The following is a 57,671-nucleotide window of genomic DNA, read 5'->3' on the forward strand; positions in this document are numbered from 1 at the left end:
GAAGAATACCGGAAACATGTACCGGCTGTGATAAAATACGGACTGAAGGCTGCCATGCCTTTCGGAACCCAGTATGGTTTTCCTCCTTTATGTCAGGAAAATGAAGCGGTTGAAAAGTGGAAATCCAATGCAGGAAAATATGACGTGCTGATTGGTTTAAATGACAATGAAACGGCGTTCTATCTCAAAACATCTGATGCTTTGAATAAATATTTCGGAAAAGGATTTGGCCTGATCATTTTAGATAAGGCGGTAAGAAAAACGACGGAATTCATCTATGGAAAACCTGCGGAAGAATTTGCTGAAAATTATGCGAAAGCAGGAGGGAACGTTTATCTGTTCAGAATTCATTCAGAATCGGAGCACAATCATATTGGGGCTGCGCATTGTATAGATCTTCCTTTGGTCTTTGGGAATGAAGAAGCCTGGAAATCTGCAGAACTGCTGAAAGATATTCCGTGGGCGTATATTCATGAGAATGGTAAAAAGCTGAGAGCTATTTGGGCAGAATTTGCCAGAACCGGAACAATATCAGATACTTCCGAAAGACCTGAGATTTTAAGGATCCGAAAAATTTAGTTTTAAATCTGTTGATATGTATTGCCGAACTTTTATAGTTTATATTCTTTTTTATTTATGAAATTGATAGGCTAAATCATGTATTTGTGAATAATTTTCAATGCTATGATGATATTTTATTTATATTTGAGTAACAAATCTTAAAACATATTAACTATGAAATCAAATGCACGAAAATTAAATCGGGAGGAACTTAAGAACTTAAAAGGAGGAGGACCTATCCGTGACAGGGTATGCTGTACTTCCAACGAAGATGGCTTCTGTTGCGAATGGGCCATCAATATGGAGAATTGCCGATACATATTCTGCTAAGAACGATCGTATCAGTATAATTAAGACATACATGACCCAAGAGATGATCATCCGGTCATGTATGTTTTTTATTTATGAGGTTATTCAGAAATCCAGACACTCACATTCCCTGCAGGAACCGGGAAATTTCCCCATCCGTTCTCATCAATGATTACTTCATCTTCTATTCTTTTAAGTAGATCATAGAATTTTTTACCAGCGTAACGTTTTCCCATTTCCATAGGTTTGCTGTAAGCTTCTTTATTGCTTAGGACCACAGCACATCCGGAATGTTCGTCATCTCCTTCGCGCGTCCATCCAAGGCAGTTAGCATCTTCGAAATAATCCCTCTGTTCACCGTAAGCATGATCTTTCCTTGCGATGAGAAGTTCTTCAATGCCGTCTACTTTTTCCAGGAAAATTTCCTGATCATTACCATCTCCGCCTTTATCGATATAATGAGCACCATAAAGATCAGGATAAAATACACACGGGTAACCATTCTCCCTAAGCAGAATTAAAGCATAAGCCAATGGTTTAAACCATGATTCTACCGGAGCTTCAAGGTCCTGCAAAGGCTGCGTGTCATGATTATCCACAAGACTTACAGAATGCATAGGATCCGCCTGGGTAAGCGTTTCATCAAAAATTCTTCGGAGATCATAGGATCCGCCTTCGTTGGAAGCGGTGTGGAAATTATTCTGAAGTGAGCTGTCAAAAAGGCTCATGCATCCTTCCGTGACATCAATATATTTCTGAAGCAGATTCAGCTGTCCGGGAGCCCAGTATTCTCCGACTGCGAAAATGTTTTTTCCGGAATTGGAGCGAAGCATCGTCAGCCATTCTTTATAAAAATCAAAAGAAATATGTTTTAAGGCATCCAGTCTTACCCCGTCGAAATCAGTCAGGTTAAAATACCATTCAGCCCAGGTATTGAGCTCTTCACGAACAAACGGATTACGGTGCTCGATGTCGTTGTACATCAGATAGTCGTAGTTTCCTTTCTCATCATCAATCATTTCTTCCCAGTCGTTACCGTATTCAGACTGTATTTTATAGATGTGGGAATCCATACCTTCGGCAAAATCCACACCGCTGAAACATGTGAAATTCCATTCAAAATCTGAATATTTTTTTCCTCTTCCGGGAAAAGTGAATTGAGTGTAGGATTCTATTTCGATAACGTCTGAAATAATTTTTTCCCTGTTGTTTTCATCAACTTTTACCGCTTTAAACTTCTCCAGTTCATCACCGCCAGCCTTGTGGCCCAGAACGATATCAACAATGACTCCGATATTCTGTTTTTTTAAGGCTTTGATGGCTTTTAAATAATCATTTCTGGTTCCGTATTTGGTAGGAAGACTTCCTTTCTGATCAAACTCTCCAAGGTCATACAGATCATAAGCGTCATAACCTACCGAGTAACCTCCGTTCGTGCCTTTATAAGCAGGAGGAAACCATACCGAGGTGATTCCCAATTCTGCCAGATGGGCTGCCTGTTTTTCTGCTTCTTTCCATAATTTTCCGTTTCCTTCAGAATACCAGTGGAAAAATTGAATCATTGTCGCGTTCATAGGTTGTGATTTGGGTTGGTTTCCTACAAGATAGTGAAAAATTTTTATCTATTGATTCTCAAATTCCTCGAACGGGATTTTTAGTTGAATAGAAACCTGCTTTTTCTCTTCCGTGTTGAGATGGGAGAGGGACAGACCCAATAATCTTACAGGCTTATCGAAAGGCCTGAGTTCCCAAAGTTTTTTTCCGGTATTGAAATACTGCTCAGGAGAAGTGAAATAGTCCTCCTTCGTAAAGCTTCTTGTAAAAAGTGAAAAGTCTTTGTATTTAATTTTTAAAGTCAAAGCTCTGCCGAGGATATTATTCTTTTGCAGACGCTGATGGAGTTCCTGGCTTAAATGTTCCAGCTTGTCATTAATTTCCTGGTCATCAAAAAGATCTTCAAAAAAGGTCCTTTCTACGGCAACGCTTTTCTGGATGCGATGAGGTTTCACTTCGGAATTATGAATACCACGGACCACATTGTAATAATAGCCACCCGATTTTCCGAAAAGCCTTACCAATTCTTCAAGCGATTTTTTCTTTAAATCTTTTCCTTTATAAATGCCTAAACTAAACATTTTGTTAGCTGTAACCTTTCCTACGCCATAAAATTTTTCGACAGAAAGTTCTTCAAGGAAACCTTCAATCCGATCAGGATGAATGGTTTTTTGTCCGTTCGGTTTATTAATATCGGAAGCCACTTTCGCCAGAAATTTATTCACGGAAATTCCTGCAGAAGCAGTCAATCCGGTCTGTTCAAATATTTTCTGACGGATTTCCTTAGCGATCTGATTGGCAGATTCTATATCTTTTTTATTTTCGGTGACATCCAGATAGGCCTCATCCAAAGAAAGAGGTTCTACAAGATCTGTATATTCATGAAAAATTTCCCGGATCTGTATGGAGATTTCCTTATAACGTGCAAAACGAGGTGGGACAAAAATAATATGAGGACATTTCTCTTTAGCGGTTTTACTGGGCATAGCAGAACGTACACCATATTTTCGTGCTTCATAACTCGCCGCCGAAACTACACCACGGTGTTCTCCTCCTACCGCAATAGGTTTCCCCTTAAGCGAAGGATCATCATGCTGTTCCACGGAAGCATAAAATGCGTCCATATCGACATGAATAATTTTACGGGTGGGAAAAGAAGAATCCATACCGCAAAGATATGGATTCATTTATTTTGAATTAAATTATAATTAATTGGAGTTTGAGATAAAAAACTTAACATGATAGGCTGGAAGCAGGAAGAGGGAGGCGGGAAGTTACTTTTGGACAAAATTTTTAAACACTCACCTTAAATTTGAATATTTGGTGAAAAAAGAAATAAAACTGTCCTACAGTTTTTCTGGCGAGCTGCGATAACTTCCATCTTCCAGCTTCAAACTTCCTGACTGTAAAAAACAGAAAGTTCTTATCCGGAAGAATAGCTGTTCATTATGTTTTCATTCGCATGGTGACCAATAATGAATCAAATCCGGCCTTTTCGTAAGCTTTTACAGCAGATTCATTTTGGGAATAGACATCGAGTCTTATTTCAGAAAGACCTTTGGATTTTGACCAATTGATCAGTTCGTCAAGAATTAATTTGTTCACTCCTTTTCCTCTGTGCTCAGGCTTTACGTACATAAAACCAAGATAAGCATATCGGTCGAAGTTAGAATAATCATTTCCTGGTTCTTTAATTCTGGCATAACCGGATGCGATGATCTCGTTATTCTCTTCCGTGACCAATACTAAGGAATCCTCAGACTTGATCAGTTGAAGCAGATCGTAGTAATGAATTTCTCCATCATGCAACGTGCTGTTAAATGGTCTTTCTGCAAGGACAATTCCCTGTTCAAATTCTAAAAGGACCTTCAGATCCTGTTCTGTAGCTTCTCTTGTAATCATTATTTTGAAAGACGGTTTATGGTTTCCTGGATCTCCGGATCTTCGGGAGAAATCGCGTAATATTTTGCAATAGAAGACTTCTGATCCACGACCATATATCTTGGAATCCAGTTCAGGTCAACGTAATTGTTGAAATCATTTTTCCATCCTGAAGCAAACCAGTAATTGTCCTTATCTTTCATATTGAATCGGTCCAGACTTTTATCAAAACCTTCTTTTGATCTTTCCAGGGACAGGAATACGAAATCTACATTGGGATTGTTTTTCTCAAGTTCTTCCGCTTTCGGAAGTGCTTTTAGACAGTCTCTGCACCATCCGGCCCAGAAATCAATGACTAAAACTTTTCCTTTATGCTGATCAAGAATCTGCTGAATAGTAATATTTTTCCCTTCCTCATCTTCCAGCTTCTGTACTAAAGCTTCCTTGGAGAAAGAGGTTTTAAGTACTTTCGGCTGCTGTTGTGCATAGCTCAATCCGAAAATACTGATCATAAAAATGAATGCTAACTTTTTCATTCTTTCAATTTCATTTATACAAATCTAAACAATGAAATGCAATCTGGGATTGATTTCTGATGAATTAGGAAAAATTTATGAATTGAAAATTTCTATAAAGACTTATGGATAGTTTCTGATAAGGCCTTTCACCACAGCAATCACATTCGGCATGGCTTTATTGGCTGCATTCAGAACTTCTTCATGAGAAACGGCAAGCGCAATATCAGGTCCGCCCAGGTCTGTAATCACGGAGATACAGAAGACATCCATTGACATGTGTCTGGCGACAATTACTTCAGGAACGGTGCTCATTCCCACCATATCGCCGCCGATGGCTTTGATCATTCCGTATTCTGCAGGGGTTTCAAAGGTAGGTCCCTGTAAGGCTACATAAACGCCCTGATGAATTGTAATATGCTGTTCGGCAGCGGCTTTTTCAGCTACTTCGATCATTTTTCTGTTGTAAGGCTCGCTCATATCCACAAAACGGGGTCCGAACGATTCAATATTTTTGCCACGAAGCGGATGTTCAGGCATCATATTGATATGATCTTTTAAAATAACGATATCTGCCACGCTGTAAGCAGGATTGACACCGCCACAGGCATTGGAAAGGATCAGGTTTTTAATACCCAAAAGATGAAAAACTCGTATCGGAAAAGTCACGGTTTCCATGGAGTGGCCTTCGTAGTAATGAAAGCGTCCGCTCATCATTAAAACTTTTTTGCCTTCGAGGATTCCGTAAATTAATTTTCCGCCATGTCCGACAACGGTAGTTTGTGGGAAGTTGGGGATTTCAGGATATTCCAGAACGTGAATGGCTTCCACTTCGTCCTGCAGTTTTCCCAGTCCGGATCCTAAAACGATCGCAAAATCCGGAGTTTCTTTGATAATATTGTGAATGAAATCTGCAGTCTGCTTAATTTTTTCTAACATAATCTAAGATGATTTGGTTGAATTCTTCCTTTTTATCAATGATGACATTGATCGGCCAGTAGTAAATAATTTCTCTAAGATAATCAAAAGTTTTCAGACGTACATAATCTTTCTCCGTCGTCAGGATCAGTTTGTATTCTCCTAATTTTTTATATTCTGCGATGATTTTTTTGATGTCATCATCCGTAAAATTATGGTGGTCCCTGAATTTTAAATGCTTAACCCGCTGTGAGAATTTGGCCAGATGCTCAAGAAGAGGTTTAGGATTGGCAATTCCAGTGATCAGAAGGATGTCGTAATAATTCAGGTTGTTATCCGGAAGCATTTTTTCTCTTCCGTATACATTTTCATCGTAGCCAATAGAGGAAAAGAAAACTTTCTGGTTGTGAGAAGGTCTTATCCTCGAGATATAATATCGTTTGGTTTCTTCGGTAAGTTCATCAGGACATTTGCTGACCATGATGATGTCTGCTCTGCTGGCACCGTTTCGGGATTCTCTCAAATCTCCGCCCGGAAGAAGGTGGTCTTTGAAATAAGGATCATTAAAATCAGTCATCAGAATATTGAATCCGGCTTTGATTGCTCTGTGCTGTAAAGCATCGTCAAGAACAAGGACATCCAGGTCCATATCTTCGATCACTTTTTTAGCTCCGGGAACTCTTTCTTCTGAAACAGCAATAACGAAACGGTTTTTGAAGCGCTCAAAAAGCTGCATGGCTTCATCGCCCACGACTTTATAATTGCTGTCATAATTCGTTACTTCGTAGCCTTTGCTCAGTCTTCCGTACCCACGTGAAAGTACGCCTGTTCTGTAGTGTTTGGACAGGTATTGGGCAAGATACATCACCATAGGCGATTTTCCGCTTCCGCCCACAGAAAGGTTTCCGACATTGATTATCGGGGTCTTGAACTTAGTCGTCTTAAAAACTCCCAGATCATACATTGTGTTTCGGATACCCGTTACCAAATGATAACCAAGGGAAAAAGGATAAAGGTACCATCTTTTCATACGTTTGCAAAAATAGGAATTTTCATAAGGATTTTGTGTAATATTCTCAAAGACTTTTCAACAAATATTTCATTAAATTAAAGTATTTTTGTGGAGTTATTTTAATGCATTGAGATACTTTATTGAATTTTCTTACAATGGCAAAAATTATTTCGGTTATCAGATACAGCCGGATGCCATTTCTGTACAGGAAGAACTGGAAAAAGCACTTTCCACGATATTAAGGGAAGAAATCAAAACCACAGGTGCCGGAAGAACGGATACCGGTGTTCACGCCAAAAAAATATTTGCCCATTTCGATACCGAAAAAGAAGTGGATGTGATCAACCTTCCTTATAAACTGAACAGTTTTCTGCCTCCCGATATCAGCATAAAAAGGATGTTTCAGGTGAAAGATGATTTCCATGCGCGTTTTGATGCGACGTACAGAACGTATGAATATTATATTTCTCTTGCCAAAAATCCGTTCACTCAGGAATCAGCGTGGCAGCACTGGAAAAGACCGCTGGATATTCAAAAAATGAACGAAGCCTGCAAAATTCTGTTTGAATATGAGGATTTTACAAGTTTCGCTAAATTAAAAACGGACAACAAAACCAATATCTGCAAAATGTACAAAGCCGAATGGGAGCAGGATGGAACAGAACTTAAGTTTACGGTTTCAGCCAACCGCTTCCTTAGAAATATGGTGCGTGCTATTGTAGGAACCATGGTGGAAATAGGAAGTGGTAAGATTAAGCCTGAAGATTTGCGTAAAATCATTGAAGATAAACACCGTAATGCTGCCGGAACTTCTGCTCCCGGACACGGACTGTTTCTTGTAGATGTGGGCTATGAATTTTAGTCATTAGAGAATCCATCTAATCATTTCAACGTTTCTGTATAGTATTCTGTTTGTTCACAATACAGAAAAATTTGTTATTTTAGCAGGATAACTATTTCCATGAAAAGATTCTTTACATCCCCTTTCTTTAGCATAAAGTGTTCTCTGGTGGAAATAGAAAAGTACTGAACGTATGATGAATTCAGGAAAGGCCTGAATTTCTGCTATGATAAAAACACGAATTATGTTATCAATTTTTATTCTTATCGGAGCCTACCGATATTACGCACAGCTTGCCGAAAGGTTCGGAAAAACAAAATGGCACTATGGGCTTTTGGCCATTGCAGTGTATCTGGGAACGCAATTGTTTTTTGGTTTTTCCTATGGAATTTATCAGGGAATTACCGATCCGGATGCTCTGGAGGGAGTCAATTATACAGGCTTTTCTATCGTTAATATTGTCAGCTGGATTATTTCCATTGCAGCCGTGTATGGTGTTTATCACCTTCTTGAAAGAAAATTTGTGAAGGAGCATATGAATAAACCTTCTATGGAAATCGAAAAAATAGGGAAGGAGAATTTATAAAATTTTGATGATCTAAAGTCAGGTCACTGAGGCACTCGAAATCACCGGATATGTTGGCTTCGAGTGTCTCAGCCAACTTCTGAAGTCATTAGAATAAGCCGGAGAAATTATAAACCGGAACGACTAAATCTATGGTGAAAAAGGCTGAAAAACTGTGCTTGATATATTCATACTGTAAATAACTCTTATCTGAAATTTTCTATAACGAATTGATGAAGTTGTAAAGGCTGTCAAATTATAAAGTCTTATTTTTGCATAGAATTTTAAATTCTTTCTTCAACCCGTACAATGAAAAAACAAGATACCTGGGGAATTGTTAAGAGGCTGTTCTTTATTGGAATGAAATTCCGTTCCTGGTTCATCCTTACTTTAATAATTTCCGTCATACTGTCCATAGTTTCTACCTACAGGCCTTATCTTACCATGGAAGTGGTGGATAATGACATCACCAAGCTGAAGGACAAGGCTTTGATGATGAAGCATATCTATATTCTGGTAGGTTTGGTTTTTGCTGAGACTATTTTAAACTTTTTCCTGGTTTATTTTTCCAACTATATTTCGCAGAACGTTATCCGTGATATTCGTGAGAGGCTGTATGCGAAGCTGATCTATTTCAGAACCTCATTCTTTGATAAAACACCTATCGGGCAGCTTGTGACCCGTGCTGTAGGGGATGTGGAAACTATTGCTACCGTTTATACCGACGGTTTCCTGATGGTTTTCGGAGACATTTTGAGAATTGTATTCGTTCTTGTAATGATGTTCAGTACGAATGTTCACCTGAGTTATATAACATTGGCGATTCTTCCTTTAATGGTAGTGATCACCAGATTTTTCCAGAAAAGGCTGAAAAAAGCTTTCGGAGACGAGAGAACCTGGACTGCAAATCAGAACTCTTTCGTTCAGGAAAGATTAGCGGGAATGTCTATTATTCAGGTATTCAACAGACAGGGCGCTGAATTTAAAAGATTTGATGATATTAATATTACGCTGAAAACGGCCTTGTTGAGAACAGTTTTTATCTTCTCACTATTCTTTCCGGTCGTAGAATTGATTTCTTCATTATTCATCGGATTTATTCTTTTCTATGGCGGATATATCACGATCAGTGCAGGTGTTGTTATTGCATTTATTCAATATATTTCTATGCTAATCCGTCCGTTAAGACAGATTGCAGACCGTTTCAATAATATCCAGAGAGGAATTGTAGGGGCAGAAAGAGTATTGGGTGTGATGGATGAAGATTACGCAATGCCGAATACGGGAACCGTGAAAAAAGATCATTTTGACGGTAAAATTGAATTTGAGAACGTACGTTTTGCCTATGATGAGAAGCAGGAAGTACTTAAGGGAATTGATTTTAAAGTAAATCCCGGAGAAACAGTTGCTATTGTAGGAGCTACAGGTGCTGGGAAATCTACGATTATCAGCTTGATCACAAGGCTTTATGATATTAATTCCGGAAGAATCGTTATTGATGATGTTGATCTAAAGGATTACGAACTATATAACCTGAGAAGTCATATAGGTGTGGTGTTGCAGGATGTGTTTCTTTTCCACGGAAGTATTTTTGAAAACCTTGCGTTTGGTGATGACACCATTACTTTGGAAAAAATCAAAGCAGGAGCAAAGGAGATTGAAGTGGACGAATTCATCGAGCAGCTTCCGGGCGGCTATGATTTTGTAGTAAGCGAAAGAGGTTCCTCTATTTCTTTAGGGCAGAGACAGCTGTTGTCCTTCCTGAGAGCGTATTTATCAGATCCTAAAATCCTGATTCTGGATGAAGCGACTTCCTCAATAGATCATGAAAGTGAAAAACTGATCCAGAAAGCGACAGAAAAAATTACTAAAAACAGAACCTCAATTATCATTGCACACAGACTTTCCACCATTGAAAAGGCGGATAAAATCATTGTCATGGAGCATGGAAAAATCGTAGAAGAAGGAAAACATTTGGAACTTCTTGATCAGAACGGATACTACGCTACCTTGTATAAAGCACAGCTGAGACATGAAGTGGAACTGGAAGAAGAACAGAATTCATAGATCAACTGATTGTTGATAGGTTCTCATTACAAGTTTATAGCTATTGATTAAAAATATTGATCCGGGAGATTTTTTATATTGTTTATCATTAGGTCCTATAATTTGATGGCCTTATTGTAAATTTTATTTTTAATTAAAACTTAAAACCTATACTGAAATATACCCTCCAAAAGTTAATAATATTATTCTTTGATACATTAATATTGATGGGACCTAAAATGGATTCATACCCTAGATTCATACCATACCCAAAGATATCTGAACTGTCTTTAAAAGGTGAAAGCTCGCTTCCTCCTTTACCGTAATGAAAAGATGGTGTAAGATAAAACCTTTTGTATAGGTTATATTGAACGTCCAATCCAAGTTTTGCTATAGAGTTGATAGGAATTTCTTTTTGTCTGAATCCATTAAATTCTGGATTAACACCGCTAAAATTATACTCACTTCCACCAAGGTTATATTTTTGATTTAAAAAAAGATAAGGCGACTGATCTTCATTTTCCTTATGTGTTGATGAGAAATGAGCGCCTAAAAATGCATTAGTTTTTACGGAAACCTTTTTAGTGACAGGAATGATGAAATTTTCGTTAATTGCAAGGCTGATCATATTTTTTGGAGTAAAATAATAAGAATTAGCTGGATCTAAATAACTGTACAATGATGGCTGTATATTGTTTAGGTCATATAAGTTGTATTGATTAGAAAAATAATATTTTGTCATTATTTGCAGATTATTACCTGAAGTAGGATAATATCTTTCATTTAAACTATTTTGATTTATTTTAAAAAATACACCTAAATTGTTGTGCTGATATACTTTTTTATCATAATTACCTGCTATAAACTCACCTATTCGGTCTATAGATCGATTTATTTTTTCGGTGTTATATTCAATTCCAAATGAAGCCATTGAATTAGATGTGATCTTATAGTTAATAGCTGTATTGGTATTGATATTTCGGTAAATATAATTTGATGGATTAATATTGCTTGTTTCATCAGAATAGTCATTCGTTAATCGAAGAATAAAATCATTGCTTTTAAGATGAGATGCACTCCCTTCGGCACTGATCCACCAGCGAAAGCTGTTATCCAGAAATTTTTGAAACTGAATACGACCTTTGAAGCGTTCAGAAATATCTAAAGTAGCCAAAGCACGAAGCTTTTTTTCAATATTTCTGTACGTATAATTGACTATGATTCCTACAGATTGTTCGTTATCATAATGTAAGGCTAGTTTAAACGCACTTTTTTTTACACGTTTTACAAAAATATTCATGACGAGTCCTTTTTCGGAATCAGTATACGTATAATACACCTTATCATACTGTCTCATTCCAAAAACCCGGTCAATAGATTCATTTGTTGTTTTTGCATCATAATAAAAACCTTCCTTAAGCCCCATTAAGTGTCGTATACTTCCAATTTCTTCTTGATTTTCTATCGGAGTTCCGTTATCTTCACTATAGGTAAACTTTACGGTGGGTTTCTTTATTTCCTCAATCATTGTATGGTCAAAAATAATTCCCTGTTTGCGTTGTTCATTGGCTAATGCAATAAATTCCGGAAGATGTTTATGTGCTTCTAATTCTCCGATTTTAATAATTTCTTTGTAATTTTTGAAATCTTTAGTCGTATAATCATTAAGAGGGGCAACAAAGTCTACTAAAATATCTGACATTTTCTTTTGTTCATTGAAATCCTGGACAGAATGGAAAGCATGCGTTTGATAAATCATTTTCATAGGATTTTCAATCTCTTTTTTTGTGAAAAGTCTAAATCCCGTATAGCCACCAATGATATAGTTGGCTCCCATATCTTTAACCTCTTTTACAGGGAAGTTACGGTCTAACCCTCCATCTACTAATAGTTTTCCATCAATATATACAGGTGCAAAGGCAGCCGGAATAGCCAATGTGGAACGTATAGCCAATGCAAGAGAACCTTTTTTCTGCATAACAAGACCTCCGTTTATAATGTCAGAAGAGGTAAGCTCTACAGGAATACGAAGTTTATTAAAATCATTAATGTGCTTTGCCGGGAAAGTAAGAGTGTTGAGTATTTCAGACATATACTGCCCTTCTATATATGAACTCGGCAATGTGGGCAATCCCCTGATGACGGGAAATTCTAAAATATATTTATTGTACTCATCTTTTTCACTAATGTTTACTTTATTATAAGGAATTTTATTACTTAAAACTCTTTTCCAATCTGTAGAATAAACAATGTTTTTTAATTGGTTTCCACTGTATCCCATAGCATATAATCCTCCCATGATTCCTCCCATGCTTGTTCCGGTAATATAGTCCACCTTAATTCCCAACGAATCTATTATTTGCAGAATTCCCAAATGGGCAAAACCTTTTGCTCCCCCTCCGCTGAGAGCGAGCCCAATCTTAGTGTCTTTTGTGATGATTTGAGAAGATGTTTTTATTGAATCTTGTGCACGACATAGTAAAAACGAAAAAATAAATGTGAGAGTGATAATTAATTTTTTCAACTTGAGTTCTTTTTGCGAAATTATAAAAAATAATAAAATATTTTTCGTGAATATTATTAAGTTTTTTTTGGCTTATGTGTTATTTTTTAACGTGTTGTTGGTGTTTATTGTTGTTTATTTAAATTCATGATGCCATAGTGTTATTTTTTTTTAACTATTCATTTGTTTCTTTAGATAATCATTGCTTTAGTGATTTTTTTATTGTAGAAGTCTTTCCTTTTTTATAGAATCATAATGACTAATAATAAAAAAATACAACTTGACGATGTTAAGCTGAGAATCCTTTATACGAAAATCATTCTCAAAATAAATGGTCAATAAAAACATAAAAAAAGTCCGTTTTCACTAGCTGTGAGACGGACTCTTTTATTTGAATATTCCCTTTAGAATTTTAATTTCTTAGTGACCACTTTTCCATTTTCCAGAACCGCAGTTACCGTTAAAATCGTATTCTTTTCATTTACAGAAAATCTGAATTCAGAAGATTGGATATCTGTTCTGCCGGTAAGAAGCCTTCCTGAAGCATCATAAATATGAAGTGAGGAAATTTTCAGATCACTTTTTATGTATACAGAATTCTCGTCTTTAGTGATTTCTGTAGCATTTACTTTGGCTACATTTTCAACAGCTAACAGACTCTGACGGTTAATAATGACCGAATAATCTTCCACCTGTCCATATTTTGGAGTATAGCAAGCCGTAACCGCAGTCCCGTTAAACTCACCAATAACTCTCATTCTTAAAGCTGTATTTGCTACAGCCGTTGCAGGAGGAGTTACTGATGCTGTGGCTACAGAACCGTTGCTGATTCCACTTTGATTAAGCACAAGTTCAGTCGTTTCATTGAACTGGCCGTCGTTGTTGTAATCGATATACGCTTTGATAATATGTGCATTGTTGGTTCCGGGTGTAACAGTAAGGGTTGTTGCTGTACCGCCGGGGATTGTCGTTTTGGAAACGCCTGCGCAGTAATTTCCGGTAAAATTTTCGTAGAAATTATTGGAAGCCTGTTTGTAGTTGGAAGAATAATTATTGATATCCCCAAATTTCACAGAAGTGATTCCGATATTAGATCCTCCGGGATTCGTGATGGAAGTCGGGGCACAGGCTGTGGTTAAAACAGTGCTGTTATTAGGGGTAGTAGAGGAAGCAACGGGAGAGTTGATCAAAGACTGTCTGTACTGCAGAAGTTGCGCTGTTGCACGGTCTGCCTGCCCCGAAGTAAATAGATCTCTGAAGCAATAAGTATAGGCCATGACATTTCTCTCACCACCTGCATAAGTCGCACTGGTACATGGATTAATCTGTCCTGTCTGGCAGCTGCTTGGAACCGACGAATGATAAAGACTTTTCATAGGTTCGGTATCGCAAACCAGATCCCCTTGCAAGGTACAATCGGTATTGGTTGGGCACGCGCCTGTAGACTCAGTATAGCCTTCATGAGTATGGCGAAGTCCCAGAGCATGCCCGAATTCATGGGCTAAGGTCTGCTTGTTCACTGCAGAAGCGCTGGTTGCCATAAAAGAATAGTCCCTGCTGCCTCCCGGATAGTAAGCATATCCATTCAGTGCTCCTGCATTGGAGGTTAGTTTCTTCACGACATAGATATTGTAATATTTGCTGGTGTCCCACATCCCTAAGGCTGTGATTTCGGTAGCAGCTACTGCATTGGTGGTATTGTCATCATTGACGCCTCCGCTTACATATTTTGGAAGATGAGAGGCATTGATTCTGTTAATTCCGTTCGTAGGGGCACAGCTTGGATTCACTTTAGCAAAAACAAATTTCACCGGCAATACAGCACTGGTTCCGGCCATACCGCTGGTTGAACTCCCTGAGAAAACGCCGTTCGTATAATTTACCCATGCAGTAATATCAGCATCTGATTTGTTATTTACGGTTCCTATAGCACTTCCATCACTTACTACATGGACCACCACCGGAATTTCATAAACCAGCTTTTTGTTGATAGTCTTAGCGAATTTTCCGCTTTTGATCAGTTTGGATATTTCTAAATTAAAAGCGTCATCCTGAGCCTTCTGTTCCGGATACCTTTCGTAATGTTTCCGCATCAGTTCATCTGTTCCGCATTCCTGAGGTTCCAGCTTCTGCGAGTAGAGATTGGTGCAGAGTAAACCTGAAGCAATAACTAATAGTAGTTTTTTCATGAATATATTATTTAAATTGTGGTGTATTAAAAATAAATAAAATAATCAGTAAATCGTTGTATTTTATAACTTATTGATTGTTAAATAGTGAAATTAGCTTTTAAAATCTAATTAAAACGATGAATTAATATATAAATGAAAAACAGTTATTTAGCATGAATTGCGATTAAAATTCAATAAATAAAAGTTTAAAACGTATTATATTTTCTTAAACCTGCAAAACACAAAATTTTGTACGGTATCAAAAGGTGTTGTATGGTTTACGGTATGACATTTTATTTTTTCAAAATCTGATTCAAATTCAGCAGCCATTGATTGTTCATCATACTGCTGAATCTCAAGTCCGCTGCATTTGGTCGGGCCATTTTTTGAAAAAGTTCCTATAATCATGAATCCCTGTATATTTTTCTTTGCGATGGATGTATACTTCAGAATCTGTTCAGATGTTGTCAGAAAGTGAAATGCTGCCCGGTCATGCCAGATATCATAAGTTTCATCCGTATTAAATTCAGTAATATCAGATACAATCCATTTTACCTTTTGAGCTTTATCTCCCAATCTTACCTTTGCTTTTTCCAGAGCCTTTGATGAAATGTCGAGAACTGTGATGTTTTCATAGCCTTCATCCAGTAAAAAATCAACAAGATTACTGTCTCCACCTCCGATATCAATGATTTTGGCCTCTTTGCCCAATCCACAGGAATGAATGAAATCAAGTGAAGTCTGTGGTTTTTCCTGAGTCCAGCTTACCTGGTCCGGATTTTTGGTTTCATATACGTTTTCCCAGTGATCTGTGTTGGTATTGCTCATCTGAATGTATTTAATGTGAGTAAAAAAACTTGAATTTGGTTTTTGTGAGCAAATCTATTGTTCTTTTAACTGTTGGTTTATTTCTTCGAATTTATGAATTAATCCATTCAGTTTTCCCTGCTGTTTCCTGATGGTTTTCGGTCTTAAATAAAACCAGTTGAAAGCTATCCATAAAAAAGTGAGCCCGTACGTTAAAACGGCATACATCATTTCCATTCTTGACACGTATTCATACATATACAGACTGATTCCTGCGAAGAGCATGATGAAATATAAGTTCAGCATCGTGGTCTGCATAAATTTCTGCTTACTCTTCAGTGAATACAAACTCTGTAAATATTCAGCATTCGTTTGAGTGCTGTCGAGTTTATAAATAGGGCTGAACAGCTTATTATAAGCAAAAAGAAAAATAAGCATGGCCAGAATAACCAGCACAATTCCGATTTTGGTAGAGAGAAACTGAGGCTGATAATAATACCATATAAATCCTATGAATAGGCTGGTGAGGATCAGCAAAACATTGGTAACCAATAATCTTCTTAAGTTTTCGTTTTTGAATTTCTTAAGCCTTCCAAGCAGTTCTTCTATACTCGGTTTCTCGGCAGTCTGCAGTTGCCAGAGGTTTTTAAAATCTATATTAGTAGCCATTTTCTTTGAATCTTTTTGTTAATTTTTCTTTTATCCTGTGAATCCTTACCCGGATGTTGGATTCCGAAAGTCCCACGATTCCCGCAATTTCTGCCTGTTTCACTTCTTCCAGTTCCAGCGAAATAATAATCCTGTCCGTTTCAGGCAGCTCCGAAATAAACTGATACAGCAGCTGGATCTGCGGTTCCATAGATTCCTGTCTTTTTTCTTCGAGATGAATGGGAAGTTCCGCTTTCGTAAATCTTTTTTCCTTTTCAATCTGTTTTAAACAGTTGTTCGAAGCAATTCTGAAGATCCATGTTCCAATGCTGGATTCATTCCTGAATTTCGGAAGCTGCCGCCAGACAATAATGAAGGTTTCCTGAGCGAGATCCTGTGCCAGTTCAGAATGGTTTACATATCCCATGCATAAACGGAATATCTTCTGCCAGTACAGTTCGTATATATCTTCAAATACCATTATTTGGAGGATAAAAAGTTATTCAACTGTTCAAAGTACCATTCTTTGTCGTCATACATGATAAAATGAAGTCCTTTAGAAGCATACCTCATATCTGCATTTTTTAAATTTTTATATTGATTTTCAATAGCCGGCTTAAAATTAACAAAATAAGATTCCAGAAGGATAAGCGAAGGACATTGAATCGTTTTTATTTTTTCGCGCAAATCTGTGTTCGAGAAATCGCAGTACATTTTGGCAAAAGTAGTCCGGTCGGATTTCATGCTCCAGCCAATCACGGTTTCCTGCATAGCTGGATCAGCGACAAGGCGTGGAATAGTAGCGGTTTGCATCTGTTTAAATTGTTCATCACTCATACCTTTCAATGAATTGATTGTTGAGGTACAGTCATTATTCTCTTTAGATGTGAAATTCGGATCCGATAATGCCGCTAAACATGGAAGCGTATCTACAACCACTATTTTTGCAATGAGTTCCGGATAATCTGCCGCCAGTGCCATCGCCAGGCCGCCTCCCATACTGTGTCCAATGATGATGGGCTTGTCAATTTTCTGATCCTTGATATAAGCTGCAATTTCTTTTTCCCAGTCCTTAAAACTGGCATCAGCCAATGGTGGTACGCCTGCAAATCCTTTCATGGTTAAAACATAGCAGGAAAATTTTCTATCAAATTTGGATACCGTTTCATTCCAAACGTCTCCCGAAGAAGCAAAACCAGGAATAAAAATAATGGTCTGTTTGCCGTGTCCTGTTTTTTTGACTTCAAAAGGATAGGTTTTGGTCTGCCCGAATATATTGCATGCTGCGGCAAAAACTAACATCAGGATAAAGAAGATTCTGTATTTTTTCATGATTATAAAATTTTAAGGTGAATATGCCTTTTAGAGACCTACTTTTTTAAAATGTTACAGAATGTTTTAAATTATTTTCTGAATGTTGGTGAAAACGCAGCGGTACAAAGTTTTTTATTATTCTAAAACAGTTATTAATCGGATGTCATTGCGAAGAATGAAGCAATCTCATCAAGTATTTCTTTATTTTCTGAATTTTGGTAAAACGCAACGGCGCAAAGATTTTTTTCTATTCATATGTTTTAAGGCGCAATGATTTTATCTCCGATAAAATTGATACTGCTGTTATTGCGAGGAGCACAGCGACGAAGCAATCTCATCATCATCCTTGCTAAAAATCTTAGATTTTCTTGCGCCTTAAAATATCCACATTTTAATTAATCCTTGTGTCTTTGCGTTTCTCCAACAGGTTAATTTTCAAACAGTAAAAACATTCATCAATCATCTTTCTCCTTCCTGAAAACCTTCAATTTAAACCATAAGGTATTAAAAAACGGGTCTATTCACTCTATTTCAACAGATTTCACAACAATTTTTCAAATTATTGAGCTGAAAAATATCATGTTATGTCTGATTCATGTCAATCTTAAGAATGTCTGCTTTTTCACTGTTTTTTCCTGAATTAATAGGCCTTACCTATAAGTTTTCTATGGAATTTTTGCCATTTAAAATGATCTGATTATTCTGGGAAAATGTAAAATCCCTATAAAATCATTAATTTCAATAAAAAAATAGTATTTACCTGATGATTATATTGGAAAATTCACTAATTTTATTACTAATTAAGAGGATGCCCCGGCTTGCCGAAGGGTATGAAGTGTAAAGTTGAAATTTTTAACTAAAATCCAAAAAATATAAATGAGCAATATACAAGATGAATTTAAAGTCTTTAAAGACGAGCTGAAAAAACTGAATATCGATGTACAGAAAGTAGTGAAAGTAGGAAACGGAAGCATGGATTTCCATGAGGTTTTTTACAAATCGCCGAGATATCAGGATATAAAAAGCGTGTATGTTCAGCGTCATAACCTGGACAGTATGGTAGAGAAATTTAAAAAGGCTTACCACTAAAAATAAAATGGGCGCCGCAGAGAATCTGCGGCGCCCGGTTTTTATAGCTGTTGATGTTAATCTTTATCCAGTGAAGAGTTTTCTTTTGTATCCTTCATTCCGGCATACACAATCAGAGAAAATAAAATACATCCGGTGATATACCAGTAGAAATACTGTTCTGTTCCCGCCTGCTTGAACCAAAGGGCTACATACTCTGCCGTTCCTCCGAAAATAGCCACTGTAAGGGCATACGGAAGACCTACTCCCAGGGCTCTGATCTCAGAAGGAAAGAGTTCCGCCTTGACAACAGCATTGATAGAAGTATAGCCGCTGACAATAATAAGCGCTGCCATAATCAGGAAAAACGCCGTCCACATCGAAGTAGTTGTGCTTAAAGCGGTGAGAAGAGGAACTGTAAATAATGTTCCCAAAATTCCAAAACCTAAAAGCAGTGGTCTTCTCCCGATTCTATCTGACAATGCTCCGAATACAGGCTGCAGACAGGCAAATATAAATAGTGAAATAAAGGAGATCAGGGTAGATTGTTCCTTGGTAAGATGAACGGTGTTCACCAAGAATTTCTGCATATAGGTAGTATACGTGTAAAAGGCCAGAGTTCCTCCTAAAGTAAGTCCAATTACGGTAAGTAAGGCTTTAGGATGTTTCAGTAGTTCTGTAACGGTTCCTTTTTTCTTATCGTTAACCTCTTTTTTATTTTCAAAAGCTTCTGTTTCGTGAAGATTGGCTCTTAAATACAAAGCAATAACAGAAAGCAAAGCTCCGATGACGAATGGAATTCTCCAGCCCCATTCTTCAAGCTGAGTCTCCGTTAAAAGCAGTTTCTGCAGAATCAACTGAATTCCCAATGCGATCAGCTGCCCGCCAATAAGTGTCACATACTGAAAGCTTGAATAAAACCCTCTCCGGTTTTCCGATGCCATTTCGCTGAGGTAGGTTGCAGAAACACCGTATTCCCCACCGACACTTAATCCCTGTAATAGTCTGGCAATTAATAACAGGGCAGGAGCCAAAATTCCTATGGTTTTGTAAGTTGGGGTAAGTGCAATAAGCAGCGAACCGAAAGACATCAGCAAAACAGAAAGCGTCATTGCTTTTTTTCTCCCGATCTTATCTGCAATACTTCCGAAGATCCAGCCTCCGATAGGACGCATCAGGAAGCCTACAGCAAAGATTCCTGCTGTATTCATCAGCTGTGCATTCAGGTCGGAATCCGGGAAAAAGGAGTTGGAAAAATAAATCGCAAAAGCAGCGTAAGCGTACCAGTCGTACCATTCGACCAGGTTTCCTACGGAACCACCCACAATGGCTTTGATCCTTTGAGCAGTTGTAATTTGAGTAGTATTCATATGAGTAAGATATTAAATTTTTTAAAGTACGATTTGAAAAGACAGTAAAAATTCACCTTTTCTGTCAAAAATTGTTTTGGATGTAAGATCATAAAGTGGTCTGCTGCTGTATTGGGCAACGATTCTTGCGTTTTGACCGTAGAGATAGAAATTGGCTCCAATGTCATAATAACTTCCACTCTGGTTAAGCGCTTTCATGTCTTTCAGGGCATAATTGAAGAATGGCTGAACTTTCAGGATTTTACTGAATTTCGGAAGCACAAAACCCATCTGCGAAAACCAGATATTTCCCGTTCCCATCAAAACCCTGTTGTTTCCGGCACCTTCCAGTGCTTTTTGTCCCATGAAATCTGCGTTGGGAGTTCCAGGATTCAAAAGACCGCTTACTCTTAAATAATTGGGACCGTAATTATAATTGTAAAAAACAGAATATAGTGTTAATCCCATTTCCTTGCTTTTATCTCCTACGGGAAATTCTGTATAAACATCTGCGCCCAGAATATTCACATCATGAGATTCGAAAACATTTTCAGAAGGCTGAGACTGAGTTGCCTCTTTATTGGTGTAAAAACCGGCTCCAAGATTCAATACTTTTTTTGTAGCTAAATTATTTCCCGGGAGGAAAGAAGTCACCGTAGTTTCTTTGTTAAAAAACTGATAGAAGGCATATCCGGCGTAAGACAGTTTTCCACTTTGGTTATTGTCTACAGCTGCACCTCCTATGGTTGGTTTCAAACTGGTCGCAAAAGGTTTGTTAACACTGAAACGGTAATTAATTCTATCCAGTTCACCATGGACAAAAATTCCCAGCTGTCTTGAAAACTGATCGGCTATTTCTATCATTGGAAAATTGAAAACAGGAATGTCACCCGCGAGCATTTTGGTGGTACTGGCGTTGGTCATTCTGCTTACCCCGTTCCATGAGTGGAGTCCTGCGCCTAGGTATAGATTATTTTTGTTCGGTTTTCCTGTCTGGAAATCATTTCTTGGAATAATTGCGAATTCATTATAAGCATCATGAAAAAAGAAAGGTGCTTTTTTTCCGGCTCCATTGTTTCCGGTACCGGTTCCGCCGCCTGAAATAAAACTCTGGTTATTGATTCCCATCTGTAAAAAGACAGAATAAAACGGAGTGACCTGGCTTTGAATGATCAGTCTCATTCTTCTGATACTGGCATCGTAGGTTTGTTCCTGAGGAACTCCGTTCACCAGTGTTCCGGGGTTGTTATCTATACTGCGGAGCCAGATCTGGCTGGAAATACCGAATTTCAACCATTTGTCGCCTTTAGCATTAAGATTGATTTTAAGCTCTCCTACATCTAAAGGATTTTTCTCAGAAGAAACCTCTTCAGTATTTTTTTTAATACTCACCGTATCCTGACCGTACATACACTGCATAACAGTAAAACTGAAAATGATAAGTAGTTTTTTCATTGGCGCTTTTATTTGCACCTAAACAATACATACATTCTGAAGAAATTCTGAAGTTTTCACAAAATTGAATCATTTGATGCTATGTTTTTGAAATTCAGTATTTTATTTTACGAAATTGATTCTTGTAATATGCAGATTGTTTTCAAATTGATAGAATATTTCAGTGTCATAAATCTCCAAAATTTTCTTCACGAGGGCCAAACCAATCCCGATAGAATTCTGATTGGGATTTCCACGCCTGAATCTTTGGAATAATTCTTCTGTAGGAACAGTGGGCGGATTTCCCGTATTGGAGATCTGTAAATAGTTTTCTGTAAGCGTTACCGATATTTTTCCGTTTTCTATATTGTGCCTTTTAGAATTATTGATGAGGTTGTTGATAACGATGGTAGCCAGATTCTGATCAAAATTAAGATAGACTTCCTCCTGGATATCTTTCGTCACCGTAAGATTCTGTATTTCAAATATATCCTCAAAATAGAGTAGCCTTTCCTGAAGCAGCTCTGAGAAATTGATAAGTTGAGAATCATTTTTTTCAAAATGTTCAAGCTTGGCAAGGAGAATAAGAGATTGATTAATAGACGAAAGCCTGTCCAGTTCATCATTCATAGACGAAAGCGTGATCAGCTGGTTTTCCGAAAGCTCACTGTCCATGAGCAGTTCTATTTTTCCTTTGATGGAAGCTAATGGCGTTTGCAGTTCATGAGATGTATTTTCCGAAAGTTCTTCCAGCAGGTGATAATCCTTTTTAGAGCTTTCTGTCATTTTCAGCAGGAACCTGTTTAGCGATTGGAATTCTTCGGTTTCCGTTTTCATCAGGTCCATAGAGCGGTTGTCTCTCAGACTGAATTTCTTGATTTCGTCTATCGCATGATAAAAAGGTTCAAGGATTTTTTTAGATACAAGAATACTCACAATAATGGTAAGAATGATCAGAAAAACCATAATCCAGGCAATAACCATGATGATGCTCATCAGAAAATTATTCTCGATGATCGTAATGTATCTTACACTGGTGATGGCGTATCTTTTCTGCTTAATTAAAGGATAGGTAGTCACCGTAATTCTGTTCATGTGAGACTGGATGCTTTTGTTCCAGATGTATTTCTCTTCAATGATTTTTTCCTTGAAATTTTTAGAATCTGCCGGGAGAATTTTCACCTGGATCTGCCTGTGATGGAATTTTAAATAATCATAAGAAGGGTCGCTTTCCAGTCTGCGGGCTACATAACTGTTTAAGTCCTCAAGTTTGAGAATAGCAGAACGCATCGTTGCTCTTTCAAAAGCAAAATAAAGGATCGCAAAACCGGTGATCAGTACAAAAAATACCAATACGGTGAATGCTCTGGCAAAACGGAAACTTAAATTCATTTATCAATCCATTTATAACCCAATCCGTAAACAGTCTGTAGATAATCTTTTCCACCGGCATCAATCACTTTCTTCCGTAAGTTTTTTAAATGCTGATACACAAAATCTACATTGTCGATGCTATACGTATAATCACCCCAAAGATGACTGGCAATGGCCTGTTTGGAAAGCATCCTGTTCTGGTTGTTGATGAAATAGATTAGCAGGTTGAGCTCCTTTTTGGTAAGATTGACCAGCTGGTCATTGATTCTGCATTCTTTAGATTCCAGATCAATTTTAATTTCATTGAAGCTTAAAATGCGGTTGGCTTCCGGGGTTTTTCTTCTGAGCACCGCTTTTATCCTGGAGTGAAGTTCGGGTAGCGAAAATGGTTTAGTGATATAGTCATCGGCACCGTCATCCAGCCCGGTCAGTTTGGTGTCTAAAGAATTTTTTGCAGAAACAATGATAACACTTGCTCCGGGGGCATAGTTTTTAATATGTTTCAGAATATCCAGCCCATTTCCGTCCGGAAGCATCAGGTCCAGAAGAATGCAGTCGTACTCAAAAAGTTCTATTTTGTCTATAGCTTCTTTCGCATCAGAAGCTACTTCACAGACGTAATCTTCTTTTTTAAGATAGTCTGTGATGTTGGACGCAAGATCTTTATGGTCTTCTATGATGAGAATTTTCATGCGAAAGTATTAAACGGGATAAACGGTTATCCGGTTTAAAGATATAAAAAAACCGTTCAGAAAATAAAGAACGGTATTTTTTAATTATGGTTTTAAAACCTGTATCCAATCGAGAGCCCGCTTCTGAAACCGGCCCACGGCCCGTCTACTTTGACTTTCGCGCCATTGGCATTTGTTTCAACGGTGTAATCTACAAACGGGATGTCCAGGTTTTCAATTTCCTTTTTAAGCTGAGCCTGCATTTCCGGAGTCAGGACATAATTGCTGGTCATTGTAAAGTCTCCTTTTCCGCTTCCGTAATGAGCTCCGGCGATCCAGAAATCAAGAACCAGGTTTTGGCTTCGGGTTAAGAAAAACTGCACCCCAACCATCAGTCCGCCGCTGTTACCGCTCGTGCTTCCCTGGCCTTTCAATGGGATCTGGTAGGTGTTTCCGTCAACAGCATCATAATCATAATAGAAATCAAAACTATTGGATGAAACATCGGAATACCGGTAATAAGGAGCAAAATAGAATCCTTTTCCATAACCCTTCCCGATGTAAAATCGTGGCTCGATGGTAAAATTGGTAGCCTTTACCCTCAGATTTTGAAATCTCTTCTCATCTTCATCTTTCAAAAAAGCATTAATGAAGGGTACTTTCCCCTGTGTCATTGTCCCGAAACCTACATTAACGGAGAACCATTGGTTGATAACTCTTTCATAAGACAGGTTGATATTTCTGAAGGCATAAGCTGTTACGTTGGTCTTGATGATATTCATTTTTTCCGAAGGAACAGCCTGAACTTCCTGTGCGTCTGCTTCGGAAAGCAGGAAACAGGGAATTAAGATGAGGAGATTTTTCATAATCTTATATTTTGTGGTGTAAAAAAGTATCAGCAAAAAACGGGCAAAAAATTAATTAAACTTCAATATGGGTTTGTTTTTAACTTAAAAATAATAATATGATTGCTGTTTGTGTTATTCGGTGGGAATATAATAAGAATAATTGACAGCATCGTCAGGGATGTAATAGTTCATGAATATCAGCTGTCTTATTTTAACATTCTAATTCTATTTCTGATATGAAAAAAGTGATATGTTCTTTACTGTTTCTTTCCGGAATCTTCGTGTTCTCGCAGGAGAATGTAAAAAAAGATACGGTCAGCCAGTCTGATACCAAAGAAATCCAGGAAGTGATTCTGAAAGCACAGCGTAAAAAACAATTCGCGGATAAGGCAGTTTATACTTTTGATAAAGAAGCTCTGGAAAAAGCCCGCTATGCGAAAGATTTGTTAAAGACCTTACCGGAACTGCAGCTTGATCCTGTTTCCAATACGCTTAAAAGTATCAAAGGAGGAACTACATTATTTCTGATCAATGGAATTGAAGCCACAGATATGCAGATCCGAAGTGTTCAGCCAAGCGAAGTGATCAAAGTGGAGTATTATGATATTCCGCCTGCAAGATGGGCTTCCAGAGCAGATACTGTGATCAACCTGTTAACCCGTTCTGCTGAAACAGGATATGTTTTCGGTGCGGATCTGAGCAGTGGACTGACCACCGGATTTATAAACGGATCGGCCTATGCCAACTATACAAAAGGAAAAAATGATTTCGGTTTAGAATATTCTATCAATCTCAGAGATTATGATGACAGAAGGGTTCATAGTATTTATAATTATCAGCTGGGAGGAGAACATTACCGTTCGGATGAGGAGAGGAAAGATCATTTCGGATATACCTTTCAGAATCTGGCTTTGCGTTATACCCGTGTGGTTCCGGACAATTATGCTTTTCAGGCGAAACTGAATACGGATATTCTCAGCAGCTTCTTCAAAGGAAACGGGCAAAGCATTTTCACTAAAGATGCTTTTTCTGAAGAACATCAGATGTTGAAAAATGGAGGATCAGATTATGTAACGCCTACACTGGATGTATATTTTTCTAAGAATATCAGTAAGAAAGATGAGTTGAGTTTAAATGTTGTAGCCAATCGTTTTACGACCAACACTTCTGAATTTGCGAAAGAATGGATCATTTCTTCAGGACAGTCTGTTTTTGATAATGATATGAATCTGAAAGCGAAACAAACCGGATTCGTAGGAGAACTGGCTTATACTCATGATTTTGAAACAGGGAAATTCTCTTCGGGATACCGTGTTTCCAATACGTCTATTTCTAATGATCTCTCGAACTTATCGGGCTTTTCGGAGTATAGTGTCAATTATCTTGAACAGTATTTCTATTCTGAATTTGCCGGAAAAGTAAAGAAATTTAATTACCGGATAGGCGCCGGCCTGATTAATATTCACAATAAAAGTGCAGAAAATACTTTTGATGAATGGTCTTTTGTTCCAAAGATTATTGTGGGCTATCAGCTGAAAAGCAACCAAAGTCTCCGTTTTTCAAGCAGCTATAAACCCAAAAGCCCTGTGAGTGCTGCTTTGAGTAGTAATGTCGTTCAGCAGGCTCCCAATATTGTACAGCGGGGAAATCCTTTTCTTACCTCGCAACAGACATGGGGAAATAATTTAACGTATTCATTTAACAATAAACATTTTGATTTTAATGCGAATCTGTTTTACAATTATACCAACCGAACGATCAATCAGTTTTATGTGATGGATGCTGCGTTAGGCGGTTATGCACTGACGTATGAAAATGCTCAGAACTCAAAACAGTATGGAGCTCAGTTAACGGGTTCTTATAAACCTTTTGGAAACAGATTATTGGTGTTGAAAGCAGTCATAGTACCAACTTCAGAAACCGTGAGAACCAGTAGCGGAGCATTGATCAAAAATAATTATATAGGAAATAATTTTGTCCTGTCTTCCGAATATAAATCATTCAGCCTTGAATATCAGCTTAATATTCCCGTATACAGTCTAAGCGGTGCCTTTTTGGTGATCAATGAAAACCAGAATCACGTATTTGTCAACTATAAACATAAAGAATGGACATTCTCCACAGGAATGTACTGGATTGGAATGCCTTCCGAATACAAAACAAAAAGCTTAAAAGAAAGTCTCGTTAATTATTCCCGCGTAGGGCAGATCATGAATAATAAGTCCATGTTTGTTCTAGGGCTAAGCTATGATTTTTCAAAAGGTAAAAAGACGGATTTACAGAGAAAATTAAATAACTCGACAGCTCCGGCTGCTACTTTTTAAGATTAAATAGTTCATAAAAAATAACCCCGCTCAGGAATCCTGAACGGGGTTGTTTGCTTTTGTAATGTATCTTGTTTTATTTCTTGATAAACTTCACCGTTTCTGTTTTAGCGTCTTTTCCGGAAACCTGAATGAAATAATTGGCTGTTGGAAGCTCAGAGATCTGTACTTTGCCGGATTTCAGATCTGATGTTTTGATCAGTTTACCGTCTAAGCTATAGATATTGGCAGTCGTATAATTCCCTGCATTTCCTTTGAATCCGATAAAATCCTGCGCCGGATTAGGATAAACAGTGAAATCTTCTTTTTTTACATGGTCAGCCGTTGCTAAAAATGTTTCGCCCAGAGCGACAGCACTTGAAGTGGATTGATTGATTCCCAGTAAAGGAACTGAAATATTTCCGTTGGTAGATGTCAGCAATGCATATCTGTGACTGCCATCATAATAAGAATAAGCCGTATTGGTAAAAGTTCCGATCGGATTGGTTAAGGCAACATCAAATGGAGCGTATAAATTAAAATTCTGTGTAAATTTTACTCTCAGTACGTTCGTATAAGTTCTGCTGCCGATGATTAGCGTTCCGTGGGCATCTGCTAATGTACCCATTGTCCCGCTGAAAAGTCCATTAGCCACAGATGAGGTGAAATTTCCTCTGGCATTATCGGTTTGATTTACATTGAAAACGGTAGGGTAATTCATGTATGTACCATTATCTACAGAAAAGTTCAGCGTAGCTTCAGGATTGATTACTCCGGTGATTTCCAGTTTGGTAGTGGAGGCTTTATAAAAAATAGTCGTTGCCCCGCTGGCCATTTTGATCGTAGAACCCGGAAATGTGGTGATCTCTGCCGCAGAAGGTGTCGAATACACCGTTGGAGAAGCTGCTCCCTGTACGAGACTGCCGTTTGAAAAGGTAGCATTGGCTCCTGTAGCGGTATTATTTACGGTTCCCGTTACCGTGTAATGATTCACAGTATCGCCTGATAAAGGATCGTTAGCCGCTTTGGTCAGCGTGATTTGTGCGGAAAGTGCGCCGGAAATACCCAGCAAAAAGAGTAGTGATGTTTTCATGGTCAAAATTTTTACTAAGATAAATAAAAACAGATATTAATTTTTATGTTAACTTGTTTTTAATGAATAATTTAAACAAAAAAGCCATCCGGTATGATCGAATGGCTGTTCTGTGCGTTAAATATTTTTTTCTAGTTGCTCATGATTTTGCGGTACGCGTAAATATCTTCAATAGTGACTACGCTCATCTCTTTTAAGGATGCAAATTTCACGATTTCCGGAAGTCTTGCCATAGAGCCGTCTTCGTTAGTCAGCTCGCAGAGTACGGCATCGTCACCGAGATTGGCCATTTTCACAAGATCTACACTGCCTTCAGTATGGCCTCTTCTTTCGAAAACACCGCCTTGTTTGGCAATCAGTGGGAAAACGTGTCCCGGACTTGCAATGTTAGCGGCCTGTGCATTTTCAGCCACAGCTGTTCTGATCGTTGTTACACGGTCTTTTGCGGAAACACCGGATTCAACGCCTTCTTTGGCTTCGATAGAAATAGTGAATGCAGTCTGGTTTTTTGAGTTGTTGGTTTCCACCATCGGACGCAGATTCAGGTGCCTGCTTTTTTCTTCCGAAATGCAAAGACACACGATACCGCTGCATTCGCGGATCAGAAGTGCCATATCCTGTTCTGTAATGGTGGATGCGGGAAAGATGATATCGCCTTCGTTTTCACGGTTTTCATCATCTACTAAAAGAATTCCTTTTCCCTGTTGTAGTTTTAGAAGTGCATTTTCTACACGTTCTGTGGAGGTTGCTCCAAATTGTTCTAATAATTTTTCCATGTTATTTTACTTTTAAAAGTTAAAATAGTCTTCGGTACATGGAAATGAAATACGGCACAATAAGCCCGTAAGGAATCTTACTGACCGTTTCATTTTCTTCTCCCATCCAGACTTTAACTGTCGGTTTTGGAATTTCACCAAATCAGTCCCTTCAAAAGAAAGGAGTCGCGGACTGTAACCGCCGGTAGGGAATTTCACCCTGCCCCGAAGAAAACTTATACTAAGTTTTACTGTATGTTCTGATTTAAAATTTTATTTCATTGATTATATTTAACGCACAGATGGCAAATTTCGGGAAGTTTTTTGAATTGGAGAAGAGATTTTTGATAGTATTTATCGATGAAGAATGAATTATACAGGATGTCGGTTAAACCGGATATTTAAATCCGGGATATTGAATGTCAAAAGATTTCAGATCATCTTCATCATAGCTTTTGTCGCACCACCCGGTAGACAGATTGATTTCACCCAATCCAAAATAGAAATGCTCACTCTCAAAAAAACGGATTTTATTTTCAATCACATATTCCATCGTGGTTTTGAAGCTGCCTCCTGCTGCATTAATGAGTTTTTTCTTATTTAGCCAAAAGAAAGAGTAATCAGAATAAATTCCACCTATTTTAATCTGAACATGCTGGAAATCTATGTGATGCAAAATATTTTCAAATTCCCGTATAAATTCATTGAGTTGCCTTTCAGTTTCAAGAAACCATTTGGCTGTTCTTCCAAAAGAAATAAGAATGTCATCATAGTAGTAAGGGAATTCCTGGATAGCCTGTGAGAATATAGCCGGGTGAAAATAATAGTAATTTTTGTCCTGCATTTTATTCTGAACGAAATCTAAAAATCTGCTATAGTCAGAATCCAGCATGATGGCTCCGTAAAAATAATTCCATTGGTACATTCTAAATTGTATTTCTTAGTTAAACATTTGCCGATCTTCCTATGTGATTGTCCTTATTCATACTCCTTCAAATAAAAGACTATTTTCTTTTCTATTAAATCAGACAGTGAATTCGCGATTTTTATCACTCTCGGAGGTGAATTTTCGTGGGCAAGGACGTACATATTTTGATTCTCCAGACTGTACAGCAGTTGATCTCCGTCACCATACAGCCAGAATTCTCCCAGAATCAGATATTGCTTTTTCTGAATGGTTTCGAGCGTTAATTCATTACAATCCATTTCCAGCCCCTCTAATTTTAAAACGGATACATTCCGATACCACGTTATCAGATCATCGGGGAGCCTGATAGAAAGTTCTTTTTCTATATCCGGTATAAATTCCTGTGGTACACCTGCTTCGATGATGTCAGAATTACTGTATGATTTGGTCAGCTGTCTTAAAAATTTCGGATAGCTGTCTTTTAAATACCCGAATTTACTTTCAACGTCTTTCTGTAGCTGCTTTTCTTTTAGTTTTTCGGCTTTACAGAAATCATCAAATTCTCTTTCCCAACCTTTTTTATAAAGATCAGAAAACTCAGCATTTATCTTCACAGATTTCAACCAGTCAAAAGCGCCCAGCTGCCCGATGTACAGATTTCTGACCCCGCTGAAACTTTCCTTAGGTTTTATTTTAAGAAAGGCAGTTCTTCCACATATTTTTTCTACGTCATCTTTATGATCGCTGAACCAGCTCAGCCACTCCTGTGCGGTGAGTTTTCCTTCTGAAAGGCTGGTGAATTGGTCAATGATTTCCTGTTGCATCATGGGCTGTTTACTCGGTTCAAAATTTATTTTTCTATCCATTCCCGAAAGAGGCTGGTATTGCTTTGGCTGGTTATCAAATGCCTGTCATATCCCTCTATCTTTAAAGCTAATGCATTTTTAGAATAACGTTCAATTCTTTCGATGAATTTTTTATTAACAAGTTCACTGCGGTTGATCCTGAAAAACTCCAATGGATTAAGCTGTATTTCGATTTCCTTTAAGGTAGATACATTCAGCAGATGTTTTTTTCCTGTATTATCAAAAGCAAAAACAACGCCTTCGTCAGCCTCAAAAAACAGAATGTCTTTGGTCTCAAAAAAATAAATCCCCTGAGTGGTATTGACGGAAAATCGTCCTTTGAATTTTTTTTCTGCCACATTGCCAATGATCTGATCCAGTTTTAAATGCAAGGATTGATCTGTGGGGCAGCTTTTTCTGAGCAATAGAAATTTATCCCAGGCCTTTTGGAATCTTTCTAATGAAAAAGGTTTTAAAAGATATTCGATGCCGTTGCTTTCGAAAGCATCCATCCAAAACCGGTCATAGGCAGTTGTGAAGATGATGGGGCAGGAAACCTGTACGTCACGGTAAATATCAAATGCATTTCCATCCAAAAGTTCAATGTCCGACAGAATAAGGTCAATAGCGGTATTGGTTTTTAGAAAATTCACAGCATCTTGTACCGTATCTACCTCTGCTTCTACGGAAATGGATTCGTTTACTTCGTCCAGAAATCTTCTGAGTTTTTTTCTTGCCGGGATTTCATCTTCAATGATAAGAATTTTGATCATTTCTCTTGTCATGGGATTATCGGTAAAGTTACTGAAAACTCATTTTCTGTACGGATGATTTCAAACTGTATACCGGCTAACAGGGCATATTGCTGCCTCAGATTATTCAGTGCCCTTCCGGAAATGGATTTTGTGTTTCTTTTGATAATGGTATTATTTGATACAACAAGACTGCTGTCTGCAGAGATGGTAATCAAAACAGGATTTTTTTCTGTTCCGAGATTGTGCTGAATGGCATTTTCCAAAAGCAGCTGCAGGGTGAGCGGTATGATGTGGCCCCTGATGTTTAGATTTTGGATTTCCAGCAGATAGGCATTGCCATACTTGTGCCGCATGAGATTGAAATATTTTTTTGCAAAAGAAATTTCTTCATCTATTGAGATTAAACTTTTATCAGAAACCTGAAGAACATAACGGTATATGTCAGCAAATTCATTCAGAAAATCAGAGGCTTTATATTGATCTTCGTTGATTAACTGGTCTAAAACATTCAGATTATTGAACAGAAAATGAGGATTAAGCTGTGATTTGAGCTGGCTGATCTTTGCTTCGGAGAATGCCTGATTATAGTCATCGATCTGTTTTTGTTTTCTTTTGTTTTTTTGATAATAGTAAAATGCCAGAAAAAAACTTCCATAGATGAAAGTGTCCATTATTTCAGACAGGGTCGAAAGTATCAGGGTCTCCTGATTGAAATTTCTTTCAAAAGTGCCAAATGCCAGTGAAATGCAAAGTCCCAGTAGCTTCATGACAGCTAAATAGACGAGCATTGAGGTGCTGAATATTTTTAATGCCTCACCCGTACTGAAAGTATCTGATTTCTGCCAGTGTTTCATAAAGAAATGCATCACAAAAAACAGAATTCCAGCACTTATAAAAGACAGGACTGCTGCTTCCGGAGTGAAGATATACCAGTCAAGTGTTTTCCTTACCAGAAGCCTGATCTGTATGGATTGTGCATAGCCAAAAAGAAATACAAAAAGTAGAAAGTACTTGCTTTGCCGAATTTCGTTCAAAATATTTTTCATAGATATTCTGGTCAGATGATACAAAAATAGCCCTATAATAAAAATAAAGGGCTGCTAATGACTCAAATTATTTTGTCTTATGATCCGGGAATGATGCGGTGACTTCTCCTTTGTCATTATAGAAATCAAGTTTTGCATTATTTTCTTTATCAATATAGAACATTGCTTTGGGCATTCCTTTGTCGTCAAATAAAAAGAGGCCGTTATTTTCACCTCTGGATTTCCCAAGCATAATTCTCGGAGCGCCTCCTATCAGGTTCTTTTTTACATAGTCGTCATACTTTTGCTGCATGGCTTTAGGATCTTTTTTCCGGAGGTCTTCAAGCTCTTTCATAATTTCGGAAGTTTTCATTTGTGATTCTTCTGAAGGACGGTCATTAAAAGCAAGACTGCTGGACACAAACCGTTTGCCCCCTTTTGTATAATCCTGAGTTAAAAGTTGCATTACCTGATCTCCGTCGTATTGATCATAGGTTAATGATAAACCTGAGCTATGTCCGTTTTCCTTTTTTTGCCCGTCATAGATAAATCCACCACACTCAATACCATCTTCATTAAAAAACAGCATTCCTGAACGTTTTTTCCGGCTTTCATTGGTTGGTCGGGTATTGATTTTATCGTTTCCGTTGGGAAACCGGTCAACATTGGTAATGATCATTTTCACCGTGCCGTCTTTTTCCACGATATTAATTCTTTCGGCATCAATTTCCGTGAATTTTTGATTTCCGTTTGTTTTAAAAGCTGAGGTCGTCAGGAAAACCATTCCGATTACTGTTGCAAAAGCAAAAGCCCTTAGAAAAATCAATTCTTTATTCATAGTGTTGTTATATTGTACAAGACAAAACTATTCAGATATTAATTTATCTTCAAGCCAAAACTAATAAGCCAGGGAAAAATTCCTTTGAATAAGGGAATTCTGGGGATGAATTATTTATTAAGAACACGATGATGACAGGGAAATCGTTCTTATACAGATTAAGTATCACATGAAACATCATCCCAATCCGGGTTCTCTGAAAACGAGACGTAATCAGAGAGTTTGGTTTGATTTTGAACTTTTTTTACTATTAATTTATTTTCTCATGATTTCAAATTCAAAAAGGAATGAATGTATCCGCTAAAAAAATGAGTTTAATTTATGACAGATCAAATAGATTGCTAACCTTGAATTTGACAAATTGACAAATAACATAATACGACAAGTTTTGACGTTGTTACATTATAAATTTGCCACATTAAAAGATAAATAAAGCAAAAGAGTTTAAAAATAAAATCTTCTTAAAATAATAATTGAACTTTTATTTTGATTACTTTTGCCGTTCTTTTGTATGCTTTCCCTGTTAATCAAGTTGACTTTCCTATATAATTTGGCTCACTACTTTTTGCATTAGCACCATTATTGTTAGATTTGTCAAAGATGTCGAAAAAACAAGCTTATGAAAGAAATATTTGAAATATATCCGTAACTAAGATAGATAATTTGTTTTAGTATTATACATTTATCAATATATCTTATCACAATTGAAAAAAAACAAAATAAATGTATAAAGTGAAAAGATGTAAATCTTTACTATTTCTAACCTTAAAGAATTGAGACACAGGTTTTAGTTGAAGAATTACAGAAATGACGTATATTTATAAGAAAAGGAGGGAGTTACTTTTAGCAGCTAAAAAAAGTTAATATACTAAGAATGAAAAAACTAACAATAAGTCTAAAGGAGTTTTAATGTATGATAGGAGCATCATTATTTTCAAGTGCAGGCATAGCTGAAACTTACCTTGAAGAAGTAGGAATTAATATTGTTGCAGCCAATGAATTAGTTCAGGAAAGGGCTGACTTATATCAGGCATTGTACCCTAGTTCTAAAATGATTGCAGGAGATATTTTAAATGAAAATGTTTTTAAAGCACTTGTAAAAAGCACCCCCAAAAAATTAGATTTCCTAATTGCATCACCACCTTGTCAGGGAATGAGCGTGGCTGGAAAAAACAGGAATATTGAGCAAATGCTCGAGGATGAAAGGAATTATCTTGTTTTTAAAATTATTGATTTTATTAAGTTAAAATCACCTGATTTTATATTAATTGAAAATGTACCAACATTTTTCAAAATGGTTTTGCCTTATGAGAACAAACGTTTAAAAGTTATTGAAATTTTAAATCTGTTATTTGGAAAAGAATATAACATTGAGGCTAATGTGTATGATGCTTCTGAATATGGTGTTGCCCAAAGACGAACAAGAGCAATTATAAAATTATACCTAAAAGGTAAAAAATGGAGACAACCTTTAAAGTATGAAAAACAAATAACCGTAGAAGAAAAGATTGGTTTTCTACCAAGTATTGAAGCAGGGGAAAAATCAAAAATAAAATGGCATTTTGCCAGAAAACATTCGGATAATCACGTAAAGTGGTTGAAACATACGCCAACAGGAAAAACGGCTTTTGAAAATGAGAAGTATTTTCCGGTAAAACCAAATGGCGAAAAAATCAAAAGTTACAATACAACATATAGGAGAATTAAGTGGGACGAACCTGCACCAACAATTACAATGCGTAACGATGCAATCAGTTCACAACTGAATGTGCATCCAGGTAGAAAATTAAAGGACGGAACTTATTCTGATGCAAGAGTTTTAACTCCTTTGGAATTAATATTGTTGTCTTCTCTTCCACAAGATTGGAATATTCCTGACAATACACCTGAATTGCTTATTAGAAAATGTATCGGAGAATGTATTCCACCTTTGTTAATTAAAAACATTGTTGCTCAAATAAACCGATAGTATAGTATGACTTTAAGAATTGAAAGTAAAAAGTGGATTTTATATCGACACACGAGGGATTTTGATAAACTATGTGTTGTTGCTGAATTTTTGAAGTCATATTCTAAGACAGGAATTTCAACATATGAGAAAACACAATTAAATTTAAAGTTGCGTGAATTGGAATTATATAGTGAAAGAAATCCGGAATTACCGCTTGATGCAATAAATCATAAAATTAATCAGCTTTCATATTATATGTTTGGCTACCAAGCCAAAATTGACATGGAGGACCGTTTTTTGTTCAGTCCACTTGGCAACTTGTTTTTGAAATATGTTGAAGATAAAGAAAAAAAAGCCAAAATATTTCTTACAATGCTTTGGGCTGTTCAATATCCACACCCACATAGCGGAACAGATAGAGAATTTCAACTTTATCCATTTCGTTTAATTTACAAATTGCTTTCAGAACCAAAACTTTCAAACAAACTCTATGCGTTTGAAGTTGCTTATTCTGTTGTATTTCAAAAAGAAGTAACTAAAACATCATATGATGTTTTAGTAAATGAGTTACTGACATTAAGAAATTTTTCAGACGAAGAAATTGCTCAAAAATTTCAAGAAGATAGACACGTTTATGTGAACTCCTCATATGAATGGGATTATTATGTTTCAAGTTTGTTTGAAAGTGCAGGTGTATTGGATAAAAAAGACGGAGTAGTTATCACTAAATTGCAACACGGAAATAAAAATACTTTCCGAAAAATAACACGAAACGAAGTTTCAATTCCTGAAAATTTAATACAATTAGTTCAACAGTTGGAAATCGAATATTCGTTTTTAGAAAAACCATTGTTGCTTAATGATCCTGAACAACTGAAAATTGACGTTATTAAGGAAATGTACAGTTTCTATCCGAAAATGCTTTTGATCGAAATTGGAGAAGTTGCCGACGATATCAAATTTGAATTGCTTAATCTGCCGAAACTTATTGAACAATATGCTAATAATAATGAAGGAGCAGAAGCATATCTTTTTGAAGATGCTTTAGCGGATGGTTTCAATATGTTTTACAATGTAGAAGCTGAAAAAGTTGGAGGAGCGGGAAACACAGATTTAGAATGTATATATATTCCTAAAAGGAAAAAGTTTGCCGTTGATGCAAAGTCCACAAAAAACAAACTTTCAAGTGTAAACGCAGGAAGATTGGAAGGTCATCGAGAAAAAATTGGGGGTGCTTACACAATTGTAGTTACACCAAGATATGTTCCAGCGGTTCTTCAAGATATTCGAACGAGTCCAATAGTCATTATTCGTGCAAACACTTTTTCAGAATATTTGTACAACTGTATTAACAATGATATAAGAGAAATTGACTATGAAGATTTTGATGACATTATTATCAATAATCTTGGTAAAGACATCAGTAAAAACATTTCTGATTTGACGATTTCAAGGTTTGCAACAAAACAATAAAATTTGCTTATGATTACAATTACGAGGGAGGATAATATGCAATTAATGGCAAGGTATCCAGACAACTATTTCGACCTTGCTATAGTTGATCCACCCTATGGGATTTTGAATAAAACCAAAAGAGGTGGAGATTATAAATTTAATAAGGATGAATATAGTCAATGGGATGTAAAACCGAATGATGAGTATTTTAATGAATTATTTCGAGTTTCGAAAAATCAAATCATTTGGGGAGGGAACTATTTCGGACAACTTTGGCTAAGAAGTGAATATAACAAAGGTTTTATTGTTTGGGACAAGAATCAGCCTGAAACCCTGAATAATTTCTCAATGGCAGAAATGGCTTGGTCATCATTAGACAAGCCTTCTAAGATTTTTAGATTTAGTGTCAGAAAGAATAGAAATAAGATTCATCCAACTCAAAAGCCAGTTGAACTCTATGAGTGGCTTTTGAAAATGTATGCTAAAAAAGGAGATAAAATTTTGGACACTCATTTAGGAAGTGGAACTATTGCTATTGCCTGCTATAACGCTGGTTTATGTTTAACCGCTTGTGAAATTAGTGAAAACTATTATTTGAAAGCTTTGGATAAAATTAAGGAAGTTATTCCAGAATCTACTATCCATACAAACGATTTAGATGTATTTTCCATGACATTTCCTGAGCAAATAAAATCCGAAAATAAATTAGACATAGATATACAATACAAAGAGCAAGTAGAACAACTTAGATTATTTCAAGAAGAGAGATAAGGTATTACAAAAATAAAGCATAACATTATTTAAAAATAATGTTAAATAATTTATTGTCGATTAACTTTATTATTTCATTTTGAATTAGATAAAGGATAAAGGATAAAGAAAGGAAAGAAAAATGTTATAAATTATAATCTATTTTAGAAATTTACCTCGTACAAAATCATGTACGAGTTTTTTTATCCGTGAAGATTTCTTTGAATTTAGGAAATGAATTATTTATTAAGAACACGATGATGCCTGTGAAGTCGTCCTTACACAGATTAAGTATCACATGAAACATCATCCCAATCCTGATCCATATAGGTGATCAGCCAGTTTAAGGCATAATGTCTTTCATACACAATCCCCGAATCTATTGTCTCCATTTCAATGTTGTTGATGCGGGCATCTACGCAGGCCCAGTCGTATCTGTAATATAAATCGGCGGCATCTAGGATTTCAGATTTTGAACGGACTTCATACTTTCGATTGATGAAATCATTGGGATTGAGTTCTCCACCCACAGGATAATGCTCCGCCGGAATATCATTCAGATCACATAGTTCATTGGGAAAAGGTAGGGTGTCAACGATTTTTAGGGCCCAAAATAAAACCCAGATGCATTCACATTTCCAGCTTTCCTGAGATTTTTTGTGTTCTGTAGGATCGTTTAAAAAATCCTTTTCGTCCGGAGTCACAGAGTCCCAAAGATCATGCTCTTTAAGATAATCAATGGCCTCTTCCGGCTCGATGGAATCAAAAGCGATAAGGTTGGTGACAGCAAGAACGGTCAGCCTTCGCGCGATCTCTTCAGAAGTTCTCAGGGTGGTTTCTTCTGCCGTTTCTATATTGGGAAGGTTGAAATTAATTTTAATCCCTTCTTTTTTGAGGATTTCCTCAGTTCTTTCTTTTCGTGAAAGGCCTTCTTCGTTGATGGACATATTGAGTATGATAAAGGGTTAGTATAATAGAATCAGATAAGTTCTTTAATCGTCTGTTCAAGTAATTCGTTAAATTTCTCCGGATTTTCCAGCATTGGATAATGACCGGTTCCGGCTATATCAATAGAGTTGTAATCTTTTAAATACTTTCTGTTATTCTCAATGTTTGTAGGAGAATTATCGGAATTGATAGCTCTCACGGGTACCTGAACTTTTGAAGCGATATCTCTGAAATCTTTTATATATAAAGGCCTGAGGAGATAAATGGCTGCTTCCGATGTATTTTGAAGGAACTCATTCTGTAGTCTTTCTCTTACATCCGAAGGTGTGTTTTCCACAAAAAGGTATTGGGGAAGAATATGTTCCACCGCATTTTTAAAATCGTTGCGATAATGTACAAACATATATTGCTCAGCCTGCTCGTCTGTAAAGGCTTCATCAAGGTCTTTTATCGTATCTATCAGAATAAGAGCCTTAACCTGAGGGATCTTTAAAGAAGCTTCCAGCACATAAGCTCCCGACATGGAATGTCCTACAAGAATAATTTCTGATGAACCCATCTGATCTGCTACAGCCTTGATATCATCTGCATACAGCTCACTTGACCATTCTTTCCGCGATTTATCAGATAATCCATGTCCAGCAAGGCTCATTTGTACAATATGATAGGTATTCCTGAAATAGGCCTCCTGGCTGTTCCACCATTCTGCATTGCCGAGCCATCCGTGTACGAATAATAGGGTAGGATTTCCCTGCCCGCTTTCTTTGTAATGAATTTTCTGTCCGTCTGACGATTGTGCGTATTTTTCCATGATTAATATATTGTTGTGTTTGTATAGTCGGTTTGTGATTAAAAGGCTAATGTACAAAAAGAGATCTGTAAAGTATAGTGAAATCCCTGTATTATTGGGCTTTTTTGAAGATTTGTTTATGAACGTTGTGGCTCATAGATGAGCTGTACCACTCCGGATCGGAAGTTATGGGTTGCCATCAGTTTAAGTTCCAGTCTCTCTTTCATATTTTCAAATAATGGTTTTCCGCTTCCTAAGGCAACAGGGTGAACAGAGATTCTGTATACATCGATAAGATGAAGCTGAATAAAGGTTTTGATAAGACTGGCCCCACCATAAAGCCAGATGTCTTTTCCAGCTTGTTTTTTGATCTCTGCCACTTTTTCAGCAATGTCTGAACTGATAAAAACGGCCTGTGGATCCTCTTTGGTCTGTGTTGAAAAGACATATTTATTTTTTGAATGGACAGATGTCCAAAGTTTCTTTTCTTCAGCATCAGCAGTGTCTTCCGGCTCATAGTTTCCCCACGTGTCATAACTTACCCTGCCATAAAAAATGGTATCGATACTGTCCAGAAAACCGTCAAAATTCATGTCGTCATCCATAATGCACCAATCGGTTTCTCCATGTGGGCCTTCAATAAATCCATCTAAAGTAACGGCGAGATCAAGAACTACTTTTTTCATGTTTATTATTCATTAGGTTTTGGTAGTGTAAAAATAAAAAAACGCTCTGAAGTCAGAACGTTTTTGCGTTATAAAATGTTACCATTTCCAGATCTGCGGCTCATCTTTCCAGATCAGCAGCCTGAATTCCTCATAATGATTTCCGTTTCCGATGGTGTGTGTATCCCGTCGGCCTTTGTCCAGTTTCAATTGGTGTAAAATCCCGGAATGGGCAGCCACCCAAAGTGTTTTTTCATCATCCGAAAGAGTCATTCCCGAGATTGAGGAACCAAAGAAGTGTCTCCACAACTGTTTTCCGTCTTTATCAAATGCTTTGATGTATCCGTAAGCATCCCCCAAAATGTAATAGTCTTTTGTTGCGGTACCTGCATAAACCCTCATTTCCTCATCGATAATGGTATAATCATCACTTTCTGTATACGCCTCAATATCAGCGCCTTCATACTGACCGGAATTGATGCCTATGGTGATCCCGTTGTAGAAATGGCAGGAATTCGTGATCAGCTGGCTGTCATCTTTAGTAAACAGACAGAAATGCGGGTAAGAGGACTGTGCTCCGATTGAGCCTAAAGTATTGCCTTCCGGATCTAAAATCCGGTGATCATAGCTTTGGTCTCCCACCACAATGTAAGAATTGTCGTTGGAAAGCGTGGCATTTTCCATATCAATGTCAGGCGTCCAGTCTTCCTCGTCGTCTTCATTGATCGGATGAATGAGTTTTTCTTCTTTTTGCGAGATCAGATAAATTCCGAATGAAGTGACCAGAAGAACCTTGCTTCCATCATTGAACGGGATCAGCTCTGTAATTCCCAGTTCAGCCGTTTGGTTCAATTCAAATTCGTTGATGAGTGCTCCTTCCCAGCCTTTATACAATGATATTTTACCAGGAGTTGCAATGGCAAAAACATCATTCTGTTTTGATTTTCCAATGGCCTGTATATTTTCATCAAGTTGAGTCACCTGACCATGATCCAGCAGATAAGCCTGTCTTTTTTCATAAGAAGTTCCGGTCATGAAGACGATCTTTTCACCGGAAATAAAATGAAGCTGCTCAATGCTCTGCGATCTGTTTTCCAGTAAAGGAATGATAGGCGTATGAGCCGGCGGAAAATTCGCTCTGAAGTTTTCAACATCTCCGTTCTGATTGGCTTTTTTAAGCAGATTAAAAACGCTTTCAGCAAGATTTGATCTCTTGTCTTCAGGTTCTTCGCCTTTCCAGTTTTCCCAGCCGTTCTTTTCACCGAAATCAACCATTTCATTAATTTCTGTTGCATATCGTTCTCCTTTTGAGAACCATTCTTCCTGGATTGTAGTGTTTTGCATAATTGATGATTAAATAAAGTTGGAGATATTCTGTACGGGAATATCTTGTCTTAAAAATATTTTTTTTTATTTGAAGTTCGCATGCTCGTCATGACTTCCACTGATTACAATGCTGCTTCCTTTTAACAGCTTAGGATTAACAGTTCCTGTTTTTTCAGCAGTGAATTCAAACCCAAGGATATCTAACGTTTCACCCGGTTTGGAGAATTTTTCCTTTTTTAGGGAGTAAGTTCCTGCCGGACCAATCCTGATGGTATCTCCCGGCTGTTGCATAAACGTTTCGATATTATTTTTTTCTTTGGTTTCTATTTTAACACTTTTAGATAAGTAGAGCATATTGACATCCTGAAGACCGGACCAGTGAATAGAAAAATCCTTGTTCAAAGAGTTTTCTTCTTCATAAATAATATTTCTGGCACTGCTTAATTTCAGGGAAGGAACGCTGCCCAGGAAAAACTTTTTACCGTTGGCCAATTGAATCTGAAGATCGTATTGACTATGTTCCGGGGCTATTTTTTCAGTATGGTACAGGTGGTTTTTGTTGTAATAGAGCTGCTGTACAATTTTGTACTCTGCCTTTTTGCCATTCACCCATATACTTACAGAGTCGTTGCCAAACATTTTACCGTTTTTATCACGGAGGACTACAGAAATACTGTTGTCATTTTCATCTGTCAGTTTTTGGTAAATGCTGATTTCCGCTTTCAGATCAGAAATATCTGTAATCTTTGATGCCGGTTCCGGTCCTGAACAGGAATTGAACAGAAAATACAGACAGCATAGCAGAATAGACAGCTTCACTTTGATATAGCCGGCAGTTTTCATAATGTGATATTTTGGTGTGATGGAACTTTTTCCGGAGTGTTAAATTACGAAAAGAAATAGAATGTTGTGAAATGTAAAATGTATCATGTAAAAAGTAAAATGTATGTGCGCGCAATGATGACAAGACAAGTACTTTGTACATAGAATCAGAGATGATAATATTTTCTGAATTCTTTTTTGTCAATGATTTTCCAGTTTTTAACGCTAAAGTCTACCGTTGCACCCTGACTGACTTTGCCGTCCACAATGAGTTCATAGAAATCACAGCCCCAGTCTTTATTCATCATGGTATTATGGCTCCGGACCAAATATTTAAAGCCATAAATCTTTTTAACAGGTTCGCTTTTAATTTTCACAAAAACCGTATCCGTTAAAAGTATTTCATTCTTTATAAAATAATTTCTCTGATGTCTTAAAGAATCAGAAATAAGATCGGGTATTTTATCGCTGTAATTTTTAATGAGTTGATCTCCTCTTTTGATCTTAACATAAATACTGTCTGCATCTTTTGGAAAATATCCGAAGAAAGAAACTGGAAAACCGTCAATTTTAGTCTGTGCTGCACATTCTTTTTCAGCTTTTGAAAGTTTTTCTTTGTCACTTTCACAGGAGAGGAGGAATACAGCGGTTAAAATTAGGGCAATATTTTTTACAGATATATTCATGTTGCTGTCATTAAGAATTGGGAGAAACAGTCGATATTATTTTGCAATATTCACATTTGATACTTCCTGTATAAAAATGTATTGGTTATTTTTTATGAATTGAATCCGATAGTTTTTTATTTAATAAGTTCCTTCGAATAATTATACACCGATCTGTTATACCTTGGCAAATGTTTGGATAGCGACTCCAAAACCAATGACAATGCTTCTTTATCATTATTAAGCGATGAAAGAGACAGCGCCAGAAAAGCATGGACAGCATCATCCAGTTCATCAGAATAGTTTTCCTTCTCTTCCCTGAGGATCTCAATACTTTCGTGTATTTTTCCGTTATTCCGCAGCGTACTTGCCAGTTGAATCCGGGCTCTTCTTCTCCGCAAACCGGTAAGTCCTGAAGTTAAAGCAGATCTGTAAAGCGGTTCTGCATTTTGTTCAAAACCTGTTGAGTCGTAGGCGCAGGCTCTTTCGAAATCTGCGATAGCATTGGATTTATCGGAAGAAATTTTCTCCGTATGTTTTTTGATTTGGTGAATGAATTCATCATTGGAAATGCTTCCCAAGCGATCCCAAATTGTTTTTAATTCTTTTTCCCAAAGTTCAGATTCTGTCATCTTTTTAGTAATATATTATCAGTCTTCAATAGCTTCAATGCCCTGTTGTTTCAGCTTTTCCAGATGATCTTTCATCGTTTTCAGCTGTTCCGGTGAATGTCCCTGCCAGTCTGTAACTTCCCCGATCACCTTAAACGGATGCAGAGAACGGTAAGACTTTGTAGGATTTCCCGGGAACTTTTTGTCCGTTAAATTGGGGTCATCTTCAATGGGGCCCGTTGGTTCCACAATATAAATTCTTTCTTTCCCATCTCCGAAAGCGAGTTCTGCACCCCAGGTTGCCGCTTCCAGAGTCGCCGAAAGATAAATATATTTCGCCTTTCTTTTAGTGCCGTAATTGGAACTGAAACCAATTTCGATGAGGTCACCGGTTTTAAGATCCGCTTTGGTGCCGTGGTAATAGATGGGAGTTTCTTCAGAATGATTAGAATTCATTGTTCTGATATTTTTGATATGAAATTATGAATTATGCTTCTGAAGCAGTTTCCGAACTTTTATAGACATTCCAGAAATTATAATCCGTCATAGGTGCATCAGTGATCCCTACATTTCGGCCCATCGTTACGATTTGTCCCCTGTGGTAAGCCCCATGAACAATCACATGCTGGATATATTCATACTTGGAAAAGTCACACTGAAACCACGGAGATTCAATTTTTACATTTTTTGTTAAATCTTCTTCGGATAAACTTTCTACGTAATCTACCAATTTTTGGGAATTGTTTTTAATCCCATTGAAAATCTCTTCCTTAGTGTTGGCAGCAGAAATTTCAGGAAAATCGAAATCACCATTTTCTGCGATATGACTCCACCAGTATTGTTGGGTCTGCCAGATGTGGTGTAAAGTGGTTAAGATCGTCGGAAAACTTGAAATAACTTCCTGGTTAAGCTGTTCATCAGACTTGGTGGAAAGCCAGTCAATGTACTTATTGACCACCCAATTATTGTACTGAACACTGTGATTGATTAAGGTTTTTAAATTCATGATGATTAATATTTAGTTTGATTTAGGTGATATAAAAATAAATAAAATACTCATTGAATTTTGTTTTTTCAGAATAAGAGTGAATATTTCAGACTGAGGTAAAGGTAAAGGTAAAGGTAAAGGTAAAGGTAAAGGTAAAGGTAAAGGTAAAGGTAAAGGTAAAGGTCCGGACTCAGATTAAGAATATGATCTGAACATCCTATAACTCAAACCCTTCATTATCTAAATCCGCACCCATATCCCGAAACCCGCACCCCAAAACTCTCCAACCCTAAAACACTCCAACTCTAAAACCCGTACCTCGCATCCCGAACCAATATCAACCAAGTTTCGCTATCTGAGCCTGAAATTCCTCCGCCGTGATAACCCCCATTGCCCATTGATACTGAAGTAATTCATGTTTTTCATTCTTCGTCAATGGCTTTTGGTGGATTGTTTCTATGATCTGATCCTCATCCGGTAATGCTTCCAGGATGTGGTTCTTTTCCTGAAAAGCTTTAAAATATCTGACCCCAAATTTTCTCTGGGAAACTGCATTAAAGTGAATGTTGTCCGGATTGGCCGTTAAACCTTTGGCAGAAACAAAATAACAGTGTTGCTGATCTTTTGCAAACTGCATCAATGCTGCATTCACTTGATGATGTTCGTTGAAATACTGACCATATATGCCGTTCTGTAAAAAATCTCCCAATCCTCCGATAATGAGTGGAAGGTCCGGAGCATTCAGTTGTTTTCTCAACGTTTTTATAATCAGAGCGAGTTTTTCTCTATAAAGTAGGTGTTTTTGCCCATTGCTGTCACTCTCTCCCTGATGCCACAGAATTCCACTCAAGGTGCTTATTTTTTGTGCCGCTTTTGCCTGGAGAACTGCATTTTGAAACAGTGAGCCTTCCACGGACCAGTCATCCAGACTTGTCCCACCATCCGCACAAGGAATCAGGGCAATATCATCTTCCTGATTATGCAATAAACGCCATGAAGAAGCAAAACTGGCAGCCAGACTGATCCCGGAAGTAGAGCGGTCATAATTCACCGGTTCTGCCATCATTTGCCATCTGCCGTTTCTCAGCATTTTAATCTTTTCATCATAAATAGGAGGGACTTCATTCAGAAATCCCCGACCTGCCATATTGGATTGGCCGATCATTAAAAATGAGTGTGTCATTGTACTTATTGATTATTCTGTTCTTTATTTTTTTAATGCTTTGCAAACCTTGTCGAAGGTCATCAATACCATTTCGTCTGTCAAAACAAAAGGTAATCCGTTGATATTTCTTCCCTGCTGATGAAAGCGTAATAAGTTGTGTAGGGGAGCAAAAGCAATGGACCAGAAAATTTCAAATGGCAATTCATCAATTTCTTCACGCTGCACCGTATTGGATATGAACTGTAAAAGATTGTTCTTGAATTCACTCATAAACGTTCCCGGCTTTTCATTAAACATCTCAATAAACTGACGACTGTAATGAGAGTTATTGATTTGTTCAAAAAAGGGAAGCACCATAGGATTTTTGATGGCATAATGATATCTGTTCGTCCACTGTACACGCATTCCTTCTTCAAAAGCAGAATCCGGATCAAATCCCTCGTTTATTTCGGTTTCCATTTTGTTTCCTTCCTCAATAACCAGTTTCAGAATGAGATCATCTTTATCTTTATAATATACATAAGGTGTCCCTACAGAGATATTGCATGCTTTCGCCAGCTTATTGATCGTAAAACCATCCAATCCATCTTTCACAATGATTTCAATGGCCTTTTCTTTTATACTGTTTTCTTTGTTAAGATCCCGGTTGCGCATATTTGTTTTATTATCAATTGATTACAATTAAATGAACATTCATTTAATTATGAATGCAAATGTATATTATTTTCGGATTATCACAAAAAATAGGATGAAAATTATTTTTTAGGATAGTTTGGAATGTTGAGGCCAAGAATAATATTGTGCTTTGCCATCTGAATAGTACCTTTCATCAAAGGCTTTACAACGCCGCTTCCACCACGGTTTTCCTGAGGATACTTTTTGAAATACGGAACAAGAAGCTGGTCATCTTCAAAATTAATTTCATCCGTGTAATATTCATTGGCAACATCTGGCTCTTTTACAGATAAATGAATATGTGCCGGCAGCGTTTGGCTGGGATAAGGAGCAGGGCGGATTGTTTTAATGGTATATCTTCCCAACGCGTCTGTTTTTACCCATCCCCGGATATGACCGTGACGTTCTGTCCGTTTATCCATACCTTTTTTTGGCGAGTAATAACCGTCATTGTCCGTTTGCCAGTAATAGATAATGACATTGGCTGCAGGTGTTTTTCCGTTCCGTTGAAATACAGTTCCTGAGATTATTAATTGCTGACCTTTTTCATTCCAGCCGGGACTTATATCTTCAGAATGAATTTCTTTGGGCATTCCGATATACATGATTTCACAGCCGTCGCAGCCACCGCCTACGATTTTAGTATTTCCTTTTTTTTCTGAGGTCTGTCCGTTGCAGCTCATGAATCCTAAACAAGAAATCAGCATGATGATGTACACAATCAATGTTTTCATAGTGTTAAACTTTTCTGCAAAGTTGATCACTTAAGCCGTTGATTTTCAAATTTAATGAAGTAAGGTGAGTTTATTTTGTGGTAAGATGAAGGCTTTCCAGTTTTGATCTGAAATCTTTTGCATAATTGCGGCTTACTCTCAGGATGGTATCGTCTGAAAGCGTAATATCATAATCCCCGTTTTGTCTGGACTGGTAAGAAATAATGTGATGAATATTCACCATATGAGATTTATGGATCCGGACAAACTGATTGCTGTCTAATTGTGTTTCCAATGATTTTAAGGTGTCATTGTGAAGGTATTTTTTGGACCGGTGATGAATATTGATGTAAGGAGAATTCGCAGAAAAATAAAAAACATCACGGACCTCTATGACTGTTTTTTTATGATTCACGTCAGAAACCACTATGGAAGTTATTGTATTTTGTTTTGTGGTTTCTTTTGTAACCGACTGACGAGTCTGTATTTTATTCTTTAAAATGGTAAATATGATAAAAGACGAACTGTAGACAAGTACAGTTTTAATCAGGTAAGCGGTTATTCCAAAGGTAAAAGTCTGCCCATACGGAAAGGTGTGATCAGACAATGTTTTTGAAAGAAACCATATGAAGATAGGGTAGATGGTCAAATGAACTACAACCGCTAAACTGATCATCAATAGTCCCAGTGTAAGTTTTTTTGTTTTTTTAATCAGATAAAACTGAAGACACAGCAAAGGAGCAAACAGAAGCCAGAAACAACTGAAAAGAAGTGATTCGGATAGGTAAAAAGAGCTGTTTTGCAGCTGCGTCAATAAATAATCTAAATAAATATTCACCATCATCAACACAGTAAGACTACAGGCGAAAAAGAAAAACAGTTTCCGCCAGTCTTTAAAAAAATGATATAGCTGATGAATGGTCATATTCAGATCTGGTTATCAGACGATTATTTATACAAATTTATTTCTTTTTTTGTTTGAATTGAATGAAAATCATTTAAAAATAAAGATTACTTTCCGGACCTACTGATCGCGTTTAACTTGATAAAATATTCATCAAGAAGATCATAAATGGCTTTTTGATCTTTCCCCGACATTTTATTGTCCCAGTCGGTATTCACGATGAGATATCTGCCCATTTTTTTATCTTTAAAAAACCAGATCACGGAATTCATTCCCGGATCGCCGCCCGTGTGTCCGAAATTTCCGGTAGATCCGAAGCCCATGGTGATGCCCATATTGTATTCATCGCTGTACTCGCTGTTGCTTCTGTCCTGAAAGTTTTCCGCTTTCAGTTGGGGTGTAAAATATTCTTTATAGCTTTCTTTTGACAGAATATTTCCGTTTCCAAAATACCCTTTCATCAACTCAAGAAGGTATTTACTCATATCATCGGAAGTGGTCAGCATTCCTCCATCGGGATAAGTATTGAGTGAATAGTAAGGATAAGGCGTTTGTTTATCAATAAAAGTGCGGGTATATTTTGAAAAATTTACAGTCTTAAAATTCCAGCCTGAATGATTCATTTTTAATGGCTTGAAAATATATTGGGTCGTAAAAGTATCGTAAGGAATGCCTGTCGCTTTTTCCACCACCAAAGCAGCCAAAGTAGCTCCGATATTGGAATAATTAAACAGTTCGCCGGGTTTTTTATCCAAAAATACATCACTAGAATACCATTTCCCTTTTTCGCTAAGAACATGATTCAAAAATTCTTCAATGGAAATTTTAGAGGAAGGAGGATTGAATTTTGTAGGGGAAATATCGATTTTCAAATTTTTCGCCAGATCAGCGGTATCTTTTAATACAACCGTTTGGGTCATATATCCATTATTATCATTAATCGAAGACGTATGTGTGGTCAGTTGTCTGATGGTGATGGGAATATTGGGGAATCTAGGATTGATTACTTTGAACGGAAGATATGTATTGATCGGGTCATCCAGTTTCAGTTTTCCCAGTTCCTGTGCTTTAAGAATAGCAATGCCGATAAGTGTTTTGGAGACCGATGCTATATTCTGAACCGTATGCTCATCGTATTTTTGAACAGGATTGATATGTGCGATTCCGAAACCGTTCTGATATAAAACTTCCTGGTCATTAACCAGTGCTATTCCAAATCCGTTGAAGCTTGTCGTTTTACTGATTTCTGCGAGTTTATCCGTTAATTCTTTTTGAGTTTTGAGCAGTTCCTGTGACGGCTTTTTCTGCGCAGTACAGAAAGTGAACATCAAAAGAAAAAGGCATAGACTGTATAAATTTTTCATGACGGGCTTTATTAAAAAACAACTTCAGAGATACAGGTATTACATGTTCAGCTATTCTCAACCAGGTTTCTACAGTCCAAAATGACGATTCTGATCTGTATTTTCAGGATTAATGAGTGCTTTGTTGCAATACGTAGCAGATTCAAATTCACTGATATTAACAGATAGGAAAGAAATATCCGGAAATAAAACGGTTAACTGAGCGCAGATTTTCTTTGACAGTTCGGCCTTCTGTTCCGTATTGCGACCTTCCATAATATACCCAAAAACATGGAGGAAGTTATTCTTCTGCTCTCCAAGCTTAAAATATTCATAGGGCCGAAGTCTGACTTTTATATCATTGGGAGCAAATAGGCCTGTTGAATCCGCCGATTTATAAACGGAATCCATTATTTCTTCCGGCGTTCTTTGCTGAAGAAGATCCTGTGAGCATTCTATAATAAAATGAGGCATAATAATTTTGTGATCAATGGGTTATTGAATATAAAATTAACTAAAATAGGCATTCGCTTCTGAAAAAATAAACCGCTCCGGTATTCAGAACGGTTCTATAGTTGAAACCAATAAAAGTCTTTTGGTGAATTAATAATCTACAATTACAAAATCCGGATTATCAACCGTGAAAAAATACCCGTTGATATAATCTTCGGTAGGAGGCTGCTCATATTCTTTTTTTAATGCTGTGATTTCCTTTTTTGACATACCTTTGGTGTTCTCTTTGGACAACTCTGATTTTTTACTTTCTTCCCAGTCTTTAATGTAATTTTTCAGTCTGATTTTATATTCTTCAGTATTTTTATATTGATAAAATTGACGAAATTTGAATTTGATAAAATCATCTTTATTGAGATCCTTTTCCCTGACTACTGTATCATTGTTGATGGTTATTAATTTATATTGCTCATGTAAAGAGGAATATCCGAAATCGGCTGCTTTAATGAGCTTTCCGGTTGGGATAACAAGGATTCCCGAATAGTTAAGAACTATTTTTTGATCTCCAAACAGTTTTTTGTACACCGAAACAAAGTGTTCTTTTTCTGAATTGAGATCCCGGATGGTAAGATCTACTAAACTTAAAACAGCATTTTCAATTTTAAACGTTGCGATATAATCCCGGGAATTGGATGTGGAAAAATAAATCATCTGTTCGCCGTTTTTATATTGTTTGAATTCAGAAAGTTTGTTTCCATAGATCGGATGATCGTCAGGATGTTCTTCAAAATATTTTTCCAAAGGATTATTCAAAAGGTCATATTCTTTATTATTGATGATGATTTTGTCAGGTTCCTGGCCTGTAGCAAAAATCTGAACAATGGAAAAAGTGAAGAGGAGAATAAATATTTTGAGTTTCATTTTTTGAGGATTGTTTTATATCAGTTTGAAAGGAATTTTATTTTCAACGGTAAGTCTGTTTTTCAATGTCTCAGCATACTTATGAGCATATTTTTCTTTTTCACTTTTCGGAATACTAAAGTAGAAGTCCATTCTTTTTTCTTTTTCGTCATAATCTTCATTGTCATTTCCCGGTCTTTCAACCACTTCCAAATAGTGAACGTAATGCCCGAATTCGTGCGGTAAAGTTCTGTAAAGTTGAGTGTTTCTTGTGAATTCCGGTTTTAATTCAGCAATAAAATCTCTCTTTGTCTCACTGAATATATGTCCATCAGTTTTTAATCTTTCAAATTCTTTTTGATCTTCGACAGTTTGTTTCTTTAACCAAAATAATTTCTTTTCGGTATCAACTGCATCCAGAATCACGGCCGGAAAGTATTCATTTTCAAATTCATAGCTGTATATTAATCTTCCCCAGACCGGAGAAAGAATTTCTTCTTTTCTTTTGGGTTGCCTTAAAATAATAAACTTTAAATCTCCATAATCTTCCGGTGGAATTTGTTCAATTATTTTCGCAATGTCATTGATCGAACAGGAATGAAGCGAGTGCTCACGGGGTTCTTCGATCACAAATATAAATTCATGATCATTGATTAGTCTGATTTCTTTCCGGTAATTGCTGAGTTTTTCATAAAAAGATTTAAGGTCTCCATAAGGCGAAGATATAGTCAGTTTGTTATTCTGGCCATATCCTTGATTTTCAGTTCCGATGTTTCGGTTTCTTCTTGTTGGGTTATACATTATTGTTAGCAACTTATGGCTGGATGATCGGATTATCTTTAGTGTGTTTCTTTTCCCATTCATATATTCCGTCATTTCCAAAAACATTTCCCTTAGAGAACGCCTGCAGAAAATCGGTAAGTGAATTTGATGAAATCGTATGTGTAGAACTGAAAAATTCAAAGTCTCCATCTTCGTTTTTTCTTAAACCCCAGGAGTCTGAAAAGATCATATATTCAGCAAATAAAAACCAATGATCACCATAATCATTATTCGCTAATATGGTATCTACAGACAAAAAATTGAATATATCTTCCAAACACTCAAATCCATTACATAAACTATAAAACTGAATGAAATCTTCGGGAAGTTTAAATCCTATTTTATGTTCCAGTTCTACTATTTTCTTATCTGATGCGGGATTTAAGATTTTAAACCCGTGATCTGAATTCTTTATTTCAATTTGTTTTAATAATTCCTGCATGGTGAAGAATAATTAGTGTTTTATATCAGCCGGTGCCGGATTTTATTTTTTTACCTTCAACTGAAATACATTTCCTTCCGGATCCGTTCCGTCGCACAGCCAGAAATTATAATTTTCAAAGGTTTTGATTTCTCTCATTGCCGTATTTTTGGAAATCAATTCATTTCTCGCAGATTCTATATCCACATCAATTTCAAAAACGATTTTCGTATTATTATCAAACTGATAACCGGAATCTATTTCTTCTAGATACTGATCTCCTATTTTATGAAGTCCGATATTGACAGCTCCAGCATTCAAAAGAACCCAGCCGGAATCTTCTTCAATTACTTTTAAACTGAAGTTTTCAACATAGAAGTTTTTAAGCAATTCAACATTTTGAACGTATAGGATAATGGTGTCAAATCTTGCCTTCATGAATTCATTTTAGGAAAGTAAATATAGCAAAAAACCGCTCGGGAAAATAGAACGGCTTTGATATTTGTATATGGTTTTGATTTAAAATAACGGTTCTCCGTTTAAATCTGTCGTCAGGACTTCACTCATGTAATCAAAAAACGGACGCATGGCCAATAAGGTGAGAAGAACTTCCTTTTGAAAACTGTCCGATAGAACTTCCTTATCCGTAAATTTCCTCATCACGACATATTGTTTCTTTCTGATCAGATCAATGGCAGGATGATGTTTATCAAAACCTCTCGGGGCTGTTTTTACGGCATCCCCTTCAATTTCTCCGAAGTATTTTTTGAAAGTTTCATCAGAGGTGATCTTGTCAATTTCTCTGGTACTAATTTCAAATTCTTTACGGATACGGAGAAGATCTTTAGCATCCGGACCCCAGAATCCACCTCCCACAAAACTGTTTCCAGGCTCAAGTTGAATATAATATCCGCCTCTCAACATCGGTTTCGAACGGGAATAACCAACTCCAAAATTGTTTTTATATGGCGTAGGATCCTTGGAAAAACGGACATCCCTGTAAATCCTGAAAATATGAATACCTTTTAAGTTGTCATGCTCCTGAAGCTCATTGTAAATCTCTGTGAAAAACACTTTGTTGTCTTTGATCACCGAATCAAATTCCGCTTTATGCTTTGTAAACCATTCACGGTTGTTGTTCTTTTCAAGTTGCTTAAGGAATTCAAAGGTTTTTTTCATGATAGGGTAGGTGGCTAAGGTTAATATTTTATCTTTTCTAAGTTTAGACACGAGCGGGACGTTCGCGGTAGCATGAGGGACGCCCGTGTAAGTGTGTTGGAGGCTTTCGGCGTGGGACTTTATTTTATTCTTTTCAAATTCATTTCTGAATATAACCGAAACTGTATATTTTCTGTGTTTTTGTATACTTTGTCGTACAAAATTTTTGCTTCCTGGTATTTTCCTAGTTCATCATTAAGTAATCCTAACATATAAGTAGCTTCTATTTGATTGGGTTCATTTCTGAGAATTTCCTTATACACCTCTTCAGCTTCTTCAGTTTTATTATGGGCAAAATACCAATTTGCTATCTCCAAATAATTAACTAAAAGCTTTGTTTCATTAAATTTATTTTTTAAAGAATCAATAGTTATTTCTTTATAATCATTTCTAAATTTGTCCATTCCCATTTTTTTTAAATCAATCATGTGCATAAAAAAAGGATTACAATTATTTATTAGCCTGACCATAAAATCTTTCATAAAATCATCTTTATTTTCATAACCATTACTTTTATGATAGCTCTCAAAGTCTTTTTGAAGCTTTGTCATTACTTCAGAAGAACAGATTTTAAATGTTTCATCAGTGTAATTTGTTTTATTAGATAAACAAATACAAAATTCCTTATCAAGTTTTTGTAAAAAATCCTGAGCTCTAATTTTAAAAGATATTGAAATTGAGAACAATATTCCCAAAATTATTTTTTTTTTCATTTGTGAATTTTATCTAATATAAAGAGAGTTTTTCAAGTTATTTAATCCTTTTCAATCACAAAACCATGAGACCGAAGATATTCATCCATATCCACATCAAAAGGAACATCAAATCCGTTATCCATATCATACACTCCGCCTGCACCATCTGAAGACTCTAAAAATCCGATCATTTTAGACTGCGTTTGTTCTTTGGCGTTTCTCCAGCAGTTCATTAAGAAATCTTTTTCCAAACCAGACTGGTTTTCCCAGTAATGAGCGTAGTCTAATTGATTATATGCATTAAGATAGGGTGAATAATCAATATTATTTTCATCCAGTACTTTTTTGCATAATTCCTCAATATCTATATAAGAGTAGTCTTCGAATGAATGATCTCTCAAATGAAGTTCCGCCATCTGAATGGTTTTATCCGGGGAATAATATTCATAATGAGGCAACGCAAATAAAAAACTTAACGGACTTGAAGCATAATAATACAGGCTGATCACCTCAATTTTTTTATCATCTTCCCTAAATGTATATTTTGAATCTAAAACATCAATCAGAAATTGAGTGACTGTTTTTTCTCTGGGCAGCAGAAAAGTATTTTTAAAAGCTTCGTCTATTTTTGTTTCTATTTTCTTCATGTCCTGTTCACTTTTTGTAGTTGTAAAAATAAAGAAACCGCTCTGAAAAAGAGAGCGGAATGACTTATTATTTGAAATTAATGAGTTTTGCCGGCTGTTATTTACTGTCCAAGTATTTTTTCCAGAAACCACCTTTGGGGGTTTCGTTCTGTTCGCTGAAAAAGGGTACCGGGAAAATGCGCAGTCTATTTATTGGGATACATTTCAATTTTTTCTAATAATCTTTTCGCTAAATAGTCATTACCTTCTTTTAAATCCTGATAAATAATTTGTGCTTCTTCAAGATATTTTTCTTTTTTGGAGGTGTTCCAATAATAGGGTGGTGCATATAAATTGCAAATTCTATCGGCCATTTTAACCGCCCAGATTTCTTTTGGCTGTGCTTTGATCCGGTTTAAGCTGTCTGCCATTTGATGTTCCTTTTCAAGCTTTGTGTTTTTTGTCAGTGCCAAAACACCTTCCAGAACTTGTTGGCCATATTCTCTTTCCAGATCTTCCGTGCTAAAGTTGGTATCTTCCAGTGTATCGTGTAAAAAGGCGCATTTCGCAGCAAGCTCCAAGTTAAAGTCAGGCGTATTTTTAGCAGCATTCATTATTTCAAATACAACACTGCCGATGTGGTTGATGTATTCAATTTTTTCGTTTTTATTCTGGCCTCCGTAGGTTTGTCCGTTATGCAGAATGCTGACCTTTTGCCAGATATTCTGGAGATCATCAATTGTAAAAGTGTCGTTCATTTTTTAATTTATTTCGTAGTACCGTTCATTTGAATTGATATACTTCATGTAGTGTTCCCGGTCTTATATTTCTGGTTATAAATCTATATTTAATCTCTATTGGCTGCACTTGCAGAAAGTACACTTTCGCTAATATCTGCGACCTGTATGCTTTTAATCGCTGAGCTGGTGAGAGACGTTGTACTTCCACCGATGATGTATAATTTATTGTTGTATAATTCAGCAGCAGCGTGTCTTCTGGGAATCATATTAGATGATAACTGATGTAATTTATGGGTTACAGTATCAAAATAAGCAAGGAAAGATTGATTATTAAAACCACCTACAATAAAAATCTTATGACCGGATACAGCTAATGCATGTCCTGATATACCAACTGGCATTGTGTACTTATCGATCCAAAGATTAGTTTTGAGGTCGTAGACATTGATCAGACGGGACGGGGTCCCATTAAAACCACCAATGACGTAAAGTTTATCATTAACAATTTTACCTTTTGCTTCTCTGGCTGTGGGCATATTGGGTAATGGATTCCAGGTATTTGAAGCAATATCATAATACTGGAATTTATTTGAAAATACCGTGGTTGCAGCTCCATTTAATCCGCTGCCGCCAAATACATATATTCTGCCATTATGGATCGCTGAACCTGAATTTCCTGTATAGGAACGATTAACAGCCCCCTTCGTGACTGTATTGGTGGCAAGGTCTACAATTTCAAGATGGCTGTTTCCCCAACCGTTAAAAATATAAATTTTATTATCGTAAGTCTCTGAATTAGCAAATCTTTTGGGAAGTAGCATAGAGTTGAGAATACTCCAGCTGTTATTGGTCATATTATATTTTTCAACATACTTTGCATCACTTGCTTTTTCATGATACCCATTGCTCACATAGATATCATCATTCACGATGACACTGGCTGTGGCACCTCTGCCTGCAGACATATTGGTGAGATTTTTAAAATGAAGTGTTTGTGCGTGAGCTAACCATGCACTAAAAAATGAAAGGAATAATAATTTTATTTTCAATGGTGTTAAGATTTAGTATTTGGTTTTAATTCTGCTAAGAATCCGATAAATTCCGTGTCAACATAGGGTAGTTCTATTATTTGTACAATTCTCTTTCAATAAAGTTATTATTTTTCTTAAAACTTTCCTGTGCCCGCTGTTCTTTTCCTTTAATGAGATCTTGTTTTGTGAGCGGATTTCCATTGGGGCCAGAAAATAATGTATCTGACATTTCTGAAGAATTGTGCATGATTTTTATATTTTTTGCAGGGTCTTTTTTATATTCATTCCAGAGCTGATTAAACTTTTCATTGGTCACAAAAATTTCTTTCATGCTTGAACTGATCATTAAAGGTTCATAATTGAGTTTTTTACTTCCAACCAGATTGAAAACATGATCTCCTTTATCATCTCCGACACTTAAAATCAAACCGGGAAGGCCACAGAATTTGTAAGGTCCGTCCTGTATTTGAATATCATTCGTGAACCAGGCCATCCAGTTTCTTCCGCCAAAAATGGTCGTTGCTTTCTGAACCTTAAAACCCTCAATCGTTTTTGTTTCGGGAGAGATCGTCCAGTTTATTTTGTTCTGTTCTTTTAAAGCGATATTATTGGCACTGATAGACGTATGATAAACCGTTTCCAGATTGGGATAATCTTTAGAAATCCGGAAATTAACTTTTGATTGTTTAACATTTTTCATACTAAAAACAAAAGACTGTGAAGCTTTTCCTCTTTCATATTGTGCTTTAAGAATAGAATCTCTGCTGATTAACAAAGCACTGTAGAAGTTGGAACCCTCTTTAGTAATATCAAGATTCATGATTTCTTTTTCAACGTTTTCTTTATTTAAAGAATCCATTTTAAAAGAATATTCATAGGTAAATCTTTGATTTTGAGCAAATACTAAAGAAGTGGTGAAAATGAAAATTAAAAGGATGGTGAGTTTTCTCATTGTTGATTGAGGGGTTTAAATAGAATTTTGTTTTTAATTGACCATGAGCGAGACGTTTGCGTCGGTAATAGAAAGTATGCCTTCTACTTACTAACGTTTCCTGAAACAATAGCGTTTTCCATTGAGCCTACAATTTCAGAAACGGGAATTGTAAATACTCCTGCATCTCCTTTATCAAATTCTCTTTTCCAATAAGAATATCCGTCTGTTTCAAGTGAATCGGGCATTTTGCGGGTATGATTTTGTAGCTTGGTGACACTTTTATTTAAAGCTTCTTCCGATATAGGAATATGACTCAGGTTTTCTGAAAAGCCTGTAGGACTGCCAGGGTTTTTCATCTTCAGACCACTAACGGAAATATGAATTACTTTTCCAGTTGCAGGATATTCCTCAATCTTTAAAATTTTAAGGATAGACTTTCCTTCCGTAGGACGGGTTTTGTATTTCCATTCCTGACCTACACTGTATTTCATATCGTTTTTTGTACAACTAAAGAAAAATAGGAGTACTGTTGCTATTAAAGTATATAATTTAATCATGAATCAATAGGTTCTTTTGTTTTTTTACAAAGATGGATATATTATGATATAAGAGCAAAATTACGAAACTCCGGTTCAAATCTATTTTTCACTATCGTAGTTTGTATTTGGTTTAAAACAGGGATGTTTATCATCAAATACTTTCTTCTCGGATTACAAACAACCTTGTTTTTGTTAAAATCCTTTCTCAGGAAGTCCTACGGAACTTGCAGGAAACAAAATACGACTATGTTTAGTTTCATACAATAGGGTTTGCAATTCAAGATGATCATAAGTTAAAGTTGATGGTACAATTCTTATTTCACGATTGATCAAGAGTGATGGTCAGCTTGTTTTTCTTTTGTTCTATGTTCACCATTTGTCCTTCTTTGAATCCCAATTTATCAAGCCATTTTCCCTTGAGACGGATTTCAGGAACGGTTGTTATTTTGTAAGTGCCTGTCTGATATCTTGTATGGATTTTAAGTCTTCTTGAATTAATCATTGTCATATAATTACATGACAATTTTGTCAACAAATTAGCTGACATTTGATTTATGACCAGAGAGAAGTTAAAGATAGAATTGGGTAGGCAAATTATAATGCTTCGTCAA

General features: G+C 36.7%; 62 protein-coding genes and 1 riboswitch (2 of these 63 running past the window's edge). Of the genes, 11 read left to right on the forward strand and 51 right to left on the reverse strand.

The window, feature by feature from the left end; genetic code table 11:
* Together IW22_RS00975 and IW22_RS24280 are read left to right on the forward strand one after the other, a co-directional pair.
* Positions 1–579, forward strand: partial view of a carboxylesterase family protein gene (locus IW22_RS00975; protein WP_051890943.1) — the 3' end only. The gene continues 705 nt to the left of window position 1, outside the view; only the last 579 of its 1,284 coding nucleotides appear in the window; its start codon lies off the left edge, out of view; its stop codon occupies positions 577–579.
* Between the two features lie 156 nt (positions 580–735).
* On the forward strand, positions 736–891 hold the full coding sequence (locus tag IW22_RS24280) for a hypothetical protein (protein WP_165571853.1): 156 nt from the start codon (positions 736–738) through the stop codon (positions 889–891).
* A gap of 80 nt (positions 892–971) precedes the next feature.
* Here IW22_RS24280 and IW22_RS00980 read toward each other — a convergent pair whose 3' ends face one another.
* The 6 genes from IW22_RS00980 to lpxK form a co-directional block, all read right to left on the reverse strand.
* Complete coding sequence (locus IW22_RS00980) at positions 972–2,444, reverse strand: alpha-amylase (RefSeq protein WP_034723425.1); 1,473 nt, start codon at positions 2,442–2,444, stop codon at positions 972–974.
* Between the two features lie 48 nt (positions 2,445–2,492).
* Positions 2,493–3,590 (reverse strand): DNA polymerase IV, encoded by a 1,098-nt coding sequence (dinB, locus tag IW22_RS00985; protein ID WP_034723426.1) that lies wholly within the window; start codon positions 3,588–3,590, stop codon positions 2,493–2,495.
* Positions 3,591–3,870: 280 nt separating this feature from the next.
* Entirely contained in the window at positions 3,871–4,326 is a 456-nt protein-coding gene (locus IW22_RS00990; protein WP_034723427.1) for a GNAT family N-acetyltransferase, read from the reverse strand.
* Complete coding sequence (locus IW22_RS00995) at positions 4,326–4,841, reverse strand: TlpA family protein disulfide reductase (RefSeq protein ID WP_034723429.1); 516 nt, start codon at positions 4,839–4,841, stop codon at positions 4,326–4,328. Before IW22_RS00995 ends, IW22_RS00990 begins: the two co-directional genes overlap by 1 nt.
* A gap of 102 nt (positions 4,842–4,943) precedes the next feature.
* The gene (locus IW22_RS01000) at positions 4,944–5,759 is read right to left on the reverse strand and encodes a purine-nucleoside phosphorylase (RefSeq protein WP_034723431.1); all 816 of its coding nucleotides are present in this window, start codon (positions 5,757–5,759) and stop codon (positions 4,944–4,946) included.
* The gene (gene lpxK / locus IW22_RS01005) at positions 5,743–6,768 is read right to left on the reverse strand and encodes a tetraacyldisaccharide 4'-kinase (RefSeq protein ID WP_034723432.1); all 1,026 of its coding nucleotides are present in this window, start codon (positions 6,766–6,768) and stop codon (positions 5,743–5,745) included. The genes IW22_RS01000 and lpxK overlap by 17 nt, the downstream gene beginning before the upstream one ends.
* A gap of 88 nt (positions 6,769–6,856) precedes the next feature.
* On the opposite strand from lpxK, the gene truA reads away from it, so the two are divergent.
* The 3 genes from truA to IW22_RS01020 all read left to right on the forward strand — a co-directional run bounded on the left by truA (position 6,857) and on the right by IW22_RS01020 (position 10,223).
* Positions 6,857–7,612, forward strand: a complete 756-nt coding sequence (truA, locus tag IW22_RS01010; RefSeq protein WP_228383969.1) for a tRNA pseudouridine(38-40) synthase TruA — start codon at positions 6,857–6,859, stop codon at positions 7,610–7,612.
* A gap of 223 nt (positions 7,613–7,835) precedes the next feature.
* Positions 7,836–8,177 (forward strand): hypothetical protein, encoded by a 342-nt coding sequence (locus IW22_RS01015; RefSeq protein WP_034723434.1) that lies wholly within the window; start codon positions 7,836–7,838, stop codon positions 8,175–8,177.
* 288 nt (positions 8,178–8,465) lie between these two features.
* Positions 8,466–10,223, forward strand: a complete 1,758-nt coding sequence (locus tag IW22_RS01020) for an ABC transporter ATP-binding protein (protein WP_034723435.1) — start codon at positions 8,466–8,468, stop codon at positions 10,221–10,223.
* A gap of 133 nt (positions 10,224–10,356) precedes the next feature.
* Here the strand turns inward: IW22_RS01020 and IW22_RS01025 are convergent, their stop codons facing one another.
* From IW22_RS01025 to IW22_RS01050, 6 genes are all read right to left on the reverse strand, one after another.
* Entirely contained in the window at positions 10,357–12,726 is a 2,370-nt protein-coding gene (locus IW22_RS01025) for a patatin-like phospholipase family protein (RefSeq protein WP_034723437.1), read from the reverse strand.
* A 383-nt stretch (positions 12,727–13,109) separates the two neighbouring features.
* A complete protein-coding gene (locus IW22_RS01030; protein ID WP_034723439.1) occupies positions 13,110–14,894 on the reverse strand; it encodes a GEVED domain-containing protein in 1,785 nt (594 codons plus the stop codon).
* 198 nt (positions 14,895–15,092) lie between these two features.
* Positions 15,093–15,704 carry a class I SAM-dependent methyltransferase gene (locus IW22_RS01035; protein WP_034723441.1) on the reverse strand — a complete coding sequence of 204 codons (612 nt, stop codon included), beginning with the start codon at positions 15,702–15,704 and terminating at the stop codon, positions 15,093–15,095.
* A gap of 54 nt (positions 15,705–15,758) precedes the next feature.
* Entirely contained in the window at positions 15,759–16,352 is a 594-nt protein-coding gene (locus tag IW22_RS01040; RefSeq protein WP_034723443.1) for a hypothetical protein, read from the reverse strand.
* Positions 16,342–16,812, reverse strand: a complete 471-nt coding sequence (locus tag IW22_RS01045) for an RNA polymerase sigma factor (RefSeq protein WP_034723445.1) — start codon at positions 16,810–16,812, stop codon at positions 16,342–16,344. The genes IW22_RS01040 and IW22_RS01045 overlap by 11 nt, the downstream gene beginning before the upstream one ends.
* On the reverse strand, positions 16,812–17,663 hold the full coding sequence (locus IW22_RS01050; RefSeq protein WP_034723447.1) for an alpha/beta fold hydrolase: 852 nt from the start codon (positions 17,661–17,663) through the stop codon (positions 16,812–16,814). Before IW22_RS01050 ends, IW22_RS01045 begins: the two co-directional genes overlap by 1 nt.
* An 858-nt stretch (positions 17,664–18,521) precedes the next feature.
* Here IW22_RS01050 and IW22_RS01055 point away from each other — a divergent pair.
* The gene (locus IW22_RS01055) at positions 18,522–18,734 is read left to right on the forward strand and encodes a hypothetical protein (RefSeq protein ID WP_034723449.1); all 213 of its coding nucleotides are present in this window, start codon (positions 18,522–18,524) and stop codon (positions 18,732–18,734) included.
* A gap of 56 nt (positions 18,735–18,790) precedes the next feature.
* Here the strand turns inward: IW22_RS01055 and IW22_RS01060 are convergent, their stop codons facing one another.
* The 5 genes from IW22_RS01060 to IW22_RS01080 all read right to left on the reverse strand — a co-directional run bounded on the left by IW22_RS01060 (position 18,791) and on the right by IW22_RS01080 (position 24,407).
* The gene (locus IW22_RS01060; RefSeq protein WP_034723451.1) at positions 18,791–20,083 is read right to left on the reverse strand and encodes an MFS transporter; all 1,293 of its coding nucleotides are present in this window, start codon (positions 20,081–20,083) and stop codon (positions 18,791–18,793) included.
* A 21-nt stretch (positions 20,084–20,104) separates the two neighbouring features.
* Positions 20,105–21,517 carry a porin gene (locus IW22_RS01065; protein ID WP_131401665.1) on the reverse strand — a complete coding sequence of 471 codons (1,413 nt, stop codon included), beginning with the start codon at positions 21,515–21,517 and terminating at the stop codon, positions 20,105–20,107.
* Between the two features lie 102 nt (positions 21,518–21,619).
* Positions 21,620–22,888: a sensor histidine kinase gene (locus IW22_RS01070; RefSeq protein ID WP_034723453.1), complete on the reverse strand. Its 1,269-nt coding sequence runs from the start codon at positions 22,886–22,888 to the stop codon at positions 21,620–21,622.
* Positions 22,885–23,562: a response regulator transcription factor gene (locus IW22_RS01075; protein WP_034723455.1), complete on the reverse strand. Its 678-nt coding sequence runs from the start codon at positions 23,560–23,562 to the stop codon at positions 22,885–22,887. Before IW22_RS01075 ends, IW22_RS01070 begins: the two co-directional genes overlap by 4 nt.
* 92 nt (positions 23,563–23,654) lie before the next feature.
* Positions 23,655–24,407: a DUF3575 domain-containing protein gene (locus IW22_RS01080; protein ID WP_034723457.1), complete on the reverse strand. Its 753-nt coding sequence runs from the start codon at positions 24,405–24,407 to the stop codon at positions 23,655–23,657.
* A 218-nt stretch (positions 24,408–24,625) separates the two neighbouring features.
* Here IW22_RS01080 and IW22_RS01085 point away from each other — a divergent pair, with 218 nt between their 5' ends.
* Positions 24,626–26,713, forward strand: coding sequence for a TonB-dependent receptor plug domain-containing protein (locus IW22_RS01085; RefSeq protein ID WP_034723461.1), 2,088 nt, complete (start codon positions 24,626–24,628; stop codon positions 26,711–26,713).
* 76 nt (positions 26,714–26,789) lie between these two features.
* Here the strand turns inward: IW22_RS01085 and IW22_RS01090 are convergent, their stop codons facing one another.
* The 7 genes from IW22_RS01090 to IW22_RS01120 all read right to left on the reverse strand — a co-directional run bounded on the left by IW22_RS01090 (position 26,790) and on the right by IW22_RS01120 (position 32,910).
* Entirely contained in the window at positions 26,790–27,785 is a 996-nt protein-coding gene (locus IW22_RS01090) for a T9SS type A sorting domain-containing protein (RefSeq protein WP_034723462.1), read from the reverse strand.
* A gap of 131 nt (positions 27,786–27,916) precedes the next feature.
* Positions 27,917–28,561 carry a 3,4-dihydroxy-2-butanone-4-phosphate synthase gene (gene ribB, locus IW22_RS01095; RefSeq protein ID WP_034723465.1) on the reverse strand — a complete coding sequence of 215 codons (645 nt, stop codon included), beginning with the start codon at positions 28,559–28,561 and terminating at the stop codon, positions 27,917–27,919.
* A 90-nt stretch (positions 28,562–28,651) separates the two neighbouring features.
* A riboswitch (FMN riboswitch) is annotated at positions 28,652–28,777 on the reverse strand.
* Between the two features lie 151 nt (positions 28,778–28,928).
* Positions 28,929–29,465, reverse strand: coding sequence for a hypothetical protein (locus IW22_RS01100; RefSeq protein ID WP_034723467.1), 537 nt, complete (start codon positions 29,463–29,465; stop codon positions 28,929–28,931).
* 53 nt (positions 29,466–29,518) lie between these two features.
* Complete coding sequence (locus tag IW22_RS01105; RefSeq protein ID WP_165571854.1) at positions 29,519–30,274, reverse strand: SMI1/KNR4 family protein; 756 nt, start codon at positions 30,272–30,274, stop codon at positions 29,519–29,521.
* Between the two features lie 23 nt (positions 30,275–30,297).
* Positions 30,298–31,065, reverse strand: coding sequence for a LytR/AlgR family response regulator transcription factor (locus IW22_RS01110; RefSeq protein ID WP_034723820.1), 768 nt, complete (start codon positions 31,063–31,065; stop codon positions 30,298–30,300).
* Positions 31,066–31,073: 8 nt separating this feature from the next.
* Positions 31,074–32,093: a sensor histidine kinase gene (locus IW22_RS01115; RefSeq protein WP_051890882.1), complete on the reverse strand. Its 1,020-nt coding sequence runs from the start codon at positions 32,091–32,093 to the stop codon at positions 31,074–31,076.
* Between the two features lie 67 nt (positions 32,094–32,160).
* Positions 32,161–32,910: a hypothetical protein gene (locus IW22_RS01120; protein WP_034723471.1), complete on the reverse strand. Its 750-nt coding sequence runs from the start codon at positions 32,908–32,910 to the stop codon at positions 32,161–32,163.
* A gap of 913 nt (positions 32,911–33,823) precedes the next feature.
* Between IW22_RS01120 and dcm the strand changes: the two genes are divergently transcribed.
* Genes dcm through IW22_RS01135 form a run of 3 tightly spaced genes read left to right on the forward strand, consistent with a single transcriptional unit; the run spans position 33,824 to position 37,087 of the window.
* Positions 33,824–34,879: a DNA (cytosine-5-)-methyltransferase gene (gene dcm / locus IW22_RS01125; protein WP_034723475.1), complete on the forward strand. Its 1,056-nt coding sequence runs from the start codon at positions 33,824–33,826 to the stop codon at positions 34,877–34,879.
* A 6-nt stretch (positions 34,880–34,885) separates the two neighbouring features.
* Entirely contained in the window at positions 34,886–36,334 is a 1,449-nt protein-coding gene (locus IW22_RS01130; RefSeq protein WP_034723477.1) for a restriction endonuclease, read from the forward strand.
* Between the two features lie 9 nt (positions 36,335–36,343).
* Entirely contained in the window at positions 36,344–37,087 is a 744-nt protein-coding gene (locus tag IW22_RS01135; protein ID WP_034723479.1) for a DNA methyltransferase, read from the forward strand.
* 266 nt (positions 37,088–37,353) lie between these two features.
* Here the strand turns inward: IW22_RS01135 and IW22_RS01140 are convergent, their stop codons facing one another.
* From IW22_RS01140 to IW22_RS01270, 27 genes are all read right to left on the reverse strand, one after another.
* A complete protein-coding gene (locus IW22_RS01140; RefSeq protein WP_051890885.1) occupies positions 37,354–38,013 on the reverse strand; it encodes a DUF4272 domain-containing protein in 660 nt (219 codons plus the stop codon).
* A gap of 32 nt (positions 38,014–38,045) precedes the next feature.
* On the reverse strand, positions 38,046–38,825 hold the full coding sequence (locus tag IW22_RS01145; protein WP_034723481.1) for an alpha/beta fold hydrolase: 780 nt from the start codon (positions 38,823–38,825) through the stop codon (positions 38,046–38,048).
* A 116-nt stretch (positions 38,826–38,941) separates the two neighbouring features.
* Positions 38,942–39,490 carry a dihydrofolate reductase family protein gene (locus IW22_RS01150; protein WP_034723484.1) on the reverse strand — a complete coding sequence of 183 codons (549 nt, stop codon included), beginning with the start codon at positions 39,488–39,490 and terminating at the stop codon, positions 38,942–38,944.
* Positions 39,491–39,568: 78 nt separating this feature from the next.
* Positions 39,569–40,813 carry a hypothetical protein gene (locus IW22_RS01155; RefSeq protein WP_034723486.1) on the reverse strand — a complete coding sequence of 415 codons (1,245 nt, stop codon included), beginning with the start codon at positions 40,811–40,813 and terminating at the stop codon, positions 39,569–39,571.
* A gap of 66 nt (positions 40,814–40,879) precedes the next feature.
* Positions 40,880–41,638 carry a hypothetical protein gene (locus IW22_RS01160; RefSeq protein ID WP_034723488.1) on the reverse strand — a complete coding sequence of 253 codons (759 nt, stop codon included), beginning with the start codon at positions 41,636–41,638 and terminating at the stop codon, positions 40,880–40,882.
* A gap of 146 nt (positions 41,639–41,784) precedes the next feature.
* Complete coding sequence (locus IW22_RS01165) at positions 41,785–42,303, reverse strand: hypothetical protein (RefSeq protein WP_034723490.1); 519 nt, start codon at positions 42,301–42,303, stop codon at positions 41,785–41,787.
* 116 nt (positions 42,304–42,419) lie between these two features.
* Positions 42,420–42,914: a tetratricopeptide repeat protein gene (locus IW22_RS01170; protein WP_034723491.1), complete on the reverse strand. Its 495-nt coding sequence runs from the start codon at positions 42,912–42,914 to the stop codon at positions 42,420–42,422.
* A gap of 18 nt (positions 42,915–42,932) precedes the next feature.
* Positions 42,933–43,349, reverse strand: a complete 417-nt coding sequence (arr, locus tag IW22_RS01175) for an NAD(+)--rifampin ADP-ribosyltransferase (RefSeq protein WP_034723492.1) — start codon at positions 43,347–43,349, stop codon at positions 42,933–42,935.
* A 31-nt stretch (positions 43,350–43,380) separates the two neighbouring features.
* Positions 43,381–43,899 (reverse strand): DinB family protein, encoded by a 519-nt coding sequence (locus IW22_RS01180; protein ID WP_034723493.1) that lies wholly within the window; start codon positions 43,897–43,899, stop codon positions 43,381–43,383.
* A 319-nt stretch (positions 43,900–44,218) separates the two neighbouring features.
* A complete protein-coding gene (locus IW22_RS01185; RefSeq protein WP_034723495.1) occupies positions 44,219–45,064 on the reverse strand; it encodes a sialate O-acetylesterase in 846 nt (281 codons plus the stop codon).
* Positions 45,065–45,088: 24 nt separating this feature from the next.
* Entirely contained in the window at positions 45,089–45,700 is a 612-nt protein-coding gene (locus IW22_RS01190; protein WP_034723497.1) for a TetR/AcrR family transcriptional regulator, read from the reverse strand.
* Between the two features lie 101 nt (positions 45,701–45,801).
* Positions 45,802–46,455, reverse strand: a complete 654-nt coding sequence (locus tag IW22_RS01195) for a hypothetical protein (RefSeq protein WP_034723499.1) — start codon at positions 46,453–46,455, stop codon at positions 45,802–45,804.
* A 70-nt stretch (positions 46,456–46,525) separates the two neighbouring features.
* The gene (locus IW22_RS01200) at positions 46,526–47,359 is read right to left on the reverse strand and encodes a LytR/AlgR family response regulator transcription factor (RefSeq protein ID WP_034723500.1); all 834 of its coding nucleotides are present in this window, start codon (positions 47,357–47,359) and stop codon (positions 46,526–46,528) included.
* A gap of 86 nt (positions 47,360–47,445) precedes the next feature.
* Positions 47,446–48,702, reverse strand: coding sequence for a serine hydrolase domain-containing protein (locus IW22_RS01205; RefSeq protein ID WP_034723502.1), 1,257 nt, complete (start codon positions 48,700–48,702; stop codon positions 47,446–47,448).
* Positions 48,703–48,771: 69 nt separating this feature from the next.
* Entirely contained in the window at positions 48,772–49,155 is a 384-nt protein-coding gene (locus tag IW22_RS01210; RefSeq protein WP_034723503.1) for a 5-carboxymethyl-2-hydroxymuconate Delta-isomerase, read from the reverse strand.
* A 129-nt stretch (positions 49,156–49,284) separates the two neighbouring features.
* Entirely contained in the window at positions 49,285–50,055 is a 771-nt protein-coding gene (locus IW22_RS01215) for a hypothetical protein (RefSeq protein WP_034723505.1), read from the reverse strand.
* Positions 50,056–50,070: 15 nt separating this feature from the next.
* Positions 50,071–50,835 carry a hypothetical protein gene (locus IW22_RS01220; RefSeq protein ID WP_034723507.1) on the reverse strand — a complete coding sequence of 255 codons (765 nt, stop codon included), beginning with the start codon at positions 50,833–50,835 and terminating at the stop codon, positions 50,071–50,073.
* A 13-nt stretch (positions 50,836–50,848) separates the two neighbouring features.
* Positions 50,849–51,298: an SMI1/KNR4 family protein gene (locus IW22_RS01225; RefSeq protein WP_034723509.1), complete on the reverse strand. Its 450-nt coding sequence runs from the start codon at positions 51,296–51,298 to the stop codon at positions 50,849–50,851.
* A 42-nt stretch (positions 51,299–51,340) separates the two neighbouring features.
* The gene (locus IW22_RS01230; RefSeq protein WP_034723511.1) at positions 51,341–51,715 is read right to left on the reverse strand and encodes a VOC family protein; all 375 of its coding nucleotides are present in this window, start codon (positions 51,713–51,715) and stop codon (positions 51,341–51,343) included.
* A gap of 81 nt (positions 51,716–51,796) precedes the next feature.
* Positions 51,797–52,456 carry a DUF2461 domain-containing protein gene (locus IW22_RS01235; RefSeq protein WP_034723513.1) on the reverse strand — a complete coding sequence of 220 codons (660 nt, stop codon included), beginning with the start codon at positions 52,454–52,456 and terminating at the stop codon, positions 51,797–51,799.
* 119 nt (positions 52,457–52,575) lie between these two features.
* Positions 52,576–53,208, reverse strand: coding sequence for a tetratricopeptide repeat protein (locus IW22_RS01240; protein WP_034723514.1), 633 nt, complete (start codon positions 53,206–53,208; stop codon positions 52,576–52,578).
* Positions 53,209–53,249: 41 nt separating this feature from the next.
* Positions 53,250–53,837 carry a hypothetical protein gene (locus tag IW22_RS01245; RefSeq protein WP_131401666.1) on the reverse strand — a complete coding sequence of 196 codons (588 nt, stop codon included), beginning with the start codon at positions 53,835–53,837 and terminating at the stop codon, positions 53,250–53,252.
* A gap of 185 nt (positions 53,838–54,022) precedes the next feature.
* Entirely contained in the window at positions 54,023–54,574 is a 552-nt protein-coding gene (locus IW22_RS01250) for a bifunctional (p)ppGpp synthetase/guanosine-3',5'-bis(diphosphate) 3'-pyrophosphohydrolase (RefSeq protein ID WP_051890891.1), read from the reverse strand.
* Between the two features lie 89 nt (positions 54,575–54,663).
* Positions 54,664–55,605 (reverse strand): Kelch repeat-containing protein, encoded by a 942-nt coding sequence (locus IW22_RS01255; protein WP_131401667.1) that lies wholly within the window; start codon positions 55,603–55,605, stop codon positions 54,664–54,666.
* Positions 55,606–55,681: 76 nt separating this feature from the next.
* Positions 55,682–56,539 (reverse strand): GLPGLI family protein, encoded by an 858-nt coding sequence (locus IW22_RS01260; protein WP_034723518.1) that lies wholly within the window; start codon positions 56,537–56,539, stop codon positions 55,682–55,684.
* A gap of 83 nt (positions 56,540–56,622) precedes the next feature.
* Positions 56,623–57,012, reverse strand: coding sequence for a hypothetical protein (locus IW22_RS01265; protein WP_228383970.1), 390 nt, complete (start codon positions 57,010–57,012; stop codon positions 56,623–56,625).
* Positions 57,013–57,379: 367 nt separating this feature from the next.
* Complete coding sequence (locus IW22_RS01270; RefSeq protein WP_228383971.1) at positions 57,380–57,568, reverse strand: SymE family type I addiction module toxin; 189 nt, start codon at positions 57,566–57,568, stop codon at positions 57,380–57,382.
* Positions 57,569–57,614: 46 nt separating this feature from the next.
* Between IW22_RS01270 and IW22_RS01275 the strand changes: the two genes are divergently transcribed.
* On the forward strand, positions 57,615–57,671 hold the beginning of the coding sequence (locus tag IW22_RS01275; RefSeq protein ID WP_034723520.1) for a helix-turn-helix domain-containing protein. The gene runs 162 nt beyond the window's last position; 57 of the gene's 219 nt are visible here — the first part of the coding sequence; its start codon is at positions 57,615–57,617; its stop codon lies off the right edge, out of view.

This window comes from Chryseobacterium sp. JM1 (assembly GCF_000737715.1).
Lineage (GTDB): Bacteria > Bacteroidota > Bacteroidia > Flavobacteriales > Weeksellaceae > Chryseobacterium.

Bases quoted from the DNA above. Each gene is read 5' to 3' on its own strand.
- IW22_RS24280 (WP_165571853.1), top strand. From the start codon at position 736: ATGAAATCAAATGCACGAAAATTAAATCGGGAGGAACTTAAGAACTTA.
- IW22_RS00980 (WP_034723425.1), bottom strand. From the start codon at position 2,444: ATGAACGCGACAATGATTCAATTTTTCCACTGGTATTCTGAAGGAAAC.
- dinB (WP_034723426.1), bottom strand. From the start codon at position 3,590: ATGGATTCTTCTTTTCCCACCCGTAAAATTATTCATGTCGATATGGAC.
- IW22_RS00990 (WP_034723427.1), bottom strand. From the start codon at position 4,326: ATGATTACAAGAGAAGCTACAGAACAGGATCTGAAGGTCCTTTTAGAA.
- IW22_RS00995 (WP_034723429.1), bottom strand. From the start codon at position 4,841: ATGAAAAAGTTAGCATTCATTTTTATGATCAGTATTTTCGGATTGAGC.
- IW22_RS01000 (WP_034723431.1), bottom strand. From the start codon at position 5,759: ATGTTAGAAAAAATTAAGCAGACTGCAGATTTCATTCACAATATTATC.
- lpxK (WP_034723432.1), bottom strand. From the start codon at position 6,768: ATGAAAAGATGGTACCTTTATCCTTTTTCCCTTGGTTATCATTTGGTA.
- IW22_RS01015 (WP_034723434.1), top strand. From the start codon at position 7,836: ATGTTATCAATTTTTATTCTTATCGGAGCCTACCGATATTACGCACAG.
- IW22_RS01020 (WP_034723435.1), top strand. From the start codon at position 8,466: ATGAAAAAACAAGATACCTGGGGAATTGTTAAGAGGCTGTTCTTTATT.
- IW22_RS01030 (WP_034723439.1), bottom strand. From the start codon at position 14,894: ATGAAAAAACTACTATTAGTTATTGCTTCAGGTTTACTCTGCACCAAT.
- IW22_RS01035 (WP_034723441.1), bottom strand. From the start codon at position 15,704: ATGAGCAATACCAACACAGATCACTGGGAAAACGTATATGAAACCAAA.
- IW22_RS01040 (WP_034723443.1), bottom strand. From the start codon at position 16,352: ATGGCTACTAATATAGATTTTAAAAACCTCTGGCAACTGCAGACTGCC.
- IW22_RS01045 (WP_034723445.1), bottom strand. From the start codon at position 16,812: ATGGTATTTGAAGATATATACGAACTGTACTGGCAGAAGATATTCCGT.
- IW22_RS01050 (WP_034723447.1), bottom strand. From the start codon at position 17,663: ATGAAAAAATACAGAATCTTCTTTATCCTGATGTTAGTTTTTGCCGCA.
- IW22_RS01055 (WP_034723449.1), top strand. From the start codon at position 18,522: ATGAGCAATATACAAGATGAATTTAAAGTCTTTAAAGACGAGCTGAAA.
- IW22_RS01060 (WP_034723451.1), bottom strand. From the start codon at position 20,083: ATGAATACTACTCAAATTACAACTGCTCAAAGGATCAAAGCCATTGTG.
- IW22_RS01065 (WP_131401665.1), bottom strand. From the start codon at position 21,517: ATGAAAAAACTACTTATCATTTTCAGTTTTACTGTTATGCAGTGTATG.
- IW22_RS01070 (WP_034723453.1), bottom strand. From the start codon at position 22,888: ATGAATTTAAGTTTCCGTTTTGCCAGAGCATTCACCGTATTGGTATTT.
- IW22_RS01075 (WP_034723455.1), bottom strand. From the start codon at position 23,562: ATGAAAATTCTCATCATAGAAGACCATAAAGATCTTGCGTCCAACATC.
- IW22_RS01080 (WP_034723457.1), bottom strand. From the start codon at position 24,407: ATGAAAAATCTCCTCATCTTAATTCCCTGTTTCCTGCTTTCCGAAGCA.
- IW22_RS01085 (WP_034723461.1), top strand. From the start codon at position 24,626: ATGAAAAAAGTGATATGTTCTTTACTGTTTCTTTCCGGAATCTTCGTG.
- IW22_RS01090 (WP_034723462.1), bottom strand. From the start codon at position 27,785: ATGAAAACATCACTACTCTTTTTGCTGGGTATTTCCGGCGCACTTTCC.
- ribB (WP_034723465.1), bottom strand. From the start codon at position 28,561: ATGGAAAAATTATTAGAACAATTTGGAGCAACCTCCACAGAACGTGTA.
- IW22_RS01100 (WP_034723467.1), bottom strand. From the start codon at position 29,465: ATGTACCAATGGAATTATTTTTACGGAGCCATCATGCTGGATTCTGAC.
- IW22_RS01105 (WP_165571854.1), bottom strand. From the start codon at position 30,274: ATGATGCAACAGGAAATCATTGACCAATTCACCAGCCTTTCAGAAGGA.
- IW22_RS01110 (WP_034723820.1), bottom strand. From the start codon at position 31,065: ATGATCAAAATTCTTATCATTGAAGATGAAATCCCGGCAAGAAAAAAA.
- IW22_RS01115 (WP_051890882.1), bottom strand. From the start codon at position 32,093: ATGAAAAATATTTTGAACGAAATTCGGCAAAGCAAGTACTTTCTACTT.
- IW22_RS01120 (WP_034723471.1), bottom strand. From the start codon at position 32,910: ATGAATAAAGAATTGATTTTTCTAAGGGCTTTTGCTTTTGCAACAGTA.
- dcm (WP_034723475.1), top strand. From the start codon at position 33,824: ATGATAGGAGCATCATTATTTTCAAGTGCAGGCATAGCTGAAACTTAC.
- IW22_RS01130 (WP_034723477.1), top strand. From the start codon at position 34,886: ATGACTTTAAGAATTGAAAGTAAAAAGTGGATTTTATATCGACACACG.
- IW22_RS01135 (WP_034723479.1), top strand. From the start codon at position 36,344: ATGATTACAATTACGAGGGAGGATAATATGCAATTAATGGCAAGGTAT.
- IW22_RS01140 (WP_051890885.1), bottom strand. From the start codon at position 38,013: ATGTCCATCAACGAAGAAGGCCTTTCACGAAAAGAAAGAACTGAGGAA.
- IW22_RS01145 (WP_034723481.1), bottom strand. From the start codon at position 38,825: ATGGAAAAATACGCACAATCGTCAGACGGACAGAAAATTCATTACAAA.
- IW22_RS01150 (WP_034723484.1), bottom strand. From the start codon at position 39,490: ATGAAAAAAGTAGTTCTTGATCTCGCCGTTACTTTAGATGGATTTATT.
- IW22_RS01155 (WP_034723486.1), bottom strand. From the start codon at position 40,813: ATGCAAAACACTACAATCCAGGAAGAATGGTTCTCAAAAGGAGAACGA.
- IW22_RS01160 (WP_034723488.1), bottom strand. From the start codon at position 41,638: ATGAAAACTGCCGGCTATATCAAAGTGAAGCTGTCTATTCTGCTATGC.
- IW22_RS01165 (WP_034723490.1), bottom strand. From the start codon at position 42,303: ATGAATATATCTGTAAAAAATATTGCCCTAATTTTAACCGCTGTATTC.
- IW22_RS01170 (WP_034723491.1), bottom strand. From the start codon at position 42,914: ATGACAGAATCTGAACTTTGGGAAAAAGAATTAAAAACAATTTGGGAT.
- arr (WP_034723492.1), bottom strand. From the start codon at position 43,349: ATGAATTCTAATCATTCTGAAGAAACTCCCATCTATTACCACGGCACC.
- IW22_RS01180 (WP_034723493.1), bottom strand. From the start codon at position 43,899: ATGAATTTAAAAACCTTAATCAATCACAGTGTTCAGTACAATAATTGG.
- IW22_RS01185 (WP_034723495.1), bottom strand. From the start codon at position 45,064: ATGACACACTCATTTTTAATGATCGGCCAATCCAATATGGCAGGTCGG.
- IW22_RS01190 (WP_034723497.1), bottom strand. From the start codon at position 45,700: ATGCGCAACCGGGATCTTAACAAAGAAAACAGTATAAAAGAAAAGGCC.
- IW22_RS01195 (WP_034723499.1), bottom strand. From the start codon at position 46,455: ATGAAAACATTGATTGTGTACATCATCATGCTGATTTCTTGTTTAGGA.
- IW22_RS01200 (WP_034723500.1), bottom strand. From the start codon at position 47,359: ATGACCATTCATCAGCTATATCATTTTTTTAAAGACTGGCGGAAACTG.
- IW22_RS01205 (WP_034723502.1), bottom strand. From the start codon at position 48,702: ATGAAAAATTTATACAGTCTATGCCTTTTTCTTTTGATGTTCACTTTC.
- IW22_RS01210 (WP_034723503.1), bottom strand. From the start codon at position 49,155: ATGCCTCATTTTATTATAGAATGCTCACAGGATCTTCTTCAGCAAAGA.
- IW22_RS01215 (WP_034723505.1), bottom strand. From the start codon at position 50,055: ATGAAACTCAAAATATTTATTCTCCTCTTCACTTTTTCCATTGTTCAG.
- IW22_RS01220 (WP_034723507.1), bottom strand. From the start codon at position 50,835: ATGTATAACCCAACAAGAAGAAACCGAAACATCGGAACTGAAAATCAA.
- IW22_RS01225 (WP_034723509.1), bottom strand. From the start codon at position 51,298: ATGCAGGAATTATTAAAACAAATTGAAATAAAGAATTCAGATCACGGG.
- IW22_RS01230 (WP_034723511.1), bottom strand. From the start codon at position 51,715: ATGAAGGCAAGATTTGACACCATTATCCTATACGTTCAAAATGTTGAA.
- IW22_RS01235 (WP_034723513.1), bottom strand. From the start codon at position 52,456: ATGAAAAAAACCTTTGAATTCCTTAAGCAACTTGAAAAGAACAACAAC.
- IW22_RS01240 (WP_034723514.1), bottom strand. From the start codon at position 53,208: ATGAAAAAAAAAATAATTTTGGGAATATTGTTCTCAATTTCAATATCT.
- IW22_RS01245 (WP_131401666.1), bottom strand. From the start codon at position 53,837: ATGAAGAAAATAGAAACAAAAATAGACGAAGCTTTTAAAAATACTTTT.
- IW22_RS01250 (WP_051890891.1), bottom strand. From the start codon at position 54,574: ATGAACGACACTTTTACAATTGATGATCTCCAGAATATCTGGCAAAAG.
- IW22_RS01260 (WP_034723518.1), bottom strand. From the start codon at position 56,539: ATGAGAAAACTCACCATCCTTTTAATTTTCATTTTCACCACTTCTTTA.
- IW22_RS01265 (WP_228383970.1), bottom strand. From the start codon at position 57,012: ATGAAATACAGTGTAGGTCAGGAATGGAAATACAAAACCCGTCCTACG.
- IW22_RS01270 (WP_228383971.1), bottom strand. From the start codon at position 57,568: ATGACAATGATTAATTCAAGAAGACTTAAAATCCATACAAGATATCAG.